45 protein-coding genes and 1 tRNA gene (2 of these 46 running past the window's edge) are annotated in these 57,671 nt (G+C 42.0%); 24 read left to right on the top strand and 22 right to left on the bottom strand.

Features of this window, described 5'->3' with window-relative positions; all coding sequences use genetic code 11:
• Positions 1 to 45: the 3' portion of a Fic family protein gene (locus GL182_RS19065; protein ID WP_163381381.1), read on the top strand. It extends 1,071 nt beyond the left edge of the window; only the last 45 of its 1,116 coding nucleotides appear in the window; the start codon falls outside the window, past its left edge; it ends in the stop codon at positions 43 to 45.
• Between the two features lie 26 nt (positions 46 to 71).
• On the opposite strand, the gene GL182_RS19060 is transcribed toward GL182_RS19065, so the two are convergent.
• A complete protein-coding gene (locus tag GL182_RS19060) occupies positions 72 to 5,450 on the bottom strand; it encodes a GLUG motif-containing protein (RefSeq protein ID WP_163381380.1) in 5,379 nt (1,792 codons plus the stop codon).
• 649 nt (positions 5,451 to 6,099) lie between these two features.
• Here GL182_RS19060 and GL182_RS19055 point away from each other — a divergent pair.
• Positions 6,100 to 7,215 (top strand): hypothetical protein, encoded by a 1,116-nt coding sequence (locus tag GL182_RS19055; protein WP_163381379.1) that lies wholly within the window; start codon positions 6,100 to 6,102, stop codon positions 7,213 to 7,215.
• An 88-nt stretch (positions 7,216 to 7,303) separates the two neighbouring features.
• Here the strand turns inward: GL182_RS19055 and GL182_RS19050 are convergent, their stop codons facing one another.
• The 6 genes from GL182_RS19050 to GL182_RS19025 form a co-directional block, all read right to left on the bottom strand.
• A complete protein-coding gene (locus GL182_RS19050; protein ID WP_163381378.1) occupies positions 7,304 to 9,025 on the bottom strand; it encodes a DUF2326 domain-containing protein in 1,722 nt (573 codons plus the stop codon).
• Positions 9,018 to 9,254 carry a hypothetical protein gene (locus GL182_RS19045; protein WP_163381377.1) on the bottom strand — a complete coding sequence of 79 codons (237 nt, stop codon included), beginning with the start codon at positions 9,252 to 9,254 and terminating at the stop codon, positions 9,018 to 9,020. Before GL182_RS19045 ends, GL182_RS19050 begins: the two co-directional genes overlap by 8 nt.
• Positions 9,255 to 9,257: 3 nt before the next feature.
• Positions 9,258 to 10,223: an SMEK domain-containing protein gene (locus GL182_RS19040; protein ID WP_163381376.1), complete on the bottom strand. Its 966-nt coding sequence runs from the start codon at positions 10,221 to 10,223 to the stop codon at positions 9,258 to 9,260.
• 531 nt (positions 10,224 to 10,754) lie between these two features.
• Entirely contained in the window at positions 10,755 to 11,966 is a 1,212-nt protein-coding gene (locus GL182_RS19035; protein WP_163381375.1) for a GIY-YIG nuclease family protein, read from the bottom strand.
• On the bottom strand, positions 11,959 to 14,010 hold the full coding sequence (locus tag GL182_RS19030) for a DEAD/DEAH box helicase (protein WP_163381374.1): 2,052 nt from the start codon (positions 14,008 to 14,010) through the stop codon (positions 11,959 to 11,961). The genes GL182_RS19035 and GL182_RS19030 overlap by 8 nt, the downstream gene beginning before the upstream one ends.
• Positions 14,007 to 16,760, bottom strand: a complete 2,754-nt coding sequence (locus GL182_RS19025) for a class I SAM-dependent DNA methyltransferase (RefSeq protein ID WP_163381373.1) — start codon at positions 16,758 to 16,760, stop codon at positions 14,007 to 14,009. The genes GL182_RS19030 and GL182_RS19025 overlap by 4 nt, the downstream gene beginning before the upstream one ends.
• Positions 16,761 to 17,347: 587 nt before the next feature.
• Here GL182_RS19025 and GL182_RS19020 point away from each other — a divergent pair.
• From GL182_RS19020 to GL182_RS19005, 4 genes are all read left to right on the top strand, one after another.
• Entirely contained in the window at positions 17,348 to 17,722 is a 375-nt protein-coding gene (locus GL182_RS19020) for a DUF3768 domain-containing protein (RefSeq protein WP_163381372.1), read from the top strand.
• 258 nt (positions 17,723 to 17,980) lie between these two features.
• Positions 17,981 to 18,307 (top strand): restriction endonuclease, encoded by a 327-nt coding sequence (locus tag GL182_RS19015; RefSeq protein WP_163381371.1) that lies wholly within the window; start codon positions 17,981 to 17,983, stop codon positions 18,305 to 18,307.
• A 3-nt stretch (positions 18,308 to 18,310) separates the two neighbouring features.
• Positions 18,311 to 20,410: an AAA family ATPase gene (locus GL182_RS19010; RefSeq protein WP_163381370.1), complete on the top strand. Its 2,100-nt coding sequence runs from the start codon at positions 18,311 to 18,313 to the stop codon at positions 20,408 to 20,410.
• Position 20,411: 1 nt separating this feature from the next.
• Positions 20,412 to 22,178, top strand: coding sequence for an ATP-dependent helicase (locus GL182_RS19005; RefSeq protein WP_163381369.1), 1,767 nt, complete (start codon positions 20,412 to 20,414; stop codon positions 22,176 to 22,178).
• A 5-nt stretch (positions 22,179 to 22,183) separates the two neighbouring features.
• Here the strand turns inward: GL182_RS19005 and GL182_RS19000 are convergent, their stop codons facing one another.
• From GL182_RS19000 to GL182_RS18980, 5 genes are all read right to left on the bottom strand, one after another.
• Positions 22,184 to 22,573, bottom strand: coding sequence for a hypothetical protein (locus tag GL182_RS19000; RefSeq protein WP_163381368.1), 390 nt, complete (start codon positions 22,571 to 22,573; stop codon positions 22,184 to 22,186).
• The gene (gene mobF / locus GL182_RS18995) at positions 22,551 to 25,277 is read right to left on the bottom strand and encodes a MobF family relaxase (protein WP_163381367.1); all 2,727 of its coding nucleotides are present in this window, start codon (positions 25,275 to 25,277) and stop codon (positions 22,551 to 22,553) included. Before mobF ends, GL182_RS19000 begins: the two co-directional genes overlap by 23 nt.
• A gap of 296 nt (positions 25,278 to 25,573) precedes the next feature.
• Positions 25,574 to 26,335, bottom strand: coding sequence for a hypothetical protein (locus GL182_RS18990; protein WP_163381366.1), 762 nt, complete (start codon positions 26,333 to 26,335; stop codon positions 25,574 to 25,576).
• An 11-nt stretch (positions 26,336 to 26,346) separates the two neighbouring features.
• Positions 26,347 to 27,837 carry a type IV secretory system conjugative DNA transfer family protein gene (locus GL182_RS18985; protein ID WP_163381365.1) on the bottom strand — a complete coding sequence of 497 codons (1,491 nt, stop codon included), beginning with the start codon at positions 27,835 to 27,837 and terminating at the stop codon, positions 26,347 to 26,349.
• Between the two features lie 231 nt (positions 27,838 to 28,068).
• Complete coding sequence (locus GL182_RS18980; protein ID WP_163381364.1) at positions 28,069 to 28,428, bottom strand: hypothetical protein; 360 nt, start codon at positions 28,426 to 28,428, stop codon at positions 28,069 to 28,071.
• 45 nt (positions 28,429 to 28,473) lie between these two features.
• Here GL182_RS18980 and GL182_RS18975 point away from each other — a divergent pair, with 45 nt between their 5' ends.
• Positions 28,474 to 29,007 carry a hypothetical protein gene (locus tag GL182_RS18975; protein ID WP_163381363.1) on the top strand — a complete coding sequence of 178 codons (534 nt, stop codon included), beginning with the start codon at positions 28,474 to 28,476 and terminating at the stop codon, positions 29,005 to 29,007.
• Positions 29,008 to 29,201: 194 nt separating this feature from the next.
• Here GL182_RS18975 and GL182_RS18970 read toward each other — a convergent pair whose 3' ends face one another.
• Positions 29,202 to 29,666 (bottom strand): RadC family protein, encoded by a 465-nt coding sequence (locus tag GL182_RS18970; protein ID WP_163381362.1) that lies wholly within the window; start codon positions 29,664 to 29,666, stop codon positions 29,202 to 29,204.
• 136 nt (positions 29,667 to 29,802) lie between these two features.
• Here GL182_RS18970 and GL182_RS18965 point away from each other — a divergent pair, with 136 nt between their 5' ends.
• Together GL182_RS18965 and GL182_RS18960 are read left to right on the top strand one after the other, a co-directional pair.
• A complete protein-coding gene (locus tag GL182_RS18965; RefSeq protein ID WP_163381361.1) occupies positions 29,803 to 31,131 on the top strand; it encodes a sodium:solute symporter in 1,329 nt (442 codons plus the stop codon).
• A gap of 12 nt (positions 31,132 to 31,143) precedes the next feature.
• Positions 31,144 to 31,860, top strand: a complete 717-nt coding sequence (locus GL182_RS18960; RefSeq protein ID WP_163381360.1) for a hypothetical protein — start codon at positions 31,144 to 31,146, stop codon at positions 31,858 to 31,860.
• 271 nt (positions 31,861 to 32,131) lie between these two features.
• Here the strand turns inward: GL182_RS18960 and GL182_RS18955 are convergent.
• Positions 32,132 to 32,204: transfer RNA gene (locus GL182_RS18955), tRNA-Met, on the bottom strand.
• Positions 32,205 to 32,344: 140 nt separating this feature from the next.
• Between GL182_RS18955 and era the strand changes: the two genes are divergently transcribed.
• The 3 genes from era to GL182_RS18940 are packed head-to-tail and all read left to right on the top strand — an operon-like array spanning position 32,345 to position 35,103.
• Positions 32,345 to 33,235: a GTPase Era gene (gene era, locus GL182_RS18950; RefSeq protein ID WP_163381359.1), complete on the top strand. Its 891-nt coding sequence runs from the start codon at positions 32,345 to 32,347 to the stop codon at positions 33,233 to 33,235.
• An 11-nt stretch (positions 33,236 to 33,246) separates the two neighbouring features.
• Positions 33,247 to 34,560 carry a ribosome biogenesis GTPase Der gene (gene der, locus GL182_RS18945; RefSeq protein ID WP_163381358.1) on the top strand — a complete coding sequence of 438 codons (1,314 nt, stop codon included), beginning with the start codon at positions 33,247 to 33,249 and terminating at the stop codon, positions 34,558 to 34,560.
• A gap of 6 nt (positions 34,561 to 34,566) precedes the next feature.
• The gene (locus GL182_RS18940; protein ID WP_163381357.1) at positions 34,567 to 35,103 is read left to right on the top strand and encodes a lipocalin family protein; all 537 of its coding nucleotides are present in this window, start codon (positions 34,567 to 34,569) and stop codon (positions 35,101 to 35,103) included.
• 133 nt (positions 35,104 to 35,236) lie between these two features.
• Here GL182_RS18940 and rsmG read toward each other — a convergent pair whose 3' ends face one another.
• The 3 genes from rsmG to GL182_RS18925 are packed head-to-tail and all read right to left on the bottom strand — an operon-like array spanning position 35,237 to position 37,617.
• Entirely contained in the window at positions 35,237 to 35,884 is a 648-nt protein-coding gene (gene rsmG, locus GL182_RS18935) for a 16S rRNA (guanine(527)-N(7))-methyltransferase RsmG (RefSeq protein ID WP_163381356.1), read from the bottom strand.
• A gap of 3 nt (positions 35,885 to 35,887) precedes the next feature.
• Positions 35,888 to 36,499: an RNA polymerase sigma factor gene (locus GL182_RS18930; RefSeq protein WP_163381355.1), complete on the bottom strand. Its 612-nt coding sequence runs from the start codon at positions 36,497 to 36,499 to the stop codon at positions 35,888 to 35,890.
• Positions 36,490 to 37,617 (bottom strand): glycosyltransferase, encoded by a 1,128-nt coding sequence (locus GL182_RS18925; protein ID WP_163381354.1) that lies wholly within the window; start codon positions 37,615 to 37,617, stop codon positions 36,490 to 36,492. The genes GL182_RS18930 and GL182_RS18925 overlap by 10 nt, the downstream gene beginning before the upstream one ends.
• Positions 37,618 to 37,739: 122 nt before the next feature.
• Here GL182_RS18925 and tgt point away from each other — a divergent pair, with 122 nt between their 5' ends.
• From tgt to GL182_RS18910, 3 genes are read left to right on the top strand one after another with little or no spacing between them, the layout of a single operon-like run.
• Entirely contained in the window at positions 37,740 to 38,870 is a 1,131-nt protein-coding gene (gene tgt, locus GL182_RS18920) for a tRNA guanosine(34) transglycosylase Tgt (protein WP_163381353.1), read from the top strand.
• A 56-nt stretch (positions 38,871 to 38,926) separates the two neighbouring features.
• Positions 38,927 to 40,000 (top strand): LptF/LptG family permease, encoded by a 1,074-nt coding sequence (locus GL182_RS18915; RefSeq protein ID WP_163381352.1) that lies wholly within the window; start codon positions 38,927 to 38,929, stop codon positions 39,998 to 40,000.
• Position 40,001: 1 nt separating this feature from the next.
• Complete coding sequence (locus tag GL182_RS18910; RefSeq protein ID WP_163381351.1) at positions 40,002 to 40,919, top strand: DMT family transporter; 918 nt, start codon at positions 40,002 to 40,004, stop codon at positions 40,917 to 40,919.
• A 3-nt stretch (positions 40,920 to 40,922) separates the two neighbouring features.
• On the opposite strand, the gene ispE is transcribed toward GL182_RS18910, so the two are convergent.
• Positions 40,923 to 41,732, bottom strand: coding sequence for a 4-(cytidine 5'-diphospho)-2-C-methyl-D-erythritol kinase (ispE, locus tag GL182_RS18905; RefSeq protein WP_163381350.1), 810 nt, complete (start codon positions 41,730 to 41,732; stop codon positions 40,923 to 40,925).
• A gap of 549 nt (positions 41,733 to 42,281) precedes the next feature.
• Between ispE and ilvD the strand changes: the two genes are divergently transcribed.
• Genes ilvD through leuB form a run of 9 tightly spaced genes read left to right on the top strand, consistent with a single transcriptional unit; the run spans position 42,282 to position 53,471 of the window.
• Positions 42,282 to 43,964, top strand: coding sequence for a dihydroxy-acid dehydratase (gene ilvD, locus GL182_RS18900; RefSeq protein WP_163381349.1), 1,683 nt, complete (start codon positions 42,282 to 42,284; stop codon positions 43,962 to 43,964).
• A 5-nt stretch (positions 43,965 to 43,969) separates the two neighbouring features.
• On the top strand, positions 43,970 to 45,664 hold the full coding sequence (ilvB, locus tag GL182_RS18895) for a biosynthetic-type acetolactate synthase large subunit (protein ID WP_163381348.1): 1,695 nt from the start codon (positions 43,970 to 43,972) through the stop codon (positions 45,662 to 45,664).
• Positions 45,665 to 45,669: 5 nt separating this feature from the next.
• Complete coding sequence (ilvN, locus tag GL182_RS18890) at positions 45,670 to 46,170, top strand: acetolactate synthase small subunit (protein WP_163381347.1); 501 nt, start codon at positions 45,670 to 45,672, stop codon at positions 46,168 to 46,170.
• Positions 46,171 to 46,200: 30 nt separating this feature from the next.
• Positions 46,201 to 47,244 (top strand): ketol-acid reductoisomerase, encoded by a 1,044-nt coding sequence (ilvC, locus tag GL182_RS18885; RefSeq protein ID WP_163381346.1) that lies wholly within the window; start codon positions 46,201 to 46,203, stop codon positions 47,242 to 47,244.
• Positions 47,245 to 47,247: 3 nt separating this feature from the next.
• Positions 47,248 to 48,747, top strand: coding sequence for a 2-isopropylmalate synthase (locus tag GL182_RS18880; RefSeq protein ID WP_163381345.1), 1,500 nt, complete (start codon positions 47,248 to 47,250; stop codon positions 48,745 to 48,747).
• 21 nt (positions 48,748 to 48,768) lie between these two features.
• Positions 48,769 to 50,190: a 3-isopropylmalate dehydratase large subunit gene (gene leuC / locus GL182_RS18875; protein ID WP_163381344.1), complete on the top strand. Its 1,422-nt coding sequence runs from the start codon at positions 48,769 to 48,771 to the stop codon at positions 50,188 to 50,190.
• A 4-nt stretch (positions 50,191 to 50,194) separates the two neighbouring features.
• Positions 50,195 to 50,785 carry a 3-isopropylmalate dehydratase small subunit gene (leuD, locus tag GL182_RS18870; RefSeq protein ID WP_163381343.1) on the top strand — a complete coding sequence of 197 codons (591 nt, stop codon included), beginning with the start codon at positions 50,195 to 50,197 and terminating at the stop codon, positions 50,783 to 50,785.
• Positions 50,786 to 50,842: 57 nt separating this feature from the next.
• Positions 50,843 to 52,432 carry an alpha-isopropylmalate synthase regulatory domain-containing protein gene (locus GL182_RS18865; protein WP_163381446.1) on the top strand — a complete coding sequence of 530 codons (1,590 nt, stop codon included), beginning with the start codon at positions 50,843 to 50,845 and terminating at the stop codon, positions 52,430 to 52,432.
• Positions 52,401 to 53,471 carry a 3-isopropylmalate dehydrogenase gene (leuB, locus tag GL182_RS18860; RefSeq protein WP_163381342.1) on the top strand — a complete coding sequence of 357 codons (1,071 nt, stop codon included), beginning with the start codon at positions 52,401 to 52,403 and terminating at the stop codon, positions 53,469 to 53,471. The genes GL182_RS18865 and leuB overlap by 32 nt, the downstream gene beginning before the upstream one ends.
• 90 nt (positions 53,472 to 53,561) lie before the next feature.
• Here the strand turns inward: leuB and GL182_RS18855 are convergent, their stop codons facing one another.
• From GL182_RS18855 to coaBC, 4 genes are all read right to left on the bottom strand, one after another.
• Entirely contained in the window at positions 53,562 to 54,383 is an 822-nt protein-coding gene (locus tag GL182_RS18855) for an enoyl-ACP reductase (protein WP_163381341.1), read from the bottom strand.
• Between the two features lie 105 nt (positions 54,384 to 54,488).
• A complete protein-coding gene (gene recN, locus GL182_RS18850) occupies positions 54,489 to 56,141 on the bottom strand; it encodes a DNA repair protein RecN (RefSeq protein ID WP_163381340.1) in 1,653 nt (550 codons plus the stop codon).
• A 47-nt stretch (positions 56,142 to 56,188) separates the two neighbouring features.
• Positions 56,189 to 57,103: a DUF4835 family protein gene (locus GL182_RS18845; protein WP_410267133.1), complete on the bottom strand. Its 915-nt coding sequence runs from the start codon at positions 57,101 to 57,103 to the stop codon at positions 56,189 to 56,191.
• A gap of 43 nt (positions 57,104 to 57,146) precedes the next feature.
• Positions 57,147 to 57,671, bottom strand: partial view of a bifunctional phosphopantothenoylcysteine decarboxylase/phosphopantothenate--cysteine ligase CoaBC gene (gene coaBC / locus GL182_RS18840; protein ID WP_163381339.1) — the end only. The gene runs 693 nt beyond the window's last position; the window shows 525 of its 1,218 coding nt (coding positions 694–1,218); the start codon falls outside the window, past its right edge — the gene reads right to left on this strand; it ends in the stop codon at positions 57,147 to 57,149.

Here is a 57,671-nt window from a genome sequence, read left to right as displayed (position 1 = left end):
AGCACAAAATATGCGCTTAATTTAGGTTATTCCGAGGAACGCTAAGAAAACAGGACAAAATCCACTTCATCCTATTTTAAATACCCTAGTTGCTGTAAAAGCGGCTTGGTAAAATAGATTGTATACGCATTGCTGGTTTGATTGGTGACTGTATCAGTATCGCCCGATGCTGAAGGAGAAATCAGATTTAGATCAAAACTATTATTATCCAGATTAATCCCACCATTCAGGATATCCACATTGTACATCGGACCATCGGTCCCAATGCCACTGGAAGAAGATCCGCTGCTATTACCTGGTGAATACTGCTGCAATGGCACAACAGGGCTTGGTAAGGCATTATATCGACCTGCCTCTATACTAGCCGGCATATCTGGTACTGGCACAATACTGAATGACCCTGGAACAAATGCCATGGTATAGTTCGTATCACTGAGTGCAACGGACCCTTGTGTGATCGCATAACTACCAATCTCAGAGGAGATAAGAGCAACTGTTGTCAAACTTCCGCTAAGCGGCGTATCTCCATTGGCCAGACCATCACCGCCAATAGCATAGGTTAGAACAGGATTAGCTTGCCCCTTAATTTTGGTCTTATCCTGCGCTCTAATCACTAAGTCACGGGTCGTAATCGTTAAATCATTCCCAGTATAAGAGGTGATCGTATAATTAGCATTGTTTAGATCACCCTGTGTGATTGCGTAATTGCCAATATCACTGGTCACGGTAGCGGTCGTTGCTAATGATCCAGACAATGTATCACCACTTACAAGGCCATCGCCGCCAACCGTATAATTCAATGCAGGGTTCGCATCACCGTAAACACGGCTGACCGCGTCCGCCGTCACCGTAATATCACGAGGGGTTATCGTTAATGCCCCTGATTGAGTTGTAATATCATAGCCCTGTTGCCCGGAATACACCCCCATTGGTGTAATGCCATAGTTCCCTGCATTCACGACATTTTGTGCCGTTCCGCCATAGCTTAAAACACCACTCAAATCGTTAACATCATCACCATCTTTAAAGCCGGACCAGACAACACCGTTACCCCCCGTATACGCAATCCCATCATAAAGAGTACTGTCGTTATTAGCGGTAACTGTTAATGGGGTCATAAAATGACGCAGCAAGGGCGATGTTTGGCCTTCATAGATACGCCATACGCTATCCGTACCACCGACATCATCGATATCCCATCCGGCAAAGCTATCCATTTCCTGCATCTCGGCCGTGGTGAGGCCAATGGCACCTGCTCCGCCCGCACTTGTGGCTTGACCAGATGTCTCAACATTCCAATAGCTGTCGGTGATGGTGCTGTCATTATTTAAACCAATTAAACCACCGACATTACCGCCACCTGAGACTGCTCCGCTGGAATAACTCTCATTGATTGTGCTACTATTGTTATTATAACCAACCAGGCCACCTACAATATCACTACCTGTGACATCGCTAGTTGCATAACTTTCATTAATTGTGCTATTGGCCCCATTTAGACCTACCAACCCCCCGATCCATTCGATCCCTGTAACCGTGCCAGTTGCATAACTCTCACTGATTGTACCGCCAATAATATTTCGTCCAACTAGTCCGCCAATTCGTGAATTTGATCCAGACACATCACCAGTAAAATAACTTTCACTGATTGAGCTACTTCTATTAAGCCCCACTAGGCCACCAACAACGGCACGACCCGTGACTACACCAGTGGCATAACTATTACTTGTTGTGCTGCCGTTTTGATGGGTGCCCACCAGGCCGCTAACATCGTTAAAACCTGTAATGTCGATATCAACAAGACCTACATTGTGGATAAGGGAGCCAGTTGTATATCCAAATAGTCCAATATTATTCGTTGATGGCCGGTTAATGGTCAGGTCCGTAATAACATGATTTTGTCCGTCAAACTCGCCGGTAAAATTGTTTGAGCTATTCCCAATCGGCACAAACCCACTATCGGTCCACATGCCGGTATAATCTCCACCCACCGGAGCCAATGCATCGCCCAGGTCAATATCACGCACTAATGTATAATCTGCACCCAAGTCCATCACCATTAATTGTAATTGATGCGCATTGCCGATATTGGTGGAATATTCCCAGCCGCCAAACGGACGGGTTTCATTCTCAATCATGTACCAATCATTGGTAAAGTCCCACCCAACATACGATGCTTGCTGGCGGGCTTGTGCGCTGGTTAAGCCAACAACGCCTGCGCCCCCGGCGCTGGTCGCCTGACCAGAGGTGTCCATATCCCAATAACTGTTGGTGACGGTAGCACCACCACTATTTGTTCCGATCAAACCGCCACCTCCACCTGATGAGACACTTACATTACCTGAAGACCAGCTATAATGAACTTCACCAAAAAAACCTCCTCCCAAATCACGATTCCGACCCACTAGACCGCCAGTAGACCCATAAGTACCTGATACGTTTCCTGTCGCATAGGAATGGCTGATAGTTCCGATATTATCACCGACCAAGCCTCCTACCTCTCTTTCGCCACCCGTTACATTGACATCTGCATAACTATAAATAATGGAACCTATATTCACGCCCACCAAACCACCATGCCTTCGAGTGGCGCCATATACATTTCCAATAGCATAACTATAGCTTAGTTCTGTATTATTTCGACTTGTGCCAATCAGAGCACCTACATCCCATCGTCCAATTACCTCAATATTTTCTAATCCTAAACGAGTAATGATAGCATTATTAGCAACTCCAAATAGTCCTACATTATTATTGGTTCCCGGCCGGTTAATGGTCAGGTCCGTAATAACATTATTTTGTCCGTCAAACACGCCGGTAAAGTTGTTTGAGCTATTACCAATCGGCACAAACCCACTATCGGTCCACATGCCGGTATAGTCTCCACCCACCGGGTCCAGGGCATCCCCTAATTCAATATTACGGACCAATGTATAATCCGCATTTAAATCCATCGCCATTAATTGTAATTGATGCGCATTGCCAATATTGGTGGAATACTCCCAGCGGCCAAACGGACGGGTTTCATCCTCAATCATGTACCAGTCATCGGCAAAATTCCAGCCACCGTACGATGCTTGCTGGCGAGCTTGTGCACTGGTCAGACCAACTGCCCCTGAGCCCCCTGCGCTCGTGGCTTGGCCGGAGGTGTCCATATCCCAATAGCTGTTGGTGACAGTTGAATCACTTGCATTCCGCCCCACCAAGCCACCGACATCACTAGTTCCTGTTATGGGTCCGGTGGCATAGCTCTGATTAACTGTACTAGAGTTATTATTATACCCTACCAACCCACCAACGCGACTACTATTACCCTCAACGATTCCAATGGCGTAACTATTACTGATCGTGCTGTCCCTATAATTTGCGCCGACAAGCCCCCCAATTCGTGAACCTAATCCTAAAACATTTCCGTCAGCAAAACTTCTACTGATTGTGCTATTGTCCCTGTTTAACCCAACCAGACCTCCAACCCATGAGTTTAATCCCATTATATCACCGATGGAGTAACTATCATAAATGATACCGCCTCTATTTTCACCGACTAGCCCACCGACGTGGTCGTTACCAGTAATATCGACATTAACCAAACCCACATTGCGGATAGTGGCTCCACTTGTATACCCAAACAATCCAACACCGTTTTCCGTCGGCCGATTAATGTATAATTCACTAATGATATGGTTTTGCCCGTCAAACTGCCCGGTGAAATTGTTTAAGCTATCCCCAATCGGCACAAACCCTGCGCCTGAGTTCCAATTGACGGTATCGGAGGCATCAATATCACCGCTTAACGCATAGCTGCCTGCACGCGTGGTATTGTTTGTATTGATCGCTTGCAGTTGCGTAACATCATGCACCAACATCCAAGCCGTGCTATCGCCCGTAATGTTTGTACTGTAATCCGTCGGGGTATCATACGCACTCGGGTTATAATATATATCCGTTCGACCACCACCCGTCATGGTGACTGAGCCCGAGCCATTAAAGCTCACCGTCCCAGCCCCAGATCCCGCCTTGTCAGAGCGCAATACCAATGACCCACCAGTCGTATTGTTAATGCTGGCATTTATATCGATATCACGATGCGCATTTAAGATCAGTGTCCGATCACTGCCCCAGCTTAACGCATCTTCCACAACGATATCACCCGCATCAGACCCCGTATCCGCCGTTTCAATCGTCACGTTATTCGACCCCAACTGGCCCGATAACACAACCGGTGTGATATCACCACCAACATCCGCAATGGTAAAATCCTCAGGGTCGATATACCACAGACCCGTCTCACCATTAGGGGCCGAGGTATCTATACTGATTGCATCTTGGAAGGTCGCACGGCCCTTACTCGACGTCTCAATCATCCCCCCATCTCCGGATTGTAATCCACCCTTTGCCGATAGTGTTGCCGATATATCCGTCAACTCGTTTGACCACACCACAATGCTGCCACCATCACCATTGGTGATGGCATCCGCCGTAATCGTTGTCTCTGCGTCCACTGTTGTCGTATCCGCCTGGGGTATGTCTTCACCACCTTGATACCCACCCCCTATGCGAATGGTGCCACCGTCCTCACTGCCAGAGGCGTCTATCCGGGCACTGGCCAGGTTTATCGCCTTACCCGTCACCTCAATCCGGCCACCCGTTTCAGATGCACCCTTACCGGATGCGTCGACTGTCCCGGACACCGAGGTGGTCCCCTGGTCACCACTTAAAATAATCACACCGTTCTTCTCATGAACGGATTTGGCTTCGATCACACCCGTATTACTGACCAACCCATCAACCATCGTCTTGGCCGATGCGGCTTCTAATTGCACCACACCACCATCCGCCTTAATGGTACCGCTGTTCTTAACAAGCTGGGCATTGATCGCATCACTCGCGGCAATCTCAACCAACCCATCACCATACAGGTCAAACGTAAAACGGTCCCCTGAGGCCAGATGCACCGTGCCCATACGCGCCGTAATCGTTCCCTTGTTCTCAACATGAGGGGCCACAAAACCAACCAAGCCGGCGTCTCGCACCGTAATCGTTCCATGATTAACAATCGATCCTGCCGGATCACCCCCCGCCTCAAAACGGATCTGCGCATCGTTCATAAAGCTGTCTGTTGATACATGAGAGGATGTGGCAATCAACCCCCCCACATCAACCTGTGCCGATTGACCAAACACAACACCGTTGGGGTTCATCACAACCACACGGCCATTTGCCGTCAACGACCCATCAAACTGCGTTGGGGATCCTGATATAATACGGTTTAATACAATCGAGTTTACATCGGGTTGCACAAACTCAACACGCTGGTGGGATTGAGTGTCAAAGCTTTGCCAGTTAATCACCGCACGATTGGAATGCTGATTTACTGTAACGGCATTGCTGCCTTGACCCACAATATCCGCTGCACCGTCCACGACCATTCCGCCTGACGGACCCGCCATGGCTGTCCCCGCTAACAGTATCCCTGTTAGCGATAGCATCACTCCGGCGATAGGCAATCGGCCAATCAACTTAATATCCCCCCGTCATCATAGCGTGAACAACCCCACACACACACCTTAATCCTTACATCTATTATGTCTAAAAAAAGTTAATATATCACACAACAATACATCAATAGATCAATACCTTAATGCTATCCTTGCGCACCAAAGTATATCCAACCCACTTAATGGAACGTGATTAAAGCCCCAATACAAAAGAATAACACCAAAAAACGAGTACTTAACCTGCTAACCTTAAATAAAAAATAGAGATGCCCAAAGGACATCTCTATGTGTTCTGCTACCTGTACTTTTTGTCCTATAACGCTTATTAGGTGCGTGACTTTACAGCTTGAGAGACAGTAGCGGCTGGAACAGTCGTTGGGGGCTTACTGCCTCCCTGAACTTTGAATGTTCCATTCTTGGTTTCGGTGATTGTGATCTTGTTAGAACTCATAATATTAGGGATTAGAAGGTTGAAACATTAGTTAAATCACACGCATGAACCCACAAGATAAAAAGAAAACCTATTTATTCCAAAATATAAAAAAGTTTTTCATAAGTATGATAATAAAACCTACATTTGTATTGACATAAAGATGTAATTATGAAAAGTTTAGGCGAATTATCGATTCACACAGATGGCATTGGAAATATTGTTGGGGGCTTAAGTGAGCAGGTTTTATCGTTTCAAAATGTTTCACAATTCAAATTTGACAAACTAAAATCGACCCTAACGAAAAATATCAACCGTGCCATAATTGAAGCTAAGAGGTATAGCACAGGGATGGTAAATGTGAATTTTTATAAAAACATGTCGGCCAAGGACCTGGAAGAACGTCTAGACCAAAAGATAAACCAGGCCAAACAGTTTGATCAGCCTCTGGTCTTTCAAAGTTCCATTTTACCAGTCCTTAGTAATCCGAAGCTTCTGGATAAGCTGGTTACTTCAGGCGTTGATTATTCTTCTACTTATCCAAGTGATAGTATGAAGAGCGTTATTGAGGCAATGCACTGCCAAATAACTGAATATAGCATTCAGAATATTGGTGGCTTTAAAACCATTAAAACCAACGAACACACTTTAGATATTCATGAAGCTTTTCTCGCCACCAAAGAAGAGCTCATTAAAAAAGGAGTAAAACCAAGCTCAATTAACATGGCTAGAGCACTCGATGAAAATAAGACCCCTCCTTATCCGGGAAAAAACTCTAAATTCTGGAATTTTAACATGGTGCTCCGCCATGAAAAAAGAGCGAAGGAATTAGGTCTGTCTGATACATCGATTGAAATGAAAGATCACACTGAAGTTATTCATAACACTTATCAGTCTTTAGAAAAGGATCTCCTCGAGAAGAACATTAGGCCGACCGCTGAAACCATGGCCTCAGTCCTGAACGACAAGGAAGTCCCACCATATCCAGACCAAAATACTGAACAGTGGGATAAAAAAATGGTCCAAAAATATAGAACCAGAGCAAAAGATCTCGGACTTATCGAGCCAAAAGGTAAAGTCGAAGATCACACTGAAGATATTCACCAGGCTTATTTAGCAACACGGGACGAGCTTATTAAGAAAAATATTAAGCCCACCTCTCAAAATATGGTCGAAGCACTAAACGAAAATAAGGTTCCACCTTATCCAGAAAAAAAATCTGACCAGTGGCATTTCAGGATGGTCCTAAAACATAGAGCCAAGGCCAAAGAATTAGGGCTTTTGTAGCCTGAGGAATTTAATATTTTTATAATTTAAGCCCCAAATGACGAAGCGTTATTTAGAAAAAGTATTTAATGTCTTAAAAATTATTACATTATTTTTTCTCTTGATATTTTTGTTTAAGAAACCGACCATTAATATCCTTAGTAAAAGAAGCTCTTGTATACATTTGTACAATTTCATTTATTTCTGTATCTAAAAAGCCTTCAAGTTTATCTGAATTTAGAGTCAAAATATATTGATTTTTTTGAATAATGTTGTTCCCATGTATGAATTTCAAACTTCTTAATAGAGTATCCCTGTCGACGTCAAAAATATTATCATGGATTAAAAAACCTAAATGCCTATCTCTAGTAACTTCACTAATCAAAAGAGCAATGTCGTAAATAAATACTCCAAGTCTATTGACGCTATGGCTACCATCGTCATCAATCCTATATATAAATTCAATAATTTGATTTTTAGATGTTTTCTTAACCTCAAAGGAGGCCCTTCGATTCCCTTGTATAAAGTCGTGGATACTTAAAATTTCTTTTTCAAATAATTTTAAATTCTCTTCATTGTCTGATATATCAGCTTGAAGTCTTAAAAGCTCAATTTCCTTATTGCTTTTTTTAGTTTGCTTCTCTTTCTCCAAATCATGATATTTATCAACAAAGACTCTTAATTGACTGGCTTCATCTGTTTTCTTCTGAAACACTGAATAAGTTTGCTTTAGATTCTTCAAAGCACCTTCTTGATCAAGTATTCTTATCTTATCTTTGTACTGCTTATCTAACTCAGTTAAAAGGATATTAAGTTCATCTAAATCACTTTCTAAATTATTTCTTTTTTCGGAAATTAATTTGTTTTGGAATTGATCAATTTTAGATTTAAACTGAATCACTTCAAATAAATCTTTTGAAATGAAATCTCCAAGACCTTCTTTAAGTTGATTATAATATTCGCTTAGTTCCTGGGTATCTATATCAACTTTTCGATCAATAATATGAAGCTTACTGATGTTTTGTAGAATAAGGCCTTTTTTATTCCTAAGTTCTTCAATCTCTTCCTCGAGAGAAATTATTTCTCCTTTAATTAATTCATATCCTTTTGTATTTTCTAAGGTATCAATACTTTGGGAAATATAGTCTATCTCGCTATCTAATTCATTAAGCTCAACTCTTGCTTCAGACACTTTTACTTGCTTAAGTAAATAAACATTTTTTTCTATTTGTTTAAGTTCATCAACAACCTTTTTAATTTCCTTTGATATTACCTTTATTTTCTCATAAATGCTTACACTTAAACCTAAAAGGTAAAGATGTGGGGAATAATCATCTGCAATATTTTTGGAAGTATCATATGGTGAAGTAATTGATTTAAATTCTGAATTTTCATCTCTTATTAAAGGCCCAATTGATTTTCGAAAAGATGGAGGAGTATCAATTTTTCTACCAATTTTGCATTTTTGAGCTAAATATTCAGTAGCGTCTTCAATTTTCGAGAAAGTAATTTGCTCTTCATTAGTTTTAATAACCGGATTCTCTGAATTAGAAATTGATCGCTTTAAAGTGTATTTTCTCTCATTAATCTCAATATCCAAGCAAACATCCGTATCTTCAGGAAATACCGATGCTGGAATTAAAGACAACCTGCTATCAGACTTCTTTTTTAAAAGAGCATAATTGATAAACTCAATACATAATGATTTACCGACACCATTGGTTTTATTACTCGAATCATTTTTTTCGCCAAGAATTAGGTTTATCCCATCATAAAAAATAATCGGATCAATAATTTGGGGCTCAGTATATAATTTTCTTATTTTAAGCATTAAGCTCTATATATGGTTCTTTAAATTCAATTAACCCCAATGTGTATAAAAAAATTATGCCCATATATAGATGCGTTACTGAAAACCATGGGTCATTTTTAAATGTATCGGCTAGATCAAAAATACTTACTTTTTTTATTTTCTTTTTAGAAATAAATTTAATAATTATTTTTCCTACAAATGGTGGCGAAGTTTCAATATTTTCTTCTTTTAAAAAAACATTACTCATGATCTAAACTATGTTCTTGTTATAATTAGGAAATACATTACATGCTATTAACTGATCGACTAAAAAAAATCTAATAGCCCCTATATCATAATTAATTCCTAAAGTGGATAATTGATCTTTATAATGCTCCACTAAAAATGATAAGGCTTCCCTGGGATTCCCGTTTTCCTGTTTTAAAATATTATCGCTAAACACCTTTAAGTGTGATGAAAGTTTTCGCAATTTGACTTGGCTCATATCAGTACTTTGTTTGACATCATCAAGAACCTTACCATACATTGAATAGTTTTCTTTATATTCCTCTTCTAGAAAATCAGAATAGTTTGCAAATCGTGTATAGATTTTTCCTTTCGGATCTGGGTCTTCAATAAATCCTTGCCCTATACTTATATGCTCCTCATAACTAATCAGTTCTATTAGTTTATTTAAAGTTTGAATTTCATTAGGAATTGTATATTCATTTGATATTTTGATCTCTTTTTCAAGAAAGTCTAGAATAGTCTTTATTTTTGGTGTCTCTAGGTCATTTATTTTTCTTAATAGGTCAGAGTTATCCCAGATATTTTCCTTAGTTGAAATTTCAAAGATATTTTTATCACCTACGGAAGTAACAGTGTGATCAGTCTTCGAGATAATATTCAATAATATTAATCTATCATAATTTTTGTGTAAACCGTTTTTTATGAAGGTTTTAACCGTTTTTCTTGTTTTTAATAAGTCTCTAGTCGATGTTACCTGAATTGCTATTCTATTTTCTAAATCCCCTAAGTCAATCGCAGCACTATTCTTTTCCTGAATATTTATATTTACTAATTTGTAATTAAACAACAAATTTAAAAAGTCGCGATAGAAATTTTCGGAAAAGATATTGTTGTCATACAGACTTATAGATGAAGAAAGTTCAACTGTATTTCTAATAAAACCTAATAGCTTTATTATACGATCTATATACGTTTTTCTTTCGGTCATAATTGTTATGCTTTTATGCCAAATTTTCCCCAGTTCTGAATAAGTCTATCATCATTCTAGCATTTTTACGAGTTGTTAAAAATGTTTGAGATCTCTTTAATGTAAACGTTGGTCAACGAAGGTAGTTTTGTCAGTTACAAATATAGCACCAATCGGGTTTCGCCAAAATATTTTTACTTCTTAAGTTCGTAATAGTTTAATTCAATTTTACTTACACTTAATTTACCTCCTTTCTTCCGGTCATCAATCTCTTTGGAGCTGATAAGCCATCTAGGCTTCGAGTCAATGACCGGCCTGCCCAAGATTGATTAACCAGAAAATAGGAGATTACTAATGGTCAATCCCGATTTTAAAGTCTGAAAATACAGTAGAGCGCTATCCCTCTATTATTCGCAATAGACACAAGCAACGGAACAAACGTTTAAAAAAGACAGCTAAGCTTTGCAGTATTAGTTCTTTAACGATTAATACAGCACGGCACACCTATGCCACAACAGGCAAGAGAAAGGGTGTGCCTGAGCAAAATCCAATCTAGCGCTTCTTCAACTCAGCAGCAGCAGGATCATAATAAAAATCACCTACTGTGCCCTCTTTGATTTTCTCAACCATTTCATCAATGATGAAGATGGGTACTAAAAACCATTCGCGGGCTTTTACAGGCTTTCCGAAACGATCTTTGATTTCAATATCCAGCTTGGCCGCACCGAAGAACTTATGAATGACTTGCTCCAGTTTGGTGCGATTGATATTAGCTAGCCTATAAGTGGCTACGATTTCTACATCAGCCAAAAGGAAAGTCGGATCGTTTTTAGCGTTGGTAAGACGTTTTTTTACATCCCCACCGGTCACGCCTATTTTATGAAGAATATCTCTGTTTTCTTTAACAGTTGAGTGATCCGATAGACTTCGGAGTACATATATGGTCCCACTCTCCTGATCATCATCACTATTTTCACCGGAGAAGAGCGGTCCTGCATCACTGTCAGTGATGAACCTACTTGTTTCATCTTTGTACATGGCCCGAATAAGCGAACGCAGTAAAATGTCACTTTCTGTTTCGTTGGCATAAATAACTCGCAGACGTGCATCATCTTCACCATTAGGAGCTTTAAATGTATCTCCAATCTCGGCGATGTAGGCGATTTGGCCTCCAACAATGATGAATTGCCCTTTCTTAATATTGGTTTTGGTAAAACCGGCGTCTTTGCGGAAGCGAATAGTATTCCGGAAATCTCTATCAATATCTTTCTTTATGGCATCAAATAGCGGTTTAAATTTCCCGAAGTCTTTGCAGGGCTTACGATTGGCAATTTCTTCAGCTGCCTTCTTTTCTGCACGAGGCCTTACGTGTTTTAGATTGGTAATAGAATTCTCTTGGTCTTCATCAACGCCGAGCTGCGCCAACAATTCATCATCATCCATATCTTCCGGAAAATCTGCCGTTGGTAAATATTCACCATCCAGCAGGTTTTGATAATCCAGATCTTTAAGGAGATTTGTGCACTCTTCCTGCCTGCGGATTTGCTCTAAGCGCACCGCATAGAGCCTTTCAAAAATATCTTTGTCCTCACCGTGTTCCGGTACGCGTCCATGCTCTTCCACAAATTTTTGAATTTCTTCAAAACCAGCAATAATCCGTTCTTCTCTTGGCGTATGGGTGACGGTCTTTTTTGCCTCAACTTCTACTCCGAGTGCTGCCAAAAGCGCATCATCTTCTTCTGTGAATTTCTTTTTATCAGCCATTTTTTTCTTCCGCTTTTAAACGTGCTAGAAATGCAATTCCTTGCGCCATGCGTTGTTCCCAGGGATCAACCGATTTGATATCAGGCAACCTACCTCGTTCGTTTTTGAACTTCAAAGCCCGTTTAGCGAGTTCACGTGCTTCCTCCAACGATATATTAGGTTTTTTGGCCGAAATTACTGCGGCCATAGCTTTTAGACTTTGCTCAGTCATAGCCTTGGACAAAATGGAATAGGCTTCACTAAAGGGGTTAATACTATCAATCCAGTCCACATCCAGGTCACGGACATCCATGGTGAATTTTCGTACCCCGTCAATTAAAGCAGTATTTGCTTTTTCCCTTAGTTCACCATCATTATTAAGCGTTTCTTTTGCTTTCTGGGTAAGGTTTAGCGCGGCAATTGCATGTTGCCTAATAGCTTCCACATCTTCATCATCAAGTTCCGGGTATTTGTCTTTGATAATTTTTCCCATCCGTATTTGGGTTAGCTCCTGTGGCACCACTTCTTCATCGAACAAACCTCGTTCAATAGTTTGCTTGTCCTGGGCAAAAGCGGCGATAACCTCGTTTAAATCCTCCTGGCAAATACGCTGCGCATCCTTACTTTTAGGTGTGGAAAGCCCTTTGATTTCTATTTGATACTGCCCGGTATCCTCATTGAAACCGATATTTTCTTTGGACGGGTCATACCCGCCTTCGCCATAATTGTATCCCTCAACAGGACCACTGGTTGAATTCTTCGGTGTAAAATTAAATCTTGGTGCCAGTACCTGCTCCATCAGCAGACTGGCAGATATGGCTTTTAGCGTATCATTTACGGCATCAGTGACTGTTTCTTCTGAAGCATCCGGCTCAGCGATCAGATTGGTAAAACGGGCATGGGTTTTACTAGGCGCATCACGGGTGGCACGGCCAATGATCTGTACGATTTCTGTCAGGCTGGAACGATAGCCAACAGTAAGCGCATGCTCACACCAAATCCAGTCAAAGCCTTCTTTAGCCATACCCAGCGCAATGATAATATCTACATAATCACGATTCTTTTTCGCCTCCGGTAACTTTAATGCGGCAGAAACTTTATTTCGCTTGCTCGCATCATCATCTACCAGGTCAGCGATCCGTAAAGTTTTACCTTCAGGAGTTTTGACCAAATGAAACCCAGTTGCAGGATCAACGCCCTGCCACTCTCCAAGCTCATGCAAAATATGGTTTACTTCCTTAATCTTATCTCCCATACTCTCCCGCGAATTAACATTAGGTATGTGAATAATCGTTTTTTCATTGGGATTAAGCACACTTAAAATCTCATCAGCATAAGCAGCGCTATAAAAGTAATAGCCAATATTCAGCGTCTTGAGGTATTCATAGCCATTGAGTTGCTCATAATAGGTATAAGTAACGGTATCAAATTTGGCTTCATCTTCCGGCATCAAAACGGGGTTGGCATCTCCGCGAAAATAAGAGCCGGTCATGGCCACGATATGTACCTTATCCCTCGCAACCAGTTGCTTGAGCTGCATACCGAGCACATTATCTTCTTCAGCACTGACATGGTGGAATTCATCTATGGCGATAAGCCGGTCGTCAAATGCCGCCACTCCGAACCGCTCTAATGCAAAGCGGAAGGTTGAGTGCGTACAAACCAGGACTTTATCCTCGCTCTCCAGGAAAGTCTTGACCGCATTGACCTTGCTGCCATCCTCGCCGGGGGCGTTACAAAGATTCCATTTTGGCTCTACATGCCAGTCATAGTAAAACCCGAATTCTGAAAGCGGTTCATCGGTAAAGCTTGACCCGATAGATTTTTCCGGTACGGCAATAATGGCTTGCTTAATTCCTTGATTATAAATCTTATCCAGAGCGATAAACATCAAAGCCCGGCTTTTACCGGAGGCAGGGGGCGATTTGATCAGCAAATACTGCTCTCCGCGTTTTTCGTAGGCACGTTCCTGCATCGCCCGCATACCCAGCTCATTTGATTTTTTGGAGCTACCGGTGCTTTTATAATTAACGGTAACGGAAGGTATAGCTTTTTTTTCACTCATACTGCTTTTCCTTTAGTAGTCATTTTGGTGTAGAGGTCAAAGAGTTTCTCGAGGCGCTCGGTGTCGTTTTTGAAGCGACGACCGATATAGATACGCTCCAGCACTTCGTCATTGCGGTCATGAGCTTGGCGGAGGTCTGAAGGCATAGCCTTAGGGTCATATAGATCGGCGATGGTGGCAGGGAAATGCCGCTCCCGTGCAATCAAAATTTCCTCTGTGCAAGCTGTCAAATCCTTCTTGTTCTTCTCCGTCAAGGGCGGCATAGGAAAGGTATTCCATCCAAGCGTGTTAGTATACGAAAAATCAGTTCGCATTGTGGTACATACTGTCCTGATCCAAACCCAATGCAACCTTGATACTATGATTGAAATATAAAAAATCTCAGTGTCATATAATGCAAAATTTTGGCTAGTTATAACTGAGGGAGCTTTGAGTAGGCCTATGGGGAGATAGTCTCTATTTTCCGAGGTTATTCTCGGAAGAACAATTGTATATTGTTTTGCCTCATTCATTTCTCGCATTTGATGAGAGCGCTTTGCCAAATCATTAGCACTCTTATCTCGGCTGGAAAGACGCATTTTACAAACGCCTTCAATACGAGTGCGTATTCTCTCTATAGAGTTTGCCTGGTCAAGATGTTTGTCCTCGATCCATAGACAGTAGCGCTGTAAACCTTTTATGAATTCAGCTGAACCATAAATCTTACGTATAAACTTTTTCTTCTGTTCCTCTGTCAAACCTATTTCTTCCACTTCGGACGAGGAGAGAAGTAGGTTTCCTCCGTCATAAGGCATATTGCCTCGTATCATTTGTGGTAAGTTGCAATAGGATTTTGATGCTTTTTCAACAATAACATCATTACCTGCGATTAAATAGGCATTGATATTATCAGCTTTTTTCTCAATCATTTCATCGTTTTCACCGATGGAAAACAAGCGGCGTTTATTTCCGGCCTGATTGGAAATGCCGACAATCACAACCGTAACTCCGGCATTGTGGCTCGCAAGGTTGTTCCATTTGAAGGAGTTATGGGCGAAATTAATTTCATGACCGGTTTTGAAAATCAGCGGCCATAGGATCGGGACTTGTTGACCTTGACAAATAGAATTTGTGGCCACGAAAGCAGAGGCCGCATTTGTATGTTTACCATATTTGGCGGCTTTCATGAACCAACCAGCAACGTAATCCAGAGATTTCCAACCTTTACTGCTATCTTTAAAGATTTTCTCTAAATCTGATTTTTGTTCTTTTGATTGCCATTTACTCCCCAAATAAGGAGGATTGCCGCAAATATAGGTTTCACCGCCTTCATTTTCAAAGTCAATTTCAGATTGGTCAAGTGGGGATGAGAAAAGATCATCACCGTACATTTTCACCCCAGTGCCGGTAGGAGGGCAGATGGACAGCCACTCGAGCCGCAGAGCATTACCACAAGTAATCCAGTTTTCGGTATTAAGTGGTAGAAATTCGGCTAAGGCTAGTTTTTGTCCTCGATATAGAACATCGCATTGATATTCGGCAATGATAAGTGCCAGCCTCGCAATCTCCGCCGAAAAATCCCGTAGTTCAATGCCCCTGAAATTGGTAAGAGGTATTTCACTTGACCGGTCATTCTCGCAGCGCCGATTGTTGATCTCCGCCTCAATCTCCCTCATTTTCTTATAAGCAATCACTAGAAAATTACCAGAACCGCAAGCAGGATCAAAAACACGGATACGGGTTATGCGCTTGCGAAGATTAAGGAGCTTACGGGCATTATCGCCTGCCTCCTCCAGCTGCTCGCACAAATCATCAAGAAATAACGGGTTAAGCACTTTCAAGATATTCGGTACAGAGGTATAGTGCATGCCAAGGGCGCCGCGTTCCTCCTCATCGGCTACTGCCTGGATCATAGAGCCGAAAATATCCGGATTGATTTTTTTCCAATCCAGATTACCAACATGAAGCAGATAAGATCGGGCTATCTTTGTAAATTTTGGCGTTTCTATTGATCCAGAAAATAATTCGCCGTTTACATAGGGAAAACTATTCGCCCAATTCTTAATGTTTTTTGCAGCGCGTTCATCTTGCTTCGTGTCCATTGCCCGAAAGATTTCACTGATAATCTCATGCGTATCGGATGCATCACCGGCACTCATTTTCTGCACAGTTGAGGTAAAAAGACTATCACTCGTGAATATATCTGTATCTTCTGCAAAGAAGCAGAATATCAAACGCGCCAGGAAATGGTTCATATCATGGCGGCGTTCTGCCATTGCCCATTCCGGATTATGACGTAGCAACTCTATATAGAGTTTGTTTAGGCGGCTTGTGGCTTTGATATCAAAGGCATTTTCCCGGATCTGCTTGACCGTACTGATACCAGCCAGAGGTAGGAAAAAGCCAAAGTAATCATGAAAATCGGGGTAGTTGCAGGCGATCGTTTCGCCGCTGTTTACAGCTTCAGCCTGAAATTCTTTCCCATCCGTTGCAAGTATAAATTTTGCTTTGGCCTTTGTCGTGGCCGGGCTTTCTCTTAGCTCTGTAAGGGTGTTGGCAACCTTGCCTTCTTCACAAACGGCAATATGAATGTTGTTGTGCTGTAGAACTCCACCCTCAATATCAGATTTGTTGTTATTGCCGGTTTTCAGGCGCTTGAGCGTCGTGGCTTTATTGCCGAAGGCCTCCAGAAACGCATACGGAAATTCAGTTGGGTCAAAAGGCTGACCGGCCAGTTCAGAAATGGCTTCTTCAATTTCAACAGCGTTCATATCTTATCTTTGATTTAACCGGAAAAAGTATCATAGCTAATTTTTTCCTATAGAATACATTTTGTTCCTTCTAAAACTACCACAATTTAAATTTTGCCCATAGGAAGTTGTTTCCTGATTTAGTAGGAATAGTAATTTTTGTCATTCTGATGACTGCCAGAGCTTATGAATTCCCTTGTTTTTAAACCTCATAATCATAACATGATTGCAAATCTAGTAAGTATAGCAGTGCAATTTATTTTTAAATCTTTGCTAAACAATAAAAAGATAGGTTTATCCCCCATTCTATTTCTCAATATCCATCTGCATTAATTCATTGGCGATTGGCCTAATCCGGCCAGAACAATCAGTTCGGTTATCATCGTTAACAATACCTTTCCTGTGCGTATTCATCTGAAAAGTGTCAGCATACACTTAATTTTTCTCCTTTCTTCCGGCCATCAATCTCTTTGGGGCTGATAGGCCATCCAGGCTTTGAGTCAATGACCAGCCCGCACCAGCCACCGTGTGGGTCGTGACACAAAGCCTTATTTGGATGTCCTCATATAGCCCCAGATTGATTAACCACAAAAAAGGAGATTACTAAAATGTCTAACGCTGAAAAAATTGCCCAATTAAATGATGACTTTCGCAAAGGGATTACCTGTCTATCGGTTCCGCCTGAATTCCTAATCCAACAAAGCTCTAAAGTTCCAGGCGTCATTGTTGCAACCGCCGGTATCGAAGCCTTAATGCTGGAAGAAAAGGTGGAAATTTTCCAAAAAATTAAATCCTTTGATGATTTTACACCAGATAATGACCCATATGGTGAACATGATTTTGGCTCATTTCAGCAAAATGCTGAAAAAATATACTGGAAGTTCGACTACTACGATCCTCAGCTAAAATTTGGAAGCGATGATCCAACGGACCCATCAAAAACCAAGCGTGTTTTAACGATTATGCTGGCAAGCGAGTATTGATCATAAAAAAGCCCCTGCGGGTAAATCCACAGGGGCTAATTATTTCAGCATTTTGTATTTGGGAAGAATCATTAGCCGCTAAAGCTTAAATAAGATGGAATCCTCTTTTTAAATTCTTGGTAATTAAAATTATAAGTTTAATATTGGCAATATTAACTAATTATGCGATGTTTTAATTTTCTTTGACAAAACTTTACTTGTTAATTTTTCAGTGGATTATGCAGTCACTCGCCTTACATAGAATTTATAAAGCCCGCAATGAATTTTCAAAAATCACTAAATAAATATAGAAAAATCTCATTTTCAGAGCGCGATAAAGGCGACCGCTTAGAAAGGCTTATGCAAGTCTACTTACAAACTGACCCTGAATATGCATATAAGTTCAAGAATGTTTGGATGTGGAATGAAATTCCAGGCAAAATCGAATTGGGAGGTGGTGATACAGGCATAGACTTGGTTGCTTTAACGCACGAAAGTGATTATTGGGCCATTCAATGCAAATGCTTTCAGGAAAACTCAACGATTGATAAACCTGCCGTTGATAGCTTTCTTTCTACTTCCAGCCGTGAATTCAAAAACTTATAACAAATGTATATTTCATCTATTCATATTAAAAATTACCGGAATTTTGAGGATACAGAAGTACTTTTTAATCCTGGTCTAAATATAATAATAGGCCATAATAATGCTGGAAAAACTAACCTCATAAAAGCACTACAGCTGCTTTTTAATAGAGGCTCAATCGGTAAACCTTCAATTGAGGATTTCAATGCAAAATTTTCAGATTTTGATAAACCTCCCAAAATTGAAATCTCTGTTAAAATTAAGGAGCTGAAAGGCGAAGGAGAGGATGGTGATGATAAAAATGTTGTATATGACTGGCTAATTAAAGACTCACCGAATTACGTAGCACAGTTGACGTATGTATTCGAGCTTCCCTCTAAACATCTAAAAGAGTATGAAACTGTTATTCAGACAGCCAAAGGCGATGGGAATAATTATGATATCCGACGTTGCCAAGAATTGCTCTTCAAGAAGTTTTTGCCCAAATATGTAACAAGAATTTATGGAGGCGATCCAAGCAGGCAGGAAAAGGCGGACACGGAGAATTTAGATAAGTTTGATTTTCAATTTCTTGATGCGATCAGAGATGCTGAAAAGCAAATGTTTTATGGGAATAATACGCTTTTAAGAGACATACTAAGTTACTTTTTGGATTATGATTTGACCAAGGGAGCCAGTTTAGAGGTGCTTTCTGAAGAAGAATTGAAGACCCTTGAAAAGCGAGAAGATGAGTTTAGAGAAAAATCTGATGCGTTACTTAATCACTTAATAGGGAGAATTGATAAAAACCAAATCCTACAATACTCTAAAGATACTGGCGCAGACAGGGGGGGAGAGCCAGACTTTGATGCCAAAGTTTCTGAAAAGGAAATACTATTTGCTCTAAGACTTATTGTTAAACATCTAGGGTTGAACATACCCATCAAAAACAATGGCTTAGGGTACAACAATCTTTTATTTATTGCTCTAATTCTGGCAAAAATGCAAATGGAATCTTCATCTTCTCAAATGGGAGAAAATGCTAAAATTTTTCCAATTTTAGCGATTGAAGAGCCTGAAGCCCATTTACATCCTTCAATGCAATCCAAGTTCTTGAAATTTTTAAATGAAAATCTTAAAAGTCAAAAGCAGGCTAGACAAATATTTATTTCGTCTCATTCAACTCATATTACATCAGCGGTCGGCTTAGATTCTGTAATATGTTTGTATAAAGATTATCAAAATGAGTACAAAATTGGTTATCCGGGTCGAGTTTTTGACCTAAACAATAAAAAAGATAAAAATTCCAAGCAATACATCGAGCGCTTCTTGGATGCCACTAAGTCAAATATGCTATTTGCTGAGCGTTTGATCTTCGTAGAGGGAACAGCCGAGCAAATACTTTTGCCCTGCTTTGCAGAGTATTTAGAATTAGAAGATGAATTGATAGATACTCATACCGCTATCATCAGCGTTGATAGCCGGACCTTTAATCATTTTTTGAAAATATTTGCTTACGATGAATTGGTAAATCCCTATGCGATCAATAAAACATGTGTTTGCATCACAGATGCTGACCCAACCAAGAAGAAGGGTGAAAAATGGATCTCGGCTTTCCCTTTCGAGTTGGACAAGGGGCCTAATTCTAATGAGCTCTCAAGTCATGTAGCTGAACTAAAAAACGATTTCGAAACCAAACATCAAAACATCTTTGTTTATCATCCTGAAGCCGGTAAAGGAGTGACCTTAGAGTATGATTTAGCTCTGCAAAATCCCAAAAGTGATTTGTTGATTACTGATGCATTCCCAAGCCAAAATAGCCCACATACTGCAAATAAATATAATTCCATTTCTTCGAAAGGTACCCTGAAAGAAGTCATGGACGAATATATGAAAAGCCTTGCTATTACTGACCTTCAAGAAAACAGAATACTAAAAGCTATAGAAAATTCCACATGGAAAGAGAAAGATAAAAAGAAAGCGCTTATGGCAGCAATCTACTTGACAATAGTTAAAAAAAGTAAGGGCGCTCACGCCTTTTATTTGGAAAAAAATCTTCGTGATAATTATGCTTTAGGAAGTAAAAAACAGGATTTCAAAATTCCTGGCTATATCAAAAATGCTATAACAAAAGTCACATCCTAATATGTCAAAATCCATCCAACTTCCCCATGTAAACACATTAGGAAATATTGACGAATGTGTGAAGGTTTTCGCAGGTCCAGGTGCAGGTAAAACGAGATGGTTAATTGGGCAGTTAGAGAGAGTACTCAAACATTCAAATAAGCTTGGTAAAACTGGAAAAATCGCATGTATAACTTATACCAACGTGGCTGCTGAAGAACTTATTGATCGAATGAAATATGATCGTAGTCGATTTGAAATAAGCACCATCCATAGCTTTTTGTATAGAAATATCATTAAGCCTTTTTCATACCATATTTCTAGGGATGAAAATGGAGATGATCTATTTAATATAGAAGAATTAAATGGACATGATGAACACAAAGTTCAGGACTATTATTATCGAAGATGGATTGAAACCTTAAAAGGCAATTCAGGGAAAAATTATAATGTATATTATTCAAAGGATGTGAAGTCTAAAGCCTATGAGGAATTAGCTAGTCTAGATTATAGTTCAAAGTCTGGTAAAATTGAATTGATAACCAGAAAGAATTGGGGAGCAAAACTTCCCAAGAGTAACAAGGAGCTTTGGCTTTATAAATCTAAATATTGGAAAGATGGTATAATGCATCACGAGGATGTACTGTATTTCTCCTATCTTATAATAAAAAAATCTCCTAGAGTCCTTGAATTCATATCATCCAAGTTCCCGTACATTTATTTAGATGAGTTCCAGGACACAACCGAGCTACAAACCTGGATAGTAAATGAAATCTGCGATAAAACATCTACGACTATAGGGGTTGTGGGAGATTTGGCACAATCTATATATAGTTTTAATGGTGCCCAACGGAAGGACTTCACTAATTTCAGAAAGGGTAAATCTAAAGATTTTGGTCTTGATAAAAATCACCGATCCACAATATCTATTGTGAATTTTTTGAATGAGATTAGAATTGACTTAAAGCAACAACCTAAGAGTAGTGCAGTTATTGGTGATTCAATTAAAGTCTTGGTTGGCCCCATAAAAAAAGCAGAGGCTTATTTAAGAAAAAATCACCCGACCGAAGAAATACATGTTCTTGCCAGAAGTAACGAAGACGTTTCGAAAATTAACGGTTCACTTGGAAAATCAGAAGCAGACCTTTCCAAGGAAATCTTTAATTTAGACGGAAATAGTCAACGATCAGGCCTTATTTATTCGATTTTATTAGCCTTCAAGTACAAAGAAAAAGGACTATTTAGTAAAGCCATAAAAGAGATTTCCAAACCTATTAGAAAAAAAGTTAAGGGAGACCTACCCAATATTTTAATTCGTAGAATCGGTATAGATATACTTACAGATATTGATAGTCACCTTACTAAATCAACCAAAATTTTTGATTTTTATAATGAGCTGAAAAAGAAAACTAAAGATGAATATGGATTTGAAATTGGAAGCGGGCTAAGTAAGGGAAAAGCAAAGGATTTTTACTCAAAATTCAGCTTAAATGAATTATTGCCTTATGTAAAAACTGACACGATATCCAATGATTTGGTCAGAACAATTCATAGCTCTAAAGGTACAGAATTTTGCAATACCTTAGTATATTTCCCAACTTGTAAGGAATTCACAACACATATTTTAAACGGACAGAAAGGAATTGAATCGGACAATGATGATAGTACACGGATTTATTATGTTGCCTGTAGTAGGGCGATGAATAGACTATTTCTTTCAATTCCGGATACTAATGGCTTGGATTTTATTCTAGTTAAAAAGTTGAATTTAGAAATAGTGAACGTTTAGCCCTCTTATTTATGCCCCTCAATGGTAATAGCTGTAACCAGGGGTGTATTGTCTTTTGTTTGGGATTGATGGTAGCGCGGATTTTGTGCCATGACTGATTTTAAATCCATGGCACACAAATGGTCATAAATGGTCTCAAGACAATACCCTTTTATGGTGACAAGATCCGCCGTAAAAAATACTTTAATCACCTGCATTCCACTGTCTTGCTCCGTCCAGGCTTTCATGTAATGAGAATAACTAAAATTCTGCCTGGTCCCATTTGTCATCATAAAATCAATTGTCCGGGTTTCGCCAACAGTATAACAATCACCCGCATACTGATTGGCTTTCTTGGGTTGCAGTTTTTCTGATAAGGGATCGTCTTTGTCCTTATATCTCTGGTTCCTTTCCATGATCGATGTCTTTTTGAGGGGATTTAGGTTTATCATTATCTCTCAGATAATCAGGACTAAGGTTAAATTCTGGATCAGAGCTGTCATCTGACTTAATTTCCAAGGCACTGGTTCTGTCTCCCGATTGCGCCGCCTGGAGCAACAATCCCTCTTTATCATCTGTGTATATTTTCAGTTCCTCTCGGGCCCTGGATATGGATACGTAAAACTGCTTTTGGTTGGTTGCGGCAAAGGTCGCGGCTGGCTGCACCACAAACACCTTATCAACCGTTTTCCCCTGCGCCCCATAAGAAGTCATGCAATAGGCATGGGTAAAATTGCCATGGTCTTTTGGTAAAATATACTCTGTGGAACGTGTTTGGGACTGCTTGGCCACCTTGATACCCCCATCGGCTGTAAAACCTCTCACATCCAATATCCAGCCGTTATCCAGGCGTTTACCCTGGTCATCCATGCCGTTTTTGGTAATACGGATCTGATCCCCCCGGGTTATTGGTGTCTCTTCCCTCAAATACACATCAAAATCTTTACCCCGGCTAAGCGGAATATCGATAAGGTGCCCATCCTGATCACGGGTTTGCACTGACCCTTCATTAGCTCCGAGCACTTGCAGCTTACTGCCTCTTTTGGCTCCCGGGATATTCTGATGCAGCTGGATTATCTGCCCCGGATCATAAACCCGGTGATCCGCCTTTTGTGCTTGGGTCAAATGCAAATTGCGAAAGGTGGTATAGTGTTTATCGATTTTGTTGAGTCGGCCCGCCGCTTTTAATCCTTTGCGAATATCCGCCGTCACCTGCTTGCCCTGCTGATTGGTTGGAGAAATAATCAAGGCGGACTTTTTCTCTTTAACCGTCTTCAGGTAGTCATTAACCAGGTGCTCCTTGATTTCATCGCTATCCAATTCCTGAATAGCCTTCATCTGGTCCAGGCGATTAAAGCCATCGCCTAAATTCCCCCGGCTGATGGCTTCCACCGTGTCTTTGTACGCATCCACCTTTTGCCGATAGATCGTATCCAGACTAACATAGGGCACACGCCCGACCTGTTGTAATATCCGCATCGCATCACCCCGCTGCACAGCGGTATGTTGGCGCGGATCACCAGACAGAATAAGCCGGGCCTTATTGGTGGTCGCCAGATCCAATAGATCAGCCATATCTTCAGTTCCCAACATTCCAGCCTCATCCACCCAGATTACTTGGTTTTTAATCTCTTCCTGCTTATCCGGGTTTCTTAAAAGGCTTGCCAGCGTATCCGCGTTCTCAAACCCTTCTGCCCGTAACGTATTGCGCGAGGCATCAGATGTTGGGGCAAACAAATGCACGCATTGTCCGGTTTTTTCAATTGATGCAACCGCACTTTTGATCAAGGTGGTTTTACCCGTACCAGCCCCACCTCTAATCATGGTTAAGCGATCCATTGATCCCATGATATGATCCACAGCTCTTTGTTGCTCAAGGCTTAAACCTTTATGCGAATACTCCTCCTTTGCATCGACCCCTAAATTAAGCGGCCTGAGCTTGCCCTTGCCATCACTGGCTAACTGCACCATGCGTTTTTCTTCGTCCCATACAAGAGCCGTCGTGCACAGCTGATGCTTGCCATCTTGAATGGTAAACACCCGGTCATCCTTGGCTAAACTCCGATCAATCTCATCCATGGTGATTTGCCTGTTATCAATCCCATGTAGATAGGCCGTGGCTAATAGCTGACGTTCGCGCCTGACAGATGCCCGAGAGTAATTATGATTTAAGCTATGATTGACACATTCCTTTGCTGTCATCGTTCTGATGGCCGTCTTGGCTTGTTCGGGGGCCATCTCATCGATGCCGGCATTTTTGAGCTGTGTACGCCACTGGGACCGCAACTGCGCCATGGTTAGGTTCTTTTGCTTCTTTGCCCGGCTTCGAGCCCCAATCTGATCCAGCTCTTTCGGGTTGGTAATATTCTGATCTTTGGCAATCTGGCCAATATGGTTGGTGCGTTTAGAAAAATGATCAATCGCCGCTTTGGGCACCATCGCCAAATCGTAATCATTGCCATTTTTACGAATATCATAGCCCATGCTTGCCATACGATCCGCCAGGCGTTTTTGAAACCGCGCCTGGTAATACGGCATATCCTGTTTGATATTATGAAACTGGCCTGCTTTGAACCGTTCTTCTTGACTGTCATACGTCGTATTAAAGACAAAGCAATGGCAATGCAGGTGCGGATCCGGTGCATGGCCCTCAACGGGTCTTGCCGTCTCATGGACAAAATCCGCCCAGATTAATTCGCCTGTATCACGATCCGCATACTCGCCTTGTGCCCGGACCCGAGTTTGAACATCCACTTCAATCTCTTCCATGGTGTCTTGCACACTATCCTTAAAGGCATCCAGCACCCGGCTATCAGTTCCCAGAGCATGCAGAATAGAGACTGACTTTGGACAATGAAAACTGATATCATACCCAACCCGGCGATTATCTGTGGTGCGCGGCGTTAAATTCCCGCCAGTCTTTGGATTGATATTATCACAAAGCTGATCAAACACTTTTTGATCAACCTGATTGTGTTCTAATCCCAATCGACCCGCTACCTTGCCATGAAAGGATCCAGGATGTTCCTGGTCTTCGATATAGTAATCTGCGCGAGACAATGAGGCTTTAAAATAGCTTTTGGCATGACCTGCCGTCTGGCTTTGAAACATTCGTATCATAAAGTGCTTATTCAATAGGTGTTCAGATAAGAACTTTTTACAATGAGGAAACCTTCAAAAAATGCCAACGCACCCAATGCGAATTGCCAACCAAATTACGCACTTGATCAGAATTTTCCCCGGGACATTTGAAACATTCGTTCTGCTAAAATGAGCACTGCAAGGTGGTACAAACTTTACCCTATTCAGTGCTTTGAAGTATCAGACATCTCCCCTAAGCAGTGCTTTAGGCTTTTTTACAATCCCACCCTTATAGGGTGAGATTGGTTTTTAAGCAGTGCGTAATACGCACATCGTTATGAAACGACGCTCGCTTTATCATCCTCTTCTTCCAGCATCTGCTCGTAGATTTTTTCGCGCACATCACGGCTGCCAGGTTTGGGACCCGACCACTGAAACCCTTGCGTTTTATCGGGCGGGTTTTCATTGACGAAGGTGTCATACATTTGCTCATTGATGATCTTTTTATCGATCATATCAAGAATATAGCTGCGCCCCATTTGATACCGATAATACACCTTTATGATATATGAAATCCCGGCAACCATCATGGCAACACCAATGACCATGGTAAAGGGAATAAGCAGGGCCACAAACCCAATTAGAATAAAGACCGCCCCCTCATAATACCGCTCAACACGTACATAATCAGCCTTAAGTTTGGGGTACTTTGCCCGCACCTTGTCCCAAATTTTATGCTGATCGCCAGAATAGTAACTATACACCGTGTCATCAAAGGTATCTGTGGAGCGTTTCACCTCCTTGTACCGCTTATACGTGGCATAGGGTATTGCCAAACAAAGCAAGGCATGCAGAAAGGTAAAGGGTGACGACCCCGGATACCCGATATAAACCTGAACAATGTAGGGGGCGATTAACAGCACAAAGATCAGCATGGGAATTTCCCAGCTGAAATAGCGCTCACCAAAATTGCGCCTCATAAAGATTTCAACGATCCGAGCAGGAATAGAGGCAATCCCGGCTAAAATCAAAAGCGTAATAGGCCAAACAAACCGAATAAAGGGATCAATCTGGCGTAGGTACAAAGTCGTTTTCATTGCGTTTACGTTTATGGTTGAAGAAAATTAAGTTTCCAGTAATTACGCACCTGTGGTGCGTTGTTATCGCCATAATAGATCCAGGGAATGCCCTGTTTATGAATATAAGCCTCGACCTGTTTCTTATTGTGATCCCCGCCCGTTTTAAGCCGGACAAACTGCTCAGGTCTGACCAGATCTTCTAATCGATATGATTTTGTCACCGACATATTCATATCATTAGAAAAGGCTGAGGTATGCGAGCGGTCTTCCAGATAGGCTTTGCCGAATAATTCCGACGCATAACGGTTGGTATCAACATCCGCATTGGCATGGAAGATCTTGGTGCCCATTGTGCCCAGAAAACTCTTAACCCGAAACTCGCCCTCGCGCCCTCCCATATGGGCATAGTAATTGGGTAAGTTTTGCGTGAGATACACAGTACAAATACGTGAGCTGCGAGCGGTCGCCTGGTAATCAATATCATGTTCATGCAAGAAATTTTGGGCCTCATCCGCCCATAAAAACACGGGGCGATCATTATGCGTGATATCGCGCCGCTCCATACTGCGCTGCCAGATATATTTAAACAATATCTGTGCATCCCGTCCAATTTTATCAAACTGCTTAACAGGCAGATCAAACACAATGATTTTACCCTCCAAACACATCTCTGGGGTAATATTGGGCTCAGGCGAACACAGCAGGCTATAAATAGGATCACGGTTAAGGCGAAACAATAGCCCTGAAAAACTATGCTCAATGATCGAGCGGGTTTTAGGGTTTAATTCTGCATAGGTGTTGGAGAAATAATACATGATTTTGCTGAATTTCTGCCAATCCCGATCCCCTTGCTGGTTATAGGGTTCATCAGTTTCAGCCTCATACGCAATCTTTGATTGCTGGACTTTGGCAATGGTGGCTTTACGGGCTTTTAAATAGACCTGGTAAAAAGGGTTTTGCTCGCGGGCTGAATTTTCTTTTAACCGGTCAATATCCTTGGGCAAGGATTCCGCCACCGCAAACAACTGATCCAGGTTAAACGCAGAGCCATAGGCCAGATAGCACAGGTCAATGACGTTGAATAACAACATATCCAAGGCATCATCCCAAAAAGCATCCCCATTCGTTGAGCGGGCATCTTGCCCCGCCCGAATAACCGTTTTAAGGGTGTTGACCAGGTTATCTACTAATCCGGTCCCAGCCCCTGAGCGGGTCAGTTCATAGTTTAAAAAATTAAACCGGTACTCGCCTCCAGGGCGGATATGGATAATATCATCCAGTCGACCGCAAGTTTCAGCGTAGTGGTACCAATTGGCCATATACTCATCGGATTTCACGGTCAGGACCAAGCCACCAAATCCCATTTGAAGATACTTTTTAGCCAGCGTATAGCCGGATCCGGAAGTTTTACCGCTTCCTATCCCCCCGAATATTTGCACCCCTTCTACAGCATTACGCACTGTCCAGGTATTATTTTCGGCAAACGTCAATAAAGGCTCGTCTAAAGAAAATCCATTCACGCCAGAATATATTTAAACGGTTCGAAAAAAAACGGAAAACAATTTATGCATTTTATCCCAGAATACATGCGTGTTCAGAATAAAAAACTGTATTTCGTCATTAACTACTATTTTTTCTTAAAGTCATGCAATTGACTGATTAGGTAAAAAGTCAGCCGAAAAAAGGCCCAATTGGACCCCAAATTTAATTTTATAGGTATGAAGCGTTTATGTTTGTTAATGAACGGTCCTTTAGACAGCCACCTTGCGAAAATCAGAAAAACTGCCCGGAAATGTTTCCTTGGCACTGACCTTTAACATTTTGGCCTGGTCTGGAAATTCCTTCTCGATTGCCCTCTTCACTAAAAAGCATTGAATTTTAACATTATAGTCTAATTGAACATCTGATTTTAGACCAAGATCATGTTTTTTAAGGCAATCCCGCAGCAGAATTTCCGGCCAATACCGGGCTTTAAATTCTGGCTCAAAGCCAATGTCATCAATAATTAATTGGAGGGCCTTCTCCCTGTAATCCAGGTTTTCTGTTGCGTATTGTTGCAATAAATTAAAGTTTAAATCTCTTCCTTTTGGAGTAAAAGCATTGGAATTCATTTCAGGCCTCCTTAATTTGACATATCGTACCAAATTATCAAGGAGATGGCAACATATTCCAAGGCTCAGCTGGAGAATTTAAAAGAGCTATTAGAAAATTTCCCGTCTGTTTATAGGCTACGGGAAGAAAAGGCAAAGGCCATCGAAAACCTCAAAAAGTCAGACAATGGACCAAAACCAATTCTTAAACCTAAAGGGGATTTATATTTTGAGGGCAAGGCAGCCAATGCCACTTTTTTAGAAGAAAAAATTCAAAAAGCATCGGAGGGCCATAACGATAAAATAAACCAACAATGCAGGCTGGAATGTGCGGAATTCGATTTTGTGTTAGACATGCTTAATGACGTTGATGCGGCTAACCTTTTGGAGAATGGGGTTGATCATGAAATTGATCGATTGGAGTTAAACCGACACCTTAAAACAAAGTTTGATGTTGCCCCCGAAAAGCAAATTTCAGAACGATCGAAACTTGAAAAAGAAGGACTGATCGACCCCTTGGAACAGCGATTGAGTTCTATTCCGGAAAAAACTGACAATTCATTTAGGGATAATTCCAAAGATATAACCCACAGGGAGTAAACAGAAAGGCAAACGTTTTTTATTTCCTGCCCTTGAGCAAGATGGCCACCATTGTGAACCTGTCAAGAAGCCTGCCCGCCGTAAACCGCTTCGCTATTTACCAGCCCACGATCTTGACAGAACCACAATCCCGCACAAACCACCCCGCATACTCTTTTGGCATTCAAGGCAGGAAAGTAAAAAACCAGTCAATATTACAAGGTAAGCCGTCCTTCATCGGCAAAGGAGTAATACCCCTCATTTGTCACGATTATGTGATCAAGGACGGAAATATCCAACAACTTCCCTGCCCGCACCATTTTATCGGTGAGCCTGACATCCAAATCACTTGGGACACAATTCTCTGATGGATGATTGTGGCCTAAGATAAGTCCACAAGCCTTGGCCTTTAATGCCGTGGTAAAGACAATTTTGGGATCGACCACTGTCGCTGACATGCCCCCTTTCGAAATATTGGATAACCCCATGCATTTATTACTCCGGTCCAGGAGAAGAATTTTAAACTCTTCCAGCAAATTAATGGTGCAGTCATCCCAGTTCTGGCGAAATAAACGATAAGCCTCAGTGGAACTGGTTACTTTAGGACGCTCGCTTGCTCTTACCCTCTGTCGGTAAACAAGCTCAACTTCACTGATTTTAAAGAGGTCAATTTGGGTCATGCGAGGAATTTAGGCCGTGACGTCTAAAGGCACTACGCACAAGTGCTGCCTTTTAACATTTTATTCTAAAATGCTTTTTTATATATTCCATCTGTATTATATTATGTATTCATTTTATAAATTCTGATGTTTGCCCATGTTTTGGTATTATGTAGTCCCCTATATTTTTCTTCTGGCTATTGTTTCGATTTGGACCAATAAGAAAGAAAAAGACCAATCGAACTACGCTATGGCTGGTCGCAAAATTGGCGGGTTTTCGATATTTTCATCAGTATTTACATTGATTGGTGCTGGGGAATTAATGACCGTCGCTGCACTGGGCTTCATAAACAGTGGGGCTGCAATAACCCTACTGGCCGGGTATGGTATAGGAATGATTGTTTTAGGATTTACGGCAAAACTTTCCGAAAAAGACAGCTCTGGTCACTATTATTACTCACTACCAGATATGATCTATAAGAAATTTGGCCCAATGGCTGGACTAATTTCCAACCTCCTAACTATTTCAGCTTTTTTTGCCTTGTTAATACTTCAGTTGTACGCAGGAGGGATACTTATTTCAGAACTAAGTTCAGTTCCCTACCTTGTTGCGATCATATTGTGTGCGGTTATAGTTGGTGGGTATATTATGGTGTCCGGATTTAAAGGGGTCATTATAACTGATAAGATTCAATTATTTCTAATGCTCTTTGGTCTGCCCATTTTGTTATTTATTACTGTGAAAAATTCTGACCAACTGTCCCTGATTACCCAATTAGATTTTAATATTTTTTCAGCTGTTTCTGTATTATTAACAGGCATTTTTGTGGTGCTGGGAAGTGGTGATATTTGGCAGAGAATTTATGCTGCAAAATCCACAAAATCGGTCAAGATTGGAATGATATCGGCAGGTGTGGGTTTCGCACTTTATTCAATAGTCCTGGCCATGGTAGGGATAATTGCAAGGGAAAATGGGGTTACAGATAATCCTGACCTTGCTTTTATGTCTTTAGTTCTTTCTCACCAGGCAGAAGCTGTAATTGGAATAGTATTGCTCGCGGTTTTTTCTGCAATACTTTCTACTGCCGACACCGAAGTTTATTTGATATCCTCATTATTCGCCAACGAAAGAAGACGTTGGGGCAAAAATTCAGACGTCGTTGATAGTTCCGAATTAACCAAAAAAGAAGTCAATTCAATTGTTCCATTTGTAATTATTTTGGCAATAGCAGCGTCATACTATGCTGAGTCATTAGTAAGCATTTATGAAATTCTATTACTTTTATTACTTGCCATTTCACCATTGGTGATAATCATACCATTTAGAGAAATTAAAAAAGGCCATGCTACCATCGTTCTAATACTGGGTTTAATTGCCCTATTTTCAGTGGCACTTTTACCATTTCTATCAATCGACTTAGCTGCCTTAGTAATAATTCCAGGTCTACTTTATGGGTTTTTGTTTTCAAAAAAACGGACTCACTAAACCTTCAAAGCTATGAAAGAGAAGCAGCCTGATATTTTACACTTAATAACTTACATATCAACGATAGCTTTAATAGCAATTCTTATAATTCTTTTCTTATATTCTATAATATTTAATTCTCCAAAAGACTCTGACCCTACGTTTTTGGATCTTTATTCCGGTGTGAAATTACAAGATATAAGTGCAAGGTATTTGGTTTTCTTTACTATTCTTATCCATATAACAAGAATTCACTTTGGCATATGTTTTTTACAATTCGATAAATCATATTTACATGCCGGAGAAACATTAGGAGAAGGTGGGATTTCTAATAAGTCCAAAACAATCTTTATTATTATCAATCTATTATTTTCGTTTGCTTTATCAAATTTTCTGTTTTCAGATATTTATATGATTATACCAATTTTACTTCTGGGCCAGTCACTGATTATTTTATGGTATGACTGGGCAAATAGAGCGCAACTATTTTGCAAAGATGTAGACAAGAAATCTAATTTATTAATCATATTAGGCGATTTGGGATTTTTCTTTTTCGGACTAGGTATTTTTATTTTTCAATATTTTCTAATCGGAAATATTCCAGAAAACAATGCAATTGGGCCCTATTTCTGTCTCTCTGCTTTTTTAGTTTTAGAGCTGTTAGTACTTGTGCTGATAATGGAAACCATCTTTACATATAAGGAAGGTTTAGTGGATTCTTTCAGAAAATTGATAGAAATAGCAACTTAACCGATAACCAGACAAAATTAAAAATCAATCACACTGTCCAGATAATATATAACATGTATTATCCTCTTCGGATTAGTAAAAGTATTGGCCATCCCTCCCAATGGTTCCCATATTTACTGAAATATTGAACTGGCTAATTCTGTTTAATTTTAGATAATCCTCAAAATATTGGGAACATCCATGGCTTTTGAACAGCCAAAAATTCTGTACCTATTCTGTACCCATAACAAAAAAGGCAGTTACAAATTAATGTAACTGCCTGATTCTCAAGTAGCGGGAACAGGACTCGAACCTGTGACCTTTGGGTTATGAGCCCAACGAGCTACCAACTGCTCCATCCCGCGATATATTTTTAAAATATTTATAATCGCTTTTCGGTATTTTATACGGCAGCAAACGTTTTTTGTTGCCCTTCCCTTTATTGTGGTACAAAGGTAAGGACATATTCTCAAAAATCAAGTACCTTTGTAAAAAAAATGAAACCATGTCCGAAAGTATACATAAGGCAGGCTTTGTCAACATCATAGGAAAACCCAATGTAGGGAAGTCTACCCTGATGAATGCCTTGTTGGGAGAAAAATTGTCTATCATTTCCTCCAAAGCACAGACTACCCGCCACCGGATCCTGGGAATCATGAACGAGGAAGATTATCAGATTGTTTTTTCAGATACGCCAGGAATGCTGAAACCCAAATATGAACTGCATAAAAGCATGATGGGTTTTGTCAATCTTTCCCTGGAAGATGCAGATGTTATTGTCTTTGTAACCGATCTGTTTGAAACAGATGAAGATATTCAAGAAATTATTCACAAGATCAACGATTCAGGTGTTCCTGTTTTGCTGGTTATCAATAAAATAGACCTCAATAAAGAGGAAAAGCTGCAGGAAGTTACCGAATATTGGATCCAAAGGATCAATGCAACGGAGGTCATACCTGTGTCGGCTCTCGAAAATTTCAATTTGCAAAAGATCATGCAGGAAATTCAGGACAGGTTGCCGGTTCATCCACCATTTTATGATAAGGAAGAACTGAGCGATCGGCCGGAACGTTTCTTTGCCTCTGAAATCATTCGGGAGAAAATATTTACGCAATACAAAAAGGAAATTCCTTACAGCACGGAAGTCAGGATAGAGGATTTTGAAGAATCGGAGAAATTGATTCGCATGCGGGCTTTGATTTTTGTGGAAAGGCAAAGTCAGAAAGGGATCATTATAGGAGATAAAGGGAAAGCCTTGAAGAAGGTGGGCACAGAAGCCCGGATTGAAATGGAGACCTTTTTCGGGAAAAAAGTGTTTTTGGAAACTTTTGTAAAGGTGGAAGAAAACTGGAGAAAAAGTAAAAACAAGTTGAAAAAATTTGGTTACGACCAATAAAGTAGCGCATTATGGCTAATATAGTAGCAATTGTAGGGAGACCTAACGTGGGGAAATCCACATTTTTTAACCGACTGATAGAAGAAAGAAAGGCCATTGAGGACAACCTCAGCGGGGTAACCCGGGACCGGCATTACGGACATGCCCAGTGGGGAGGAAAGTTTTTTTCAGTAATCGATACCGGGGGATATGTGACCGGTTCAGATGATTTGTATGAAAAAGAAATCCGAAAGCAGGTGAAACTGGCCATCGAAGAAGCATCCGTGATCCTTTTTGTGGTGGACTGTATCGATGGGCTGACAGATTTGGACACTGAATTTGCCAAAGAACTCAGAAGTACGGACAAACCGGTATTTATGGTTGCCAATAAAGCAGACAACCTGGATAAGATGTTGATGGCCAATGAATTTTATGCCTTAGGTTTGGGTGAAGAAACCATTTTCCCGATATCATCATCCAGTGGAAGCGGTATTGGAGATCTGCTGGATGAAATGATTAAGAAATTTCCGGACGAGGGCGAGGAGGATCCTGATGAGGGAGTACCTAAAATTGCCATCTTGGGTAGGCCAAATGTGGGCAAATCCTCTTTTCTCAATGCCTTGATTGGCAAAGAGCGGTCTATCGTGACTGATGAGGCGGGCACCACCCGGGATGCCATCCACACCAGGTACCAATTGTATGGGAAAGATTATATCCTTACCGACACGGCAGGTATCCGGAAAAAAGCCAAGGTAAAGGAGGACATAGAATTTTATGCGGTCATGCGTTCCCTTCGGACCTTAGAGGATTCCGATGTGGTAATCGTCATGGTGGATGCTACCCGGGGACTGGAATCTCAAGACGTTAACCTGATCTCCCTGGCCATTAAAAACAATAAAGGCATCATGATCATGGTGAATAAATGGGATTTGATCGAAAAGGACCACAAGACCATGCTGGCCTTTAAGGAGGATATGACCCAAAAGCTGGGAGAAAATAAATGGATTCCCATTATTTTTATCTCTGCATTGACCAAACAGCGGATTTTCCAGGCCATGGAACTGGCCATGAAAGTGTATGACAATAAACACAGAAAAGTACCAACATCGAAGCTGAATGAGCTATTGCTCCCGGAAATTGAGAAGTATCCGCCACCGGCAAATAAAGGCAAATACATTAAAATAAAATACATTACTCAATTGCCGACAAAAAATCCGGTTTTTGCTTTTTTTTGTAACTTGCCTCAATACATAAAATCTCCTTATACCCGTTATTTGGAAAACAGGCTGAGAGAGAATTTTGATTTTGAAGGGGTACCTGTGAAAATCACTTACAAGAAAAAATAATGTGTTATGAAAAACCTTTGGTATGTTGCCCTTTTTGTGATGATCCTGTTTTCAGGCTGTTCGGTTGAAGATGAACCGGGAGAGCCCCAGTTGGCAGGAGGGGTATGGAATTTGGAATCCGCCAATGTGCAAGCTTCCGGTACCGCCCTAATTCCAGGTACTCAAAATGCAGTCCCTGTATCTATTACCGGCACCGGCGAGGACTATAATATGAGTGTGGTCTTTGGGGAGGATCCCAATACCGTGATGGCGGAAGGTGATTTTGTATTCTTCGTGGAAGTTAGCGTGGCAGGAATACCATTTTCAGATCAAAGGTTTCCTGTACAGGGTACCGAAACTTTTGCAGGCACCTGGGAGATCAGCAATGATCAACTGGTGATGGTCGATAGTGATGATGATGTCTTCGAAATGGAAATTTTGGAATTTACTGAAAACAGGCTTCGGGTTTCAGGCATGCCGAATGTGATGGATTTTCAGGAATTTGATATGGAAGGCGTGACCGTATCGGAGGCTACAGCTGAATTTATTCTGGTAAGGCAGTAACCGGACACTTTTTTCCCGGTTACTATTTGGGAATGGGCTCATTCAATTGGGTTTCATGGGTCGATTTCAGTGAGCAAGAATGAGTGGAAGCAGCTTTTGGGCCTGAAAGATCCAGGAAAATGGAGAAATGACCCTACCTTTTGCCTTCATAAGGAATGTAAATCACCTTTTTGGTGTCAAAAAAATCTTCCTTAAAATAATCATCCAGAAAATAAGGTACATAGGTGAGGTTTAAGGCCTCCAATTCCTCATCCACTTCTCCACCTTTCAGGTAGAAAATGCCATTTTGAAAATCCTTGTGCAGGTTTTCTTTCCGGAATTTCCCTCTGACCCAGGGCAGGAAATTCTCCATCTGGGTTACAGCCCTGCTGATCACAAAATGATAGGTCCGGTTCAGGTTTTCTGCCCTTGTTTGTTGGGCTTCAACATTTTTTAATTCAAGTTGCCGAACCACATCTTTCACTACCGTGATTTTCTTGCCAATGGAATCCACCAAATGGAAATGAACTTCAGGAAACAGAATGGCCAGGGGAATGCCAGGAAATCCGCCACCTGTGCCAATATCCAATATCTTTGCCCCGGAAGGGAATTGGATGACCCGGGCAATTCCAAGAGCGTGCAAAACATGGTGTACATAAAAACTATCCATGTCCTTCCTACTGATTACATTGATTTTGCTATTCCAATCCTGGTAAATATCTCCCATGAGTTCGAATTGGCGGATTTGCTTTGCTGTCAAATCGGGAAAATACTTCAGAATGAGCGAATGGTCTGGGCTCATGAATCAAATGTGTTTGTTTTTCCCCTGTGCAATCTCAAAAAGTAACTCCCTGGACCGGTGTAATTGGGCCTTAACAGTGCCCAGGGGCTTTCCGAGCTCTTCGGCAATTTCATCATATGACAGTTCGTCAAAATACCTTAACTTCACCAGTTTACGGTATTTGGCGGGAAGCTTGGAAACAAAAATCCGCACCATCTCTTTTCTTTGGGTCTTGATGAATTCATCTTGTGGATTATTGTCATCATCCTCTATGTCAATATTGACTGTATTGCCTCCATCATCTGTCATGGTATTGTTCAGGCTCATGGTTTTGAGCTTCTTTTTCCGGATGAAGTCAATGGTATTGTTGGTGGCAATACGAAAAAGCCAGGTGGAAAAGGTGTAGTCTTTTTTAAATTTATGGAGATTTCTGAATGCCTTGGCAAAGGCTTCCATGGTCAGGTCTTCAGCATCATCTGCATCCCTGATCATTTTTAAGATCATAAAGTAAACGGCTTTTTTATAGCGTTTCATCAGCGAAGCGTAAGCCTGCTGGTCTTTCTCCTTGACCGCCTTATCGATCAATTCGAAATCCTCCAATGCCTTATCTGAAAAACCTCTTTCGTTTATTTCCATTTAACCGTTTTTGACAGGTAACCTTGCGTACCCAGAACCCAAAAATAAACCATATACATCAAATCGAAAAACATGGTCCAAATCACTTTCCCTTTGCCTTCCAGTTTTTTTCGGGCTTCATGGATGATGAAATACTGAATGGTGGCCCTGAACAAAACTAACCCAAATACCAAGGCAATTGGTTCCCAGGACCTGGCGAGAATGACAATCCCGGCAGCTGAAAGCCAGAATACCAAATGACTTAACGAATACAAGCCTACTTTTAATTTATCCCTGCTGCGGTAATATTTTCCAGCGTGATAATGACGCCTTTTCTGGCTGAAATAATCTTTGAAGTTGGTTTTTGGTTCCGAAACAGTAATGCTATCCGGATGGGCTACAATGGAAGTATTGTATGAAGTGGCATATTTGTTGACAAACAGGTCATCATCTCCACCCTCTATGTGCCAAAGGGAATTGAAGGCTTTTTTTTCCATAAAAAAGTCCTTTCGGTAGCAAAGATTTCTACCGACCCCCATAAATGGGGATTTCCAATAACCAAAAGAAAAATAATAAATGGCGGTTAGCAAGGTTTCGAATTGGATGATCCGATTTAATAATCCCGGCAAAGCCAGGTATGAGCCATGGCCCAGGGCAAAAATTTTGTTTTCATTGCGGATAGGTGCAGACATCCTTTTGATCCAATACGGAGAAACTGGCCGGCAATCTGCATCTGTAAGCAGGACGATGTCATATTGGGAAACTTTGATCCCCAGTGTCAGGGCATATTTCTTGGAGGTCACATGAGCAGGCGTATATCTGATATTCACCGTCCTGAAGTTGGCATATTCCTGGGAAAACTTACGCAATAAGGCTTCTGATTCATCTACCGATCGATCATTGACGATTACCAGCTCAAAAGCTGGATATTGCTGCTGCATCAATAGTGGAATTAGGTCTTTCAGGTGCGATGCCTCATTTTTTGCAGCGATAATGATGGAAACTCCAGCCGGCTTTGGTTCCAGTTCTTCTTCAGGTTGGTTTTTGTAAAAAAATGCAAACCTGCCAAAAACAATCAACAAATAGGTAAATTGTATGCCAGAAGCTAAAAAAAACAAGCCCCATAAAATATTTTCCATGCTTCCGTGTTCAGTCGCCTGCTTAAGATTAAATCAAAAATTTCGTTTCTTTTGTAGAAATGCACCTATTTTTGTGCCCAAATATAAGGAGTAATTGGTGGATTTTTCAATGAAAGGCAGGAATGAAATTTAATCTTGAGCATAAGGATAAGGCCACAAAAGCCAGGGCCGGAAAAGTTCTGACAGACCACGGCGAAATAGAAACCCCTATTTTCATGCCGGTGGGTACAGCGGGATCTGTAAAAGCAGTACACCAACGTGAATTGACTTATGATGTAAAGGCGCAGATCATTCTGGGCAATACTTATCATTTGTACCTTCGACCCGGTCTGCAAGTGCTGGAAGCAGCAGGAGGATTACATAAATTTATGGGTTGGTCCGGTCCCATACTTACCGATAGTGGAGGGTACCAGGTATTTTCCCTGGCAGATAGCCGCAAGATTACCGAAGAAGGAGTCATGTTTCAGTCTCATATTGATGGTTCCAGGCATCATTTCAGCCCTGAATCGGTGATGGATGTGCAGCGCAGCATTGGTGCCGACATCATCATGGCCTTTGACGAGTGCACACCTTACCCCTGTGAATGGAGTTATGCCAAAAATTCCCTGGACCTGACACAGCGCTGGCTTCAGCGGTGTAAGGTGCGGTTTGAAGCCACTGAGGGAAAGTATGGCTTCCAGCAAGCCCTTTTTCCCATTGTCCAGGGCAGTACCTATAAAGATTTAAGACAAGATGCTGCCCGTTTTGTAGCGGATCAGGACATGGAAGGAAATGCTATTGGCGGTTTGTCTGTAGGAGAACCAGCCGAATTGATGTATGAAATGACCGATTGGGTTACCGATCTTTTGCCTGAGGAAAAACCCAGGTATCTGATGGGGGTAGGGACGCCAGCCAATATTCTAGAAGCAATCGGGCTGGGCATTGATATGTTTGATTGCGTGATGCCAACCAGAAATGCCAGAAATGGGATGCTGTTTACCACGGAAGGGATCATTAATATCCGGAATGAAAAATGGAAAGCAGATTTTTCTCCCATCGACGCAGGCTTCCCCTCCCATGTCAGTAGTTTTTATACCCGAGCCTACCTGAGGCACCTGACGATCAGTAAGGAAATGTTGGCAGCGCAGATTGCAAGTATTCATAATTTATCCTTTTATCTTTGGTTGGTATCCCAGGCCAGGGAGCATATTATCGCAGGGGATTTTGGCACATGGAAAAATGCCATGGTAGAAAAAGTTAGCAGGCGCCTATAAACCTACTGATATGAAATCCGTTTTTCTCTCTTACATGTATAAGAAAGCCAGTTGAAATGAAGCTATTGGACAAATTGATCATAAAGGATTTTCTCAAAACCTACCTCTTTGTGGTTTTGATGCTGATCATGGTAGTTCTGGTGCTGGATTTCACGGAGAAAAATGATACCTATATCAGGAATAATGTCCCCACCAGTGAGGTCTTGCAGTACATGCTGAATTATGGTTTGTATTTGAATAATCTGCTTACACCCATTACCGTTTTTATTTCCGTAATTTTTATTACCTCAAAAATGGCCGGCAGAACGGAGATCATTGCGATATTAAGCAGTGGGGTAAGTTTTATGCGGATGCTGGTTCCTTTTCTCCTATCTGCCATTTTGATTGCAGTAGTTAGTTTTTTGCTCAATGGCTGGGTTTTGCCAGTGGCTACTGCGGGAGTTTCACAATTTAAGGTGGAGTACCTGGACAAACAGCAGCAGTCCAATCAGCAAAACATACACATCAAGGTGGCGCCAGATGTCTATGCCTACATATCCAGGTATTATACTTCGGCCAATACCGGTTACAATTTCACGTTGGAACATATTGAAGGAGGGGAGTTAATATCCAAGTTTTCGGCAGACCGGATCGTTTGGGATACCACCTCTAATGCATGGAATGCAAGAAACTGGAAGCTTCGGGCATTGCAGGAAATGGGGGAGAAATGGGATACCGGAGATGAGATGGATACGACCTTATCCATTACCCCCAATGATTTTGACCTGCCTCTGAACCACCACGAAACCTTAACTCTTCCGGAGCTAAATAAACAGATTACTATTTTGGAGGAAAGGGGGGCGGATAACATCAGTTTCTACCGCATAGAAAAGTATGTGCGTTACATGTCTCCCTTTGCGGCCATACTCCTCACTTTTATCGGGGTCATTGTCTCTGCGAAAAAGACCAGGGGGGGCTCTGGATTTAAGATTGCCCTTGGCTTTCTGCTGGCATTTGTGTACATCATCCTTTTTCTGCTATCGCGGACCTTTGCAGAGGCCGGAACAGCCTATCCGGTATTGGCCGTCTGGATACCCAACATGGTCTTTGGGCTGACCGGATTGATTTTATACAAAACGGTACCCAGGTAAAATGGAGCTTGCCACAGCAAAAGATTACCTATGGCTTCACCTGGTGGTCCTGATCTGGGGATTTACAGCCGTTTTGGGTCTGCTGATTTCCCTTCCACCTGTAGAAATCGTTATTTACAGAACATTTCTGGCCAGTGCAGGACTATTTATTTTGATTAAATTAAAGAAAAGACCCGCAGCAGTCAGTTGGTCGAATTTTGGAAAATTTCTGCTTACTGGTGGCCTGATTGGAGCACATTGGATCTTGTTTTTTTGGGCGGCGCAGGTATCTACCGCCTCGGTTTGCCTGGCAGGAATGGCTACTTGCACGCTTTGGACGGCGATCATTGAGCCTCTGGTAAACCGGGAACCGATCAAATGGTATGAGATTTTTCTGGGGTTGCTGGTAATAGTAGGTCTGATAGTCATATTTAAATTTGAAACCGGCTATTGGCTGGGGTTGAGCATGGCTGTTTTTTCTGCCCTTATAGGTGCCATATTTACCGTAGTCAATGGACGATTGATCAAATCAAGTAGTCCCTTTGTCATCACCCTCTATGAAATGATGGGCGCCTGCCTGGCGGCCATGTTATTTTTGCCATTATATGCTGCCTACTTTTCAGAAGGGAGTATCAGTTGGTTGCCAAGTGCTCAGGATTGGTTCTGGTTGCTGATTCTCTCACAGGTCTGTACGGTTTTTGCGTTCACCGCCTCTGTGAATTTAATGAAAAGGGTTACGGCATTTGCCATAAACCTGACCATCAATATGGAACCGGTCTATGGGATCCTGCTTGCCGTTCTGGTTTTTGGAGAAAAGGAAAAAATGACACCGGGTTTTTATCTGGGTACGGTGATCATTCTTTCTTCAGTGTTTTTGTACCCGGTAATCCAATACGCGTTAAAGAAAAAAATGACCCGGCAATTGCGCCGCTTGCAATAAAAATTATTTGAGTTCTAAACAGCATTGGAAATATTGATCAGGAAAAGTAAGTTTCCCGGGAGCTTCCGAAAAAAGTCCAAATACAGCTGAGCCTGAGCCTGACATGGCCGCATACCAGGCTCCCGCCTCATACAAGGATGATTTGATGGCTTCCAGTTCGGGATGATTTTTAAACAGGCTGTTCTCGAAATCATTGACAAGATCCGTTTGCCAGGTGGAAGGGCTGGCCAGGATACTTTGCAGGTCTTTCTGATCGGAGCAGGGTTTCACACCTGCATAAGCCTCCTGGGTACTGATATGGATGCCTGGGTGAATCAGGTAGAGCCAATGGCCAGAAAGCTTTACCGCTGCCGGTTGAAGTATTTCTCCCCTGCCAGTGGCAATTTGGGTTTTGTTTTCTATGAAAAAAGGACAATCGCTGCCCAGCAAGCCCGCATATGATTCAAGTTTTTGCGAATCCAAATTCAACTCAAAGATTTCATTTAACATTTTCAGTGCAAAAGCTGCGTCTGCAGATCCTCCACCCAAGCCTGCTCCCATGGGGATTTTTTTATGAAGGTGGATTTGAACAGGGGATATTTGCGGAAAATCTGCGGCCAATAAACGATAAGCTTTTAAAACCAGGTTGCCCTCTTTTTCACCAGGGATGTCTATCCCGGTACTGCCAAAGCTGAAGGTTTCTGATGGGATTATTTCCAGGGCCTCTGTAAGGGGAATGGGGTACATGCAGGTGCTGATTTCATGGAAGTTGTCTTTTCTTTTATGAAAAATTTGCAGCCCCAAATTGATTTTTGCGTTCGGAAAAGTGATCATGATATAATGCCTTTTGAACCCAAAAGTAAAATAATGCGGTGAATATTTTTTAAGCTGCAGGACAATTCATCTGAATGAAAAACCAAATGGGGGATAAAGCCCGGCAAAGGGAACCGTAAATGCCTGTTTTCAGGAAAAAAATTAACAAAAGTTTGCATCAGAATAATATTTTGAAATTTTTTACATTAATAAAATTTAAAAAATTAAATTCTACAGAATACTTAATATTAAACTAAAATTCCTATTATTATTTCAATTACATAATATTATTATTTCTCTCAAATTAAAAAATGAAATAAAATATTGTAAGTATGGATTATGGGTTTTAATATTGCATTATCATTATAACCAAAGGGGTATCAAATCCCATAAAAAAAAGAAATATGTTCATTCTGGTCAGCCTTGTCGTACTTATCGTCATTATCATCTAGTAGGGGATGAAGCGCTGATCTATTGCTGATAGAAAAATTCAATAAAGTGCTTCATTCGATTGAAGCACTTTTTTTTATAAAGCTAGTTGTTAAAAAACCGAAAACCGATAAAAAATAAATGAGTAATTCAAAAAAACACAGTTGGGAGGTAAGTGATAACCAGGAGAATCCTGCTTCAATGGCCATGTTGTATGCCACAGGTCTTACAGATGAAAAGATGAAACAGCCCTTTGTGGGGGTGGCAAGCTGTGGCTATGAAAGCAATCCCTGTAACATGCACCTCAATGATTTTGCAAAAGCCATCAAGGCTGCTACGGTGAAATCTAAGCTGACTGGAATGGTTTTCAACACGATAGGTATCAGTGACGGGATTTCCATGGGTACGGCAGGTATGCGTTACAGTTTGCCTTCCAGGGAGATCATAGCTGATTCTATAGAGTCATTTATTTTGGGCCATTCTTTTGATGGCATCGTAGCGGTAGCTGGCTGTGACAAAAACATGCCTGGTGCCATCATGGGTATGTTGCGTGTGAATCGACCCGCTATCATGGTCTATGGCGGCACGATCCGTTCCGGAAAATATAAAGGAGAGAAGCTGAATATCGTTTCTGCTTTTGAAGCTTATGGAAAACGCATCAAGGACGAGATCTCAGATGAGGATTATATGGGTGTGATCAAAAACGCCTGTCCGGGTGCCGGGGCATGTGGAGGCATGTATACAGCAAACACCATGTCTTCTGCCATTGAAGCAATGGGACTTTCCCTGCCATATAGTGCCTCTAACCCTGCAAATTCCAGGGAAAAGGAAGCAGAATGTGAGGCGGCAGGCGAATTCATCGCCAATTTGCTGGCCATGGATCTAAAACCGAAAGATATCCTCACCCGGAAGAGCCTGGAAAATGCCGTAAGGGTAGTGGTGGCTTTGGCAGGAAGCACCAATGCGGTATTGCATTTGCTGGCCATAGCCAGGACAGCCGGGATAGATTTTGGCTTGGAAGACTTTAAGAGGATCAATGCGACAACGCCTGTTTTGGGGGATTTCAAGCCCAGCGGAAAATACCTGATGGAAGACCTGCATGAGCAAGGTGGGCTTCCGGCATTTATGAAATACCTGTTGGAAAATGGTTTGCTGCATGGGGATTGCATGACCGTAACGGGTAAGACCATAGCGGAAAATCTGGCTAATGTAGCCCCGGTCAGGGCAGAAAAGGGATCTGTGATCCATCCTCTGGAAGACCCGATCAAGGCTACCGGTCACTTGTGTATACTCAACGGCAACCTGGCACCTGAGGGCGCCGTAGCGAAAATTTCCGGAAAAGAAGGTGTTTCCTTCACTGGGCCGGCAAAAGTTTACAATTCAGAGCAGGAAGCCAATGATGCCATGAAAAACCAGGAAGTCCAAAAAGGTGATGTGGTGGTAATCAGGTATGTGGGTCCCAAGGGTGGACCCGGGATGCCGGAAATGCTGAAACCAACATCTATCATTATTGGCTCTGGACTGGGCTCAGATGTGGCTTTGATTACTGATGGCCGGTTTTCCGGAGGTACCCACGGGTTTGTGGTCGGTCATGTGACACCAGAAGCCTATGCAGGTGGGCCGATAGGACTTCTACAGAATGGTGACATTGTCACCATCAATGCGGAAAACCTGGAAATCAGCTGTAATGTTTCGGATGAAACCTTTGCAGAGAGAAAAAAAACCTGGGTTAACAAAGATTTAAGCCATTTAAATGGAACGCTAAAAAAATATTCTCAGTTAGTTTCTACGGCATCCGAAGGGTGCGTGACAGATAAAAGTTAACGATTATGAATGATTCCCAAATAAGAGGGGCTGAAATTGTCATCAAGTCATTGGTGGCTGAAAATGCCAGATATATTTTTGGCTACCCCGGCGGGGCCATCATGCCGGTATATGATGCCCTGTACGATTATATGGATCACATCCAGCACATTCTGACCAGGCACGAGCAGGGAGCCATACACGCCGCTCAGGGCTATGCCAGGGTTTCGGGACATGTGGGAGTCTGCATGGCAACTTCAGGCCCGGGAGCTACCAATTTGATCACAGGAATGGCTGACGCCCTTATAGACAGTACACCTCTGGTTTGTATTACCGGACAAGTAGCTTCACACCTGTTGGGAACGGATGCTTTTCAGGAAACCGACGTAGTGGGCATATCGATGCCGGCTACTAAGTGGAATATTCAGGTTCGAAAAGTAGAGGAAATTGCCCCTGCCATTGCCAAGGGCTTTCACATAGCCCGCTCTGGAAGACCCGGGCCGGTGTTGATTGATATCACCAAGGATGCACAAACAGCCATGGGAGAATTTAATTATGTCCCTTGCCTGAATATCCGCTCCTACAGGCCCTATCCGAAGGTAGAGGAAAGTATCATAGCCAAGGCAGCAAAACTCATCAACGAGGCCAATAGACCTTATGTACTATTTGGTCAGGGTGTGGTATTGGGTAAAGCTGAAAAGGCCCTGCAGGATTTTCTCGACAAATCCGGTATACCGGCGGCCTGTACTTTGTTGGGAACAGGTGCCATATCGGAAGACCATCCCAATTATGTAGGAAAGTTGGGAATGCATGGCAATTATGGGCCAAACTTATTGACCAACCAATGTGATGTATTGATTGCAGTTGGTATGCGTTTTGACGACCGGGTTACCGGAGATGTAAAACGTTACGCCAAGCAGGCAAAAGTTATTCATCTGGAACTGGATCCTGCTGAGATAGATAAAAATGTAAAATGTGAGGTAGCCGTTTTGGGAGATTGCCGGATAAGCCTGGAAAAACTTACCGAAAAGGTAGACAGGAAGTCTCACGAGGAGTGGATTGCTGCCTTTCGTAAACTGGAAGCTGAGGAAAAAAGGGTAGTAGTAGGGAATGACCTTTCACCTACCAAAGTAGGATTGACCATGGGAGAGGTAATCCGCCATATCAATGAATTTAAAGCGGATGATGCCATTTTGGTAACAGATGTAGGACAACATCAGATGGTGGCCTGGAGGTATTTTGAATACAAAACCACCCGTACTCAGGTGACTTCAGGTGGCTTGGGAACCATGGGTTTTGCCCTTCCGGCAGCACTGGGAGCGCAACTGCATGATTACAACAGGCAGGTCATCTGTGTGGTTGGAGATGGCGGTATACAAATGACCTTTCAGGAACTGGGTACCATCATGCAGACCAAGGCACCCGTAAAAGTGGTATTGTTGAATAATAATTTCCTGGGTATGGTACGGCAGTGGCAGCAATTGTTTTTTGACAAGCGCTATTCCTTTACAGAGTTGGACAATCCGGATTTTATTAAAATAGCTGATGCCTATAATTTCAAGGTACAGAAAGTGGATGTTAGGGGTGACTTGCGTCAGGCAGTAGCCGAAATGTTCGTACATGAAGGCCCCTATTTCCTTGAAGTAGTGGTAGAAAAAGAAGACAATGTATTTCCGATGATCGCATCAGGAAGTTCAGTGGAGGAAGTTAGACTTAGTTGATCCAGATGAATAAAAGATATACCATTTCTGTTTTTACAGAAAATTTCATAGGCATACTCAGCAGAATCACGCTGATTTTCACCCGTAGAGGCATTAATATTGATGGGTTTACTGCCTCAGAAAGCAGGGAAGAGGGAATCTACAGAATCACCATTGTGGTCCATACCACCGAGGAACAGATCATTCAGTTATCCAAGCAGATAGAAAAGATCATAGACGTGATCAAGGCTTTTTATTACCTGGACGATGAAATGGTTTTTCAGGAAATTGCCTTATATAAAATTCCAATCGACAACATTGATTCTGGCTTGGAAAGGGTGATCCGCCAGCACAATGCAAGGATCATATCCGCTGAGAAGGACTTTGTGGTGGTTGAAATGACGGGACACAAGGAGGAAACCCAGGAGTTACTGGAGGTACTTAAGGATTTCAATGTATTGGAATTCGTAAGGTCCGGAAGAGTGGCTGTGGCCAAACCAATGGAAACCATTGATAAATATTTGTAAACTATTTAAAATTAATTTTAACATATAATTATGAAACTGAAGTTCGGTACAGTTGAAGAAAACGTTGTAACAAGAGAGGAATTCCCTCTTGAGAAAGCCAAAGAAGTACTTAAAGACGAGGTTATTGCCGTATTAGGCTACGGTGTGCAGGGACCTGGACAGGCCCTGAACCTGAAGGACAATGGGTTCAATGTCATTGTAGGTCAGCGCAAGGATTCCAAAACCTGGGACAAGGCCGTTGCAGATGGCTGGGTGCCCGGGGAAACACTTTTTGAATTGGAGGAAGCCTGCGAAAGGGGTACCATTCTTCAGTTTTTGTTGTCTGATGCCGGACAGATTGCCCTTTGGCCTACTGTAAAGAAGCACCTTAAGGCTGGAAAAGCATTGTATTTTTCCCATGGTTTTGGCGTAACCTATAAGGACCAGACGGGCATTATTCCTCCCAAAGATGTGGATGTGATTCTGGTAGCTCCAAAAGGCTCAGGAACTTCATTGAGGAGAATGTTTGTTGAAGGAAGAGGTTTGAATTCCTCATTTGCCATTTACCAGGATGCTACCGGGAAGGCCCGGGACAGGGCAGTAGCGCTGGGTATAGGAGTAGGTTCCGGATATTTGTTTGAAACGGACTTCTACAAAGAAGTGACCTCGGATCTTACTGGTGAAAGGGGAACATTGATGGGGGCCATTCAAGGCATATTTGCTGCTCAATATGATGTTTTGCGAGCCAATGGCCATTCTCCTTCAGAGGCTTTCAACGAAACGGTAGAAGAACTTACCCAAAGTTTGATGCCTTTGGTGGCAGAAAACGGTATGGATTGGATGTATGCCAATTGTTCTACTACTGCTCAGCGGGGAGCATTGGATTGGTGGAAGCCGTTCAGGGATGCCACCAAACCAGTATTTGAAGAGTTGTATAATAGTGTAAAAGCAGGTAAGGAAGCTGCCAAGTCCATAGAATCGAACAGCAAGTCTGATTACAGGGTAAAACTGGAAGAAGAATTGAAAGAATTGAGAGATTCAGAAATGTGGCAGGCAGGTGCAACTGTACGTAAATTAAGACCGGAGAATAATTAAATCATGTCAGAAAAGCTTTGGATATTCGATACTACCCTTAGGGATGGTGAACAGGTACCGGGTTGTCAACTCGATACCAGGGAGAAAATTGTCGTAGCCAAGGCTTTGGAAGAACTGGGCGTTGATATCCTCGAGGCTGGATTCCCCATATCCAGTCCCGGGGATTTCAATTCCGTGGTGGAAATATCGAAGGCAGTAGAACGCCCTACGATATGTGCCTTGTCCAGGGCAGTTGAAAAGGACATTGAAGTGGCGGCGGAGGCCTTGCGTTTTGCCAAAAAAAGCAGAATTCATACGGGCATAGGGGTGTCGGGTTATCACATACAACACAAACTCAGGAGCAGCCCGGAGGCAGTCATGGAAAAAGCCATCAAGGCCGTGAAACTGGCCCGAAACCTGGTGGAAGAAGTGGAATTTTATGCGGAAGATGCGGGCAGGGCGGATCCGGAATTTCTCACCCGAATATTGGAAGCCGTAATCAAAGCCGGCGCCAGGATAGTCAATATACCGGACACCACCGGCTATTGTTTGCCCGAGCAGTACGGGAACATCATCCGTCACCTGAAAGAAAATGTTTCCAATATTGATCAGGCCATAATCGCCACGCACTGTCACAATGATTTGGGTTTGGCTACTGCCAACAGCCTTTCTGGAGTCCTGAATGGTGCCAGACAGGTGGAGGTGACCATGAATGGTATAGGAGAGCGAGCTGGTAACACTTCCCTGGAAGAGGTCGTCATGGCCATCAAAAGCCACAAGGAAATTCCTGTTTATACTGACATCAACACCAAAAAAATATACGAGACCAGCAGGATCATTTCCAAGCTGATGAACATGCCCATTCAGCCTAATAAGGCTATTGTAGGCAGAAATGCTTTTGCACATTCCTCTGGAATACATCAGGATGGGGTGCTTAAGAACAGGGAGAACTATGAAATCATGGATCCCAGAGATGTAGGGGTAGAGGAATCTTCCATCGTGCTTACCGCACGGAGTGGTAGGGCTGCCCTGAAGCATCACCTGAAATTACTTGGGTTTGAATTTGATAAAGAAAAGCTGGATGAGATCTATGATGATTTTCTTGTTTTAGCTGATGCCAAGCGTGACATTGGCAGAAAAGATCTCCTTTCCCTTTTGGGAGAGCACATTGAAAACTCCCCCTTTATCACCCTGGAGCAAATTTCCTATCAAGGCAAGGAAGGGGACGAGGCCAGTGCAGAGATCAGTCTGTCTATTGGAGATGAGGTCAGGCATGGAACTGCCAAAGGAAATGGGCCGGTAGATGCGGTGATCAAGTCCATTAAGCAGCTTATTTCCCATCAGGTGGTTCTGGATGAATTCCTGATTCAGGCCATGACCAAGGGCAGTGATGACACCTGTAAGGTGCACATGCGCCTGATGCATGAAGGCAAGCCTTATCACGGATTTGGTTCTGAGACAGATATTGTTTTGGCTTCCGCCAAGGCTTTCGTAGATGCTTTAAATAAGTTACCCGTCAAGTAAGTTGACAAAAAATTAAACATAATGGAGAAGAAAACATTATTTGATAAGATTTGGGATGCACATGTGATCAAATCTATACCGGATGGGCCGGATGTGTTTTTCATAGATAAGCATTTTATCCATGAAGTGACCAGCCCGGTGGCATTCCTGAATCTGGAAAAAAGAGGCAACAAGGTGATGTTTCCCGAAAGGACAGTGGCCACTCCAGACCACAACGTACCCACTATAGATCAGGATAAAACCATTAAAGACCAGCTTTCCCGGATGCAGGTGGAGAGACTCAGGGAGAATTGTAAAAGGCATGGCATTGATTTGCATGATCTGGGGTCTGACCACCATGGTATCGTCCATGTCATTGGCCCGGAGCTGGGAATCACCCAGCCAGGTATGACCATCGTATGTGGAGATAGTCATACTTCTACCCATGGAGCTTTTGGTACCATTGCGTTTGGTATCGGTACTTCTGAGGTGGAAATGGTTTTTGCCACCCAGTGTATCATGCAGGCCAAGCCTAAAAAGATGCGCATCACGGTAGATGGAACCCTCGGCAGGGGAGTAAGCTCCAAGGATATCATTTTATATATCATTGCCCAGATATCAGCCAGTGGCGGAACAGGTTATTTCATCGAATATGCCGGCAGTGCCATCCGTTCGCTAAGCATGGAGGCCAGGATGACCATCTGTAACATGAGTATAGAGATGGGTGCCAGAGGAGGGCTGATAGCTCCCGACGAAACGACATTCAACTACCTGGAAGGCAAGGATTTTGCTCCGAAAGGAGAAGAATGGGATGAGGCAGTAGCTTACTGGAAAACCTTGAAAACCGATGACGGGGCTGAATTTGATCTGGAATACCATTACAATGCCGAGGATATTGAACCCATGATCACCTATGGTACCAATCCTGGTATGGGAGTAAAAGTGAGGGAGAGTATACCTACTACTGAGGGGATGAAGGAAAGTGTGAAAAAATCTTATATCAAGTCATTGGATTACATGGGATTCAAACCTGGCGAGCCAATGAAGGGTAAGAAAATTGATTATGTCTTTGTAGGAAGTTGTACCAATGGAAGAATAGAAGACCTGAGGACCGTTGCTGAATTTGTAAAAGGCAAAAAGAAGGCAGACAACATTACAGCATGGATTGTACCCGGATCCAGGGAAGTGGAGAAAAAAGCCATGGAAGAAGGTTTGGTGCAAATTCTGGAAGAAGCTGGTTTCAAACTCAGACAACCAGGTTGTTCTGCCTGTTTGGCCATGAATGATGACAAGATTCCATCCGGTAAATATGCGGTATCAACTTCTAACCGCAACTTTGAAGGAAGGCAGGGTCCTGGCAGCCGCACCCTTTTGGCTTCGCCATTAACCGTGGCAGCAGTGGCCATCACAGGGGAAATCACCGACCCAAGGGATTTGATTGAAGAATTAGCATTAGAAAAATAAAATCATGGCATACGATAAATTTGATGTTTTGACCAGCAGAATGGTCCCGCTTTCTTCGGAAAATGTAGATACTGACCAAATCATTCCAGCCAGGTTTTTAAAGGCTACCGAAAGAGAAGGGTTTGGGGACAACCTTTTTCGGGATTGGCGTTACGATAGCGAAGGCAACCCAAAACCTGATTTTGTCTTGAATGATCCTACCTATGAAGGAAAAATCCTTTTGGCTGGAAGGAACTTCGGTTCCGGATCCAGCAGGGAGCATGCCGTCTGGGCCATTTATGATTACGGTTTTCGCTGTGTGGTATCCAGTTTCTTTGCAGATATATTTAAAAACAATTGTTTAAACATAGGGGTATTGCCTGTGACTGTAACACCTGAATTTGCAGACGAGCTTTTTGCTGCTGTGGAAGCAGATCCAACCACAGAAGTGAAAGTAGATATCAACACACAAACCATTACCCTGCTTTCTACGGGAAAATCTGAAAGCTTTGACATCAATTCCTACAAAAAGCAAAACATGAAGAATGGATTTGATGATATTGACTACTTATTGAACCTGAAAACAGAAATCCAGGCATTTGAAGCAGGGAGATAAATTGCAGGGTTGAAAGTAGGGTATTTTAAAGGGCTCAGGAATGATGAATTGATAGGGATGCGAAGAGAAAAGAATATAGAAATCATGGATACCACCCTTAGGGATGGAGAGCAAACTTCAGGAGTTTCCTTTCTCCCTTCGGAGAAGCTGCAGATTGCCAAACTTTTGCTGGAGGAACTAAGGGTGGACCGGATTGAAGTGGCATCGGCAAGGGTTTCAGAGGGTGAGTTGGAAGGAGTAAAGAAAATTACTCACTGGGCTGCTGAAAAAGGCTACCTGGATAGGGTCGAGGTTTTGGGATTTGTAGATACTCCTAAGTCAGTGGACTGGATCGTCGATGCGGGTGCAAAGGTCCTGAACCTGCTTACCAAAGGCTCTCTCAATCACCTCACCCATCAATTAAAGAAAACGCCTGAAACACATTTTGAGGAAATCGCTACCTGTATTCGTTACGCACAAGCGCATGGGATTGAAGTAAATGTCTACCTGGAGGATTGGAGTAATGGCATGAGAAATTCAAAGGATTATGCCATGTCGATGATCAGGTTTCTTTCCGAATTGCCTGTTAAGCGTATCATGCTACCCGACACATTGGGATTACTTTGTCCCAGTGAAGTGACCGAATTTCTTGGATACATTTGCAAATCCTTTCCTGAGGTTCATTTTGATTTCCATGCCCACAACGATTACGACCTCTCGGTAGCCAATGTGTTGAATGCAGTGAATATCGGTGCCAGAGGAATTCATACCACGGTGAACGGATTGGGTGAAAGGACGGGAAATGCTCCCCTGGAGTCGGTGGTGGCAGTAATCAAAGATTTTACTGATTTTTCCCTGAATATCAACGAAAGTAAAATTTATAGAATCAGTAAATTGATTGAACAGTTTTCCGGGTTGAGAATCCCTGCCAATAAGCCGGTAGTAGGTGAAAATGTATTTACCCAAACGGCTGGAGTACATGCTGATGGGGACAATAAGAAAAATCTTTATTTTAGTGACCTGCTTCCCGAAAGATTTGGGAGGACCAGAAAATATGCCTTGGGCAAAACTTCAGGGAAAGCCAATATTCTGAAAAATCTGGTAGAATTGGGCATTTCTCTGGAACCGGATGAATTGGCCAAGGTGACGCAGAAAATCATAGAACTTGGTGACAAAAAAGAAAGGGTAACTACAGAAGACCTGCCTTACATCATCTCTGATGTCTTGCAAAACAATTCCATTCATAGGGATATCGTCATTGACGGATACCATATGGTACACTCCAAGGGCCTAAAGCCTTCTGTTCAGTTACGGATAAAAATGTACAGCGAGTTTTATGAGCAAAATGCTTCAGGAGATGGACAGTATGATTCTTTCATGAAGGCCCTGAAAAAAATCTATAAATCGCTTGACAAGGAGCTGCCAAAGTTAACCGATTTTCAAATCAGTATCCCTCCGGGAGGGAAAACAGATGCTTTCGTGGAATGTGTCATCACATGGGATCTTGGGGGAAGGATTTTTAAAACCAAGGGCCTGGACAGTGACCAGACCATTGCTGCCATGAAGGCTACAGAAAAGATGTTAAATATTATTGAACAAATTAAAAAGAGTAACAAAACCGAAAAAAAGAACCCATATGGAAATGAATATAGCCCTATTGCCTGGTGATGGCATAGGACCAGAGGTAATTGCACAAGCTGTGAAAGTGGTGAATGCCGTTGGAATAAAATTCGGGCATCAGATTACCTTTAAGGAAGCCATTACAGGTGCTGCAGCTATAGATGCTGTAGGGCACCCATACCCAGAAGAAACTCATCAGGCCTGCCTTGATTCGGATGCAGTACTTTTTGGTGCCATAGGTGATCCCAGATTTGATAATGACCCAAGCGCAAAAGTGAGACCAGAACAGGGCTTGTTGGAAATGAGAAAAAGATTGGGTTTGTTTTCCAATGTCCGCCCCACATTTACTTTTCCTTCTTTGCTGCATAAATCACCGCTCAAAAGAGAAAGGATAGAAGGAACTGACTTGGTGTTTTTGAGGGAACTGACCGGTGGTATTTATTTTGGGGAACCAAGGGGAAGAAATGAACAGGGTACCAAAGCCTTTGATACCTGTGTATATTCTGTAGAAGAAATCGAAAGGCTGGCACGTATGGGCTTTGAGTTTGCCCAAAAGAGAAGAAAATTACTGACCTGCGTAGATAAGGCCAATGTTTTGGCAACCAGCAGGCTTTGGAGAGAAACTGTTCAGCGCCTGGCCCCTGAATATCCTGATGTCAAGGTGGAATACGAATTTGTAGATGCCGTAGCCATGCGTCTGGTCCAATGGCCGAAGGCATATGATGTATTGATCACAGAGAATTTATTCGGAGACATCCTTACTGACGAAGCTTCTGTAATCAGTGGATCGATGGGATTGATGCCATCCGCTTCCATAGGATTGAAAACCAAGCTTTTTGAACCTATTCATGGGTCTTACCCGCAGGCTGCAGGAAAGGATATTGCCAATCCGCTGGCAGCCGTGTTGTCGGCCTCTATGATGTTTGAATACGCTTTTGACCTTCTGGATGAAGCCAAAGCCATCTCCGATGCAGTAAACCTATCTTTGGAGAAAGGTGTGGTGACGGAAGATCTGGCTGATGGAGAGAAAGCTTATAAAACTTCAGAAGTGGGAGATTGGCTGGCTGATCAAATAGCCAGGGCATAGTAAAAAAATAACTACTTTATTTTAAGAATGCCCCTTGGATTTCAATACCAAGGGGCATTCTTATGTAAGATATTGAGTACTCCTAAAAGTCTACTTCCTCTTTTCCACAAAAATATCGATCAGTTCCTGCGTGATCCCGGTAGAAGAATATCCGCCATCATGAAAAAGGTTCTGCATGGTGACCATTCGGGTAAAATCCGAAAACAATGAAATGATGTATTCGGCACAGGATTCAGCAGAAGCATTTCCCAAAGGTGATGCCATATCAGCGAAGTCAAAGAAATCGTCAAAACCTCCGATTCCAGACCCGGCAGTAGTTTTCGTTGGCGATTGAGAAATGGTATTGACCCTTACCTTTTTCAGTTTTCCGTATCTTAGCCCATAATTTCTGGCGATGCTTTCCAAAAGCGCCTTTGCTTCTGACATGTCCGAATAAAACGGGAAAGCCCGCTGGGCAGCGATATAGCTCAGGCCAACAACAGAAGCCCATTCATTCAATATGTCTTTTTGCTCTGCTACCTGCAGCATTTTATGGAAGGAAACTGCCGAAACATCGTATGATTTCTGTACCCATTCGTAATTCAGGTCACCGTATGCCCTGCCTTTTCTTACATTGGGAGACATGCCGATAGAATGCAATAGAAAATCAAAATTACCCCCAAGGTATTCCCGGGCTTCGTCATACAGCTTTTCTATGTCCTCTACAGAAGTGGCATCAGCAGGGATGATAATCGTATCACAGGCCTCGGCCAATTCTTTTATGGCTCCCATTCTCATGGCTATAGGCGCATTGGTTAAGACAAATTTTGCACCTTGTTCTTTAGCCTTGAGAGCTGTTTGCCAGGCGATGGAATTTTCGTCCAATGCTCCTGTAATGATTCCTTTTTTACCTTTTAATAAATTTTCAGACATATTTTACTTTTAATTTTCTAACTTAAATTAAATAATATTCTTTAGAATTAGCTAATAATGATTGAAACTTTTTAAAAATAAGCAATTAAGCCAAATCCTGATTACTTAATTGTTTAATAATTCTTTGGCATTTTCGTAGGCGGTAGCAGAAGGATTAGATCCGGAAATCATCTTGGCAATTTCCAGTAGCCTTTCTTCAGCATCCAATAATTTAATTTTACTAACGGTTCTTTTAGCACTATTGTCCTTGAAAATAAAATAATGTTTTTCCCCTTTTGCGGCTACCTGAGGAAGATGGCTGATGCACATGACCTGGTGATTTTCTGCAATTTTTTGCATCATGCGGACCATCTGTAAGGCTACTTCTCCAGAAACACCTGTATCGATTTCATCGAAAATCAGGGTAGGTAGAGCCATTTTATCTGCCATCACAAATTTGATGGCAAACATCAACCTGGAAAATTCCCCACCTGAGGCTACCTGGCCGATCGGTTGAGCGGGAACACCTTTATTGGCTGAAAATAAAATATCGATTTCATCTATTCCGGATTCATTGGCCGGTACTTCCTTTCTAAGGATTTCAACTTTGGCATTTTCCATGCCTAATTGTGCGAGCAATTGTTGAATCTCCTTACTGAAATCGTTAAAAACCGCCATTCTTTTTTTAGACAGCTGCTGTCCTGAAATATACAGGGCTTTCTCTGCTGTATCTAATTCATTTTTCTTATCGGCCAGTTCCTCTTCCAAATGATCTGCTCGGAATACTTTATCAGCAAGGCTGGAGGCAAGATCAATCAATGCTTCATCGGATTGAACGCCATGTTTTTTTTGGAGTTGGTAAATTTTACTTAATCTTTCCCTTACCCATTCAGCCTTTTCAAAATCCACCTCTATCCCTTGTTCCTCTGCAGACAGACTGTCCAAAATGTCCTTTAATTCTATCAGCAGGCTCTGAAACCTTTGTTCCAACTCTTCAAAAGTTTCCCCAAATTTGGAAAGGAAATTAAAATGTTGTTTTGCAGATCCCAGCAGCTGCATGGCTCCCATCTGCTCATTATCCAATAATCCCAAAGCTTCCAATGCCTTTGCCTTGATTTCTTCTGCATGGTTCAGGATCTCCTCCTCCGCTTCCAACTGCTCCTGTTCCCCCCTGGTAAGGTTTAATGAACTCAATTCCTCCAGCTGAAACTGATTGTAATCCGCCTCTTGCTGAAGACCAATCATTTCCTTCTCCAGGGATCGGACCTTTTTCTGGAGAGCTATATATGCTTGAAATTGCTTCTTAAATTGTTGTTTTTCAACTTTAGTATCAGCGAATGCATCCAGCAGCGACAGTTGGTAAGAAGAAGCGCCCAGCAATAGGTTTTCATGCTGGGAATGTATGTCCATCAAGGTTTTTCCCAATACCTTTAGGGTGTCCAGTTTCACTGGAGTATCATTGATAAATGCCCTGGACTTACCTGAGGGAGAAATTTCCCTTCTGATGATACAAAAGGAGTCATAATCCAATTCTTCCTGCTCGAAAAATGGTTTTAACCCATAATTATCTACCTCAAAAACACCCTCTATGATACATTTGTTATCTTCATCATAAAGCGACTTGGTATCTGCTCTGTTGCCAAGCAACAAACCTACTGCACCTAGCATAATGGATTTTCCGGCCCCGGTTTCTCCTGTAATCATGTTCAGACCAGGACAGGGTTTCATTTCCAATTTCTCTATCAAAGCATAATTGGCGATGCTAAGGTTGGTTAACATGGTGCTTTGGTTTAATTTAGGATATCAAAATTAACCAAAAAAGAGGATTATCCTTTTAAAATGTCATTGTATTTTCTAGCATTGTTTGGATCAACCTTTAGTAAGGCAGCAACAGCTTCCTCCTTGATTTCCTGAGGGGCATTTTTGAGGATTTTACAAATCTCATCAGATTTGGCGTCAATAAAAGTAATGGTCAGAATGCTATTGGGTTGTGCCTGATTGGCTTCTTCTACGTTTTTAATTGCTTTTAGAATGTTTTTGTAACCTTCTTCCGGCTTGCTGGTGAGTAAGTCCAGTCCCTGCCTGTGGTAGAGATAATAAGCATCCCTGACCGGTACCAATACCTGAGAGTTGTATAAATCATTGGATAACCAGTATCGATTCCTTTTGTCTGAAGGATTCTGGTTCCAGCCAGGCCTGGATGATTGTTGTGCATTTGCTACAATATTGTTAGCTGTTTCATAAAAAGGGTTGCCTGCCCTAGGAGCAAAAGAGTCGTAGTCGAGTCCCAGAGCTATATAGGCATAATAGGCCAGAAGAGAAGTAATATTGTTCAAAAAGGAATATTGATTGAATTCTAAAGGCTGGGAATCCACATATTCAAAAGTCCAGTTTCTATCAGCAAAATTCAGCATCAGGCTCTCATAATTTGAACCATAAATGGGCCTAACTGTTTGAATCTGCACCGTGGCAGAAAATAGCCCTACCCGGGGCATATCATTGATGGTTACCAATAAATTACCTTTGATTCTTTCTTCGGGCCTAAACTCATCATCCGTCCAACTCCTGTTATTGAGAAACTGTTCAAAGGCCGTTTTCATTTGATCAAAGACATCCTGGTCCTGGGTTCTGGCCCTTTCACTGTTGATGGTTACGGTAAAATCAAGCTGTTGGGACAATGACCTGAATGGGGTAATCAGGGTAAGGTATAAAGTACAAATGATCAGGGAACGTACCATCATTTAGGTATTTTTTGGGCGAGGACTACTACGGTTATAAACGTTTTCATTTATTTTCTGTTGCACCCAACAGGGTTTCTAATTTATCCAGAATGATTTTGGCCAGTTCCTCCTTGGCCATAACCGGAGTTTTTATTTCCTCCCCATTTTTCAAAATAAGGGTAGCCTTATTGGTGTCCTTCTGAAAGCCTGCTTCCGGGTCTAGCAAGGTGTTCAGCACGATGAAGTCCAGGTTTTTACTTTTCAGTTTACTTTTAGCGCTTCCCGTTCCCTCATCCGTTTCCAGGGCAAAACCAATATGGTATTGTTTTTTTCCTTTTTTGTTTCCCAAATGTTTAGCGATATCCGGATTTTTCACTAGTGGGATGGTGAATGCCGAATCTTTTTTCTTGATTTTTTCCGTTTCCACTTTTTCCGGACGGTAATCTGCTACTGCTGCCGAAAAAATGCATACGTCTGTAAGTTCGTGGTAGCGTTTTGCTGCAGTGAACATGTCCTCTGCACTGGTGACATGGACTGTTTGTATGTTGGGATGTGCTGCTTTTAATGTTGTAGGGCCTAAAATCAGGGT

The organism is Cyclobacterium sp. SYSU L10401 (assembly GCF_010993705.1).
In the GTDB taxonomy this organism is placed as follows: domain Bacteria; phylum Bacteroidota; class Bacteroidia; order Cytophagales; family Cyclobacteriaceae; genus Cyclobacterium.
Note: the sequence above shows the minus strand (reverse complement) of the source record. Positions and strands in the feature narration are given on the sequence as shown.

What these genes read in the sequence shown, in the direction of transcription:
- GL182_RS19060 (WP_163381380.1), bottom strand. Translation starts at nt 5,450, where the DNA reads ATGGCGGGTCCGTCAGGCGGAATGGTCGTGGACGGTGCAGCGGATATT.
- GL182_RS19055 (WP_163381379.1), top strand. Translation starts at nt 6,100, where the DNA reads ATGAAAAGTTTAGGCGAATTATCGATTCACACAGATGGCATTGGAAAT.
- GL182_RS19050 (WP_163381378.1), bottom strand. Translation starts at nt 9,025, where the DNA reads ATGCTTAAAATAAGAAAATTATATACTGAGCCCCAAATTATTGATCCG.
- GL182_RS19045 (WP_163381377.1), bottom strand. Translation starts at nt 9,254, where the DNA reads ATGAGTAATGTTTTTTTAAAAGAAGAAAATATTGAAACTTCGCCACCA.
- GL182_RS19040 (WP_163381376.1), bottom strand. Translation starts at nt 10,223, where the DNA reads ATGACCGAAAGAAAAACGTATATAGATCGTATAATAAAGCTATTAGGT.
- GL182_RS19035 (WP_163381375.1), bottom strand. Translation starts at nt 11,966, where the DNA reads ATGGCTGATAAAAAGAAATTCACAGAAGAAGATGATGCGCTTTTGGCA.
- GL182_RS19030 (WP_163381374.1), bottom strand. Translation starts at nt 14,010, where the DNA reads ATGAGTGAAAAAAAAGCTATACCTTCCGTTACCGTTAATTATAAAAGC.
- GL182_RS19025 (WP_163381373.1), bottom strand. Translation starts at nt 16,760, where the DNA reads ATGAACGCTGTTGAAATTGAAGAAGCCATTTCTGAACTGGCCGGTCAG.
- GL182_RS19020 (WP_163381372.1), top strand. Translation starts at nt 17,348, where the DNA reads ATGTCTAACGCTGAAAAAATTGCCCAATTAAATGATGACTTTCGCAAA.
- GL182_RS19015 (WP_163381371.1), top strand. Translation starts at nt 17,981, where the DNA reads ATGAATTTTCAAAAATCACTAAATAAATATAGAAAAATCTCATTTTCA.
- GL182_RS19010 (WP_163381370.1), top strand. Translation starts at nt 18,311, where the DNA reads ATGTATATTTCATCTATTCATATTAAAAATTACCGGAATTTTGAGGAT.
- GL182_RS19005 (WP_163381369.1), top strand. Translation starts at nt 20,412, where the DNA reads ATGTCAAAATCCATCCAACTTCCCCATGTAAACACATTAGGAAATATT.
- GL182_RS19000 (WP_163381368.1), bottom strand. Translation starts at nt 22,573, where the DNA reads ATGGAAAGGAACCAGAGATATAAGGACAAAGACGATCCCTTATCAGAA.
- mobF (WP_163381367.1), bottom strand. Translation starts at nt 25,277, where the DNA reads ATGATACGAATGTTTCAAAGCCAGACGGCAGGTCATGCCAAAAGCTAT.
- GL182_RS18990 (WP_163381366.1), bottom strand. Translation starts at nt 26,335, where the DNA reads ATGAAAACGACTTTGTACCTACGCCAGATTGATCCCTTTATTCGGTTT.
- GL182_RS18980 (WP_163381364.1), bottom strand. Translation starts at nt 28,428, where the DNA reads ATGAATTCCAATGCTTTTACTCCAAAAGGAAGAGATTTAAACTTTAAT.
- GL182_RS18975 (WP_163381363.1), top strand. Translation starts at nt 28,474, where the DNA reads ATGGCAACATATTCCAAGGCTCAGCTGGAGAATTTAAAAGAGCTATTA.
- GL182_RS18970 (WP_163381362.1), bottom strand. Translation starts at nt 29,666, where the DNA reads ATGACCCAAATTGACCTCTTTAAAATCAGTGAAGTTGAGCTTGTTTAC.
- GL182_RS18965 (WP_163381361.1), top strand. Translation starts at nt 29,803, where the DNA reads ATGTTTTGGTATTATGTAGTCCCCTATATTTTTCTTCTGGCTATTGTT.
- GL182_RS18960 (WP_163381360.1), top strand. Translation starts at nt 31,144, where the DNA reads ATGAAAGAGAAGCAGCCTGATATTTTACACTTAATAACTTACATATCA.
- era (WP_163381359.1), top strand. Translation starts at nt 32,345, where the DNA reads ATGTCCGAAAGTATACATAAGGCAGGCTTTGTCAACATCATAGGAAAA.
- der (WP_163381358.1), top strand. Translation starts at nt 33,247, where the DNA reads ATGGCTAATATAGTAGCAATTGTAGGGAGACCTAACGTGGGGAAATCC.
- GL182_RS18940 (WP_163381357.1), top strand. Translation starts at nt 34,567, where the DNA reads ATGAAAAACCTTTGGTATGTTGCCCTTTTTGTGATGATCCTGTTTTCA.
- rsmG (WP_163381356.1), bottom strand. Translation starts at nt 35,884, where the DNA reads ATGAGCCCAGACCATTCGCTCATTCTGAAGTATTTTCCCGATTTGACA.
- GL182_RS18930 (WP_163381355.1), bottom strand. Translation starts at nt 36,499, where the DNA reads ATGGAAATAAACGAAAGAGGTTTTTCAGATAAGGCATTGGAGGATTTC.
- GL182_RS18925 (WP_163381354.1), bottom strand. Translation starts at nt 37,617, where the DNA reads ATGGAAAATATTTTATGGGGCTTGTTTTTTTTAGCTTCTGGCATACAA.
- tgt (WP_163381353.1), top strand. Translation starts at nt 37,740, where the DNA reads ATGAAATTTAATCTTGAGCATAAGGATAAGGCCACAAAAGCCAGGGCC.
- GL182_RS18915 (WP_163381352.1), top strand. Translation starts at nt 38,927, where the DNA reads ATGAAGCTATTGGACAAATTGATCATAAAGGATTTTCTCAAAACCTAC.
- GL182_RS18910 (WP_163381351.1), top strand. Translation starts at nt 40,002, where the DNA reads ATGGAGCTTGCCACAGCAAAAGATTACCTATGGCTTCACCTGGTGGTC.
- ispE (WP_163381350.1), bottom strand. Translation starts at nt 41,732, where the DNA reads ATGATCACTTTTCCGAACGCAAAAATCAATTTGGGGCTGCAAATTTTT.
- ilvD (WP_163381349.1), top strand. Translation starts at nt 42,282, where the DNA reads ATGAGTAATTCAAAAAAACACAGTTGGGAGGTAAGTGATAACCAGGAG.
- ilvB (WP_163381348.1), top strand. Translation starts at nt 43,970, where the DNA reads ATGAATGATTCCCAAATAAGAGGGGCTGAAATTGTCATCAAGTCATTG.
- ilvN (WP_163381347.1), top strand. Translation starts at nt 45,670, where the DNA reads ATGAATAAAAGATATACCATTTCTGTTTTTACAGAAAATTTCATAGGC.
- ilvC (WP_163381346.1), top strand. Translation starts at nt 46,201, where the DNA reads ATGAAACTGAAGTTCGGTACAGTTGAAGAAAACGTTGTAACAAGAGAG.
- GL182_RS18880 (WP_163381345.1), top strand. Translation starts at nt 47,248, where the DNA reads ATGTCAGAAAAGCTTTGGATATTCGATACTACCCTTAGGGATGGTGAA.
- leuC (WP_163381344.1), top strand. Translation starts at nt 48,769, where the DNA reads ATGGAGAAGAAAACATTATTTGATAAGATTTGGGATGCACATGTGATC.
- leuD (WP_163381343.1), top strand. Translation starts at nt 50,195, where the DNA reads ATGGCATACGATAAATTTGATGTTTTGACCAGCAGAATGGTCCCGCTT.
- GL182_RS18865 (WP_163381446.1), top strand. Translation starts at nt 50,843, where the DNA reads ATGCGAAGAGAAAAGAATATAGAAATCATGGATACCACCCTTAGGGAT.
- leuB (WP_163381342.1), top strand. Translation starts at nt 52,401, where the DNA reads ATGGAAATGAATATAGCCCTATTGCCTGGTGATGGCATAGGACCAGAG.
- GL182_RS18855 (WP_163381341.1), bottom strand. Translation starts at nt 54,383, where the DNA reads ATGTCTGAAAATTTATTAAAAGGTAAAAAAGGAATCATTACAGGAGCA.
- recN (WP_163381340.1), bottom strand. Translation starts at nt 56,141, where the DNA reads ATGTTAACCAACCTTAGCATCGCCAATTATGCTTTGATAGAGAAATTG.
- GL182_RS18845 (WP_410267133.1), bottom strand. Translation starts at nt 57,103, where the DNA reads ATGATGGTACGTTCCCTGATCATTTGTACTTTATACCTTACCCTGATT.